Origin of the sequence: uncultured Dokdonia sp., assembly GCF_937910895.1 — a bacterium.
In the GTDB taxonomy this organism is placed as follows: Bacteria; Bacteroidota; Bacteroidia; order Flavobacteriales; family Flavobacteriaceae; genus Dokdonia.
The window spans coordinates 1-57,671 of the sequence record NZ_CALEMI010000149.1; the positions used below are offsets into that span (position 1 = coordinate 1).

Consider the following 57,671-nt stretch of genomic DNA (forward strand, 5'->3'; position numbering starts at 1 on the left):
TGTCCCTCTTACAACTGGAAATTGGAAAGAAGTATCAAATATAAAAATTGAAAAAAATGAACTTATTTTATCTGTCAATGAACATAACGGAACGGTTTCTGCTTTTTTTAAGAATATTCTTGATTGGCTCTCTAGAGTAGATCGTAATTTCTTAAGTGATACAAAGATTCTTTTAATGAGTACATCTCCTGGCGCCAGAGGTGCTAAAATGGCATTAGAATATACCAAAGAGGTATTGCCACGTTTCGGTGGTACTGTTGTAGAGAGTTTTAGTTTCCCTTCATTTCAAGACAACTTTGATACGGAATCTAATACTATTAAAGATGCTACATTAGCTATGGGAGTAGATGAAGTTATCGCTTCTTTTCTTCAGGAAGTAAAGTGATTATCTTATTTACCCATTTCTAATAAAGCAATATCAAATGGAGAGCTGAAGCTAACTTTCCCATCAATGACTCTTACTTTTTGTTTAGAATAGGTTTCAATGAGGTAGTCCGCTTTCGCGAAAGCGTCATCAACAAAAAACTCTTTTTTTCCAAAGGGTAGATTCAAACCAACCACCACATGATCTGTGTACTTGCCTTTAGTCAAATGACGACTAAAAATATAGTAGGGGTTGTTACTTATGACCGTATGTTTTCCTGCTCCTACCGCAGGGTGATTAGCTCTAAACTGACCTAGTTTTCTCCAATGTTCGAGTACTTTTTTTGTCTCCGTAGAATTTTTCTGATCATCCCAATTCATAAAACTACGTAGGGTAGCATCACCTTGGGTTCCTTCTATAACAAGGTTTCTGGCACTTTCATCACCATAATACACTTGTGATATTCCAGGGGTCAATAATAATTTTGTACCCGTCTCTTTTGCTTTCTTTCTTGTTATATCAAAGGGTTGTCCATCATCGTGAGAAGTGGCATAATTGGTGACGCTTACGTCTTTATGAGACGTATTGTTTATGCTGTCATATTTTGCAAACAGTGTTTCATAATCCCCTTGTGCATCATATTTAAACTGAAAATTAATCAGGTTGTCAAATCCATTTGCAAAGTAATCTACCTTGGTGCCATCTCCAAAATCAAAGGCACGTCCACCATCGACAGAATAGTTATATACTTCTCCTAGCATAAAGAATTTATTATCGTCTAACACCTTATCAGGATGTGCCGTTTTATAAGCAGCAAATGCTTTTTCGGCTTGTTCACGTAAGACTACCCAAGATGCCTCGTCTACGTGTTTTGCAGTATCTACACGATACGCATCTATGCCTAGTTCACGCACATAATCTGTGAGCCATTTGATAATATAATTACGCGGTGTTTTCTTATATTCATTTTCAGTAAAAAAGGTGTTGAGTTCTTTTATTTCTTGCTCGTAGCGCCCTTCTGCTTTCCATTTTTCAACAAGGTATTTTGGGAGTTCGACTTCTTTAGTACTTTCGGTAAGAATATCGGGTAAGTTTTCTACAAGACTACAGGCTGTTGTATTCTCATACGTAGAGAATTTACAGTTAGGATCTTCTCTTGCCCAGTCTTCTCCCCAGAACGGATCTTGATTAGTCACGGGACCTGTATGATTTAATACCACATCCATCACAATACGGATTCCATTGTTATGTGCAATATCTACCAATGCTTTTAATTCTTCCATGGTTCCAAAGTTAGGATCTAGCTGTGTCCAGTCTTTTGCCCAATATCCGTGATATCCGTAGGTGGCTCCTGTACCTTCATCTACCGCTCCGTGTATTTGCTCTACAACAGGTGTAAACCATAGTGCATTGATACCAAGTTCTTTAAAATATCCTTCTTCGATTTTGTCTTTGATCCCTTTGAGATCACCCCCTTCAAATCCTCGTAACACAGCTGTTTTCTTAGATCTGTCAAAATTAATATCGTTAGAAGGATCACCATTATGAAAACGATCTGTCAACAGAAAATACATATTGGACGCTTCCCATAAAAAAGGGGTTGGTATTTCTACTTCTTCTACAGCAATATCGGGTACGCTTTTTTCTGATGTATCTTCTTTACAGGCTGATACTAAAAACAATAAAATAAATAAGGAATAGAGCGTGTAATTCTTCATAATGATTTATTTGAAAAGCTAAGCTACTAAATTGCATTTAAAAAGCAATCCTTTTCGCGCAAAGCGAAAGAAAATAAGTATTTTTGGTATTATAAAAATTGATTTATGTCATCTTTAAAAGCTTGGATTCAAGCGGCTAGATTACGCACCTTGCCATTATCAATATCAGGAATATTAGTAGGAGGCGGGATGGCTGTACGTACTGGTTTTTTTGATTGGAGGATATGTGTATGTGCATTGTTAGCTACTTTAGGATTTCAGATCTTATCTAATTATGCAAATGATTATGGCGATGGCGTAAAAGGGACAGATAATGAAGATAGAGTAGGGCCCATGCGTGCGATGCAAAGCGGATTGCTTACAGCTTCCGATCTCAGAAAGGGAATTATCGTTACGTCCATCATTACAATTATTGTCGTTATTTATTTGATTTATATCGCTTTTGGAGCAGATCAATTAGTGCTTTCACTGGTGTTTATGTTTTTGGGGATCAGTGCTATTGTCTCTGCTATTAAATATACGGTGGGCAAAAGTGCGTATGGATATAAAGGGTTAGGAGATGTTTTTGTGTTTTTATTTTTTGGACTAGTTGCCGTGATGGGTTCTTATTTTTTATATGCACAACAACTTCCCTTAGTTCATTTTTTAGGCGCTATTACGATTGGTTTATTATCTACAACAGTATTACATCTCAATAATATGCGAGACCGTGTACAAGATCAGAAAGTAGGAAAAAACACATTGGCAGTGATGTTAGGACAACACGGTGCTTTGCGTTATCACAATATCTTATTTGGTTGTAGTATCTTGAGTTGGTTAGGTTATTTACTGCTTTCTCATGCAGAACCGATTTTATTTATGAGTTGTTTGGCTTTTTTACCATTGTTAGCTCATTTTATAAAAGTGCAAAAAACAAAAAATCATATCTTATTAGATCCGCAATTAAAAGTGGTGGCATTATCTACTTTTTTACTTTCGGTGTTATTCTTTACCATTGCATACGTCACTATTTAAACTTTTTTTTTGAAAGCTACCTATCATAAACATATTCTCAATTTTAAAAGAGCCAGCGGTACGTCTAGAGGGGTTTTAAAAACAAAAGAGACTTGGTATATCGTCGTAGAAGATGGTGCTAAAAAAGGAATCGGAGAATGCGGTATTTTAAGAGGATTAAGTTTTGACGATCGCCCAGATTATGAAGAACGCTTGCGATGGACGTGTGCAAATATCGCCAAAGGTTCAGACGTTCTTTGGGAAGCACTTAAAGACTTTCCGAGCATTCAATTTGGTGTGGAGATGGCGTTTCTTTCTTTGAAATCTTCAGATCCTTTTGTGTTGTTTCCATCCAAATTCACAGATCATACAGATGCTATTGCAATCAACGGCTTGGTGTGGATGGGCGATGAAGTATTTATGAAAGAGCAGATAGAAGAAAAACTAGCTGCAGGTTTTGATTGTATCAAGATGAAAATAGGGGCTATTGATTTTGAAAAAGAGCTAGCGTTGCTTCGGTTTATACGGACGCATTACGATGCTTCAAAAATCACATTACGAGTAGATGCGAATGGTGGGTTTGCTTTCGCGAAAGCAAAAAAAGTTTTAAAACAATTGGCGACCTTAGATATCCATTCTATAGAACAACCTATCGCAGTGAGGAATTGGGAACAGATGAAAGAACTTTGCGCTGAAACCCCAACGCCTATTGCACTAGACGAAGAATTAATTGGCATCACAGATGTAACAAAAAAACGAGATTTACTACAAACCGTACGGCCACAATACATCATATTGAAACCAAGTTTTATAGGTGGATTCCGAGGAAGTAAAGAATGGATAGATCAAGTAGAAGCACTAGGCATACAATGGTGGATCACCTCTGCTTTAGAAAGCAATGTAGGATTGAACGCCATTGCACAATGGACGTACAAATTACAAGCCGAAGGACCACAAGGACTGGGTACCGGAAGCCTTTTTACAAACAATATACAATCGCCTCTAGAAGTAAGAGCAGGGGCTTTACATTACAATAATCAACTAGATTGGAATTTTAATACAGATACATTATGTTTATAGAACAAGCTTATAAAGGGTTACACGATTGGTGGAGATATTTGTTAGGATTTTTTGCCATATTTATTTTAGGATGGCAAATCATAGGGGTGATTCCAATATTTGCGAGTGCCTTTGCTAGGTCATCTAGTATGGGAGCGTTTTTGAAATCTTCTGAAGAGATGTTTTTAAATCTCTATGAAGGAGAGAGCAATCTCTATTTAGTTTTGATGTTATTCACATTTATAGGAGGACTCATTGTATTGATTCCTGTTGTAAAATATTTCCATAAGCAAAAGTTTGTAACGATGCTTACAGCTAGACCTAAGCTAGATTGGAAACGAATATTCTTTGCTTTTGGCATTTGGGCGGCTTTTTCTATTATCACTACGATCATAGCGTATTATGCCTCACCAGAAGATCTACAATGGAATTTTAATTTAATGCCCTTCTTGGGATTGCTTGCTATTACTTTACTGATGTTGCCTTTGCAAACTAGCTTTGAAGAATTTTTGTTCAGAGGATATCTAATGCAAGGTGTAGGAATGATAGCTAAAAACAGGTGGGTACCTTTGCTTTTTACATCATTGGTTTTTGGATTGATGCATGCATTTAATCCTGAAATTGAAAAATTAGGATACAGTGTATTATCTATCTATATAGGTTTAGGATTCTTTTTAGGAATCATCACATTAATGGATGATGGTATGGAGTTGGCTTTAGGCTTTCACGCGGCTAATAACATGATTATAGCCTTGTTAGTAACATCAGATTGGACGGCTTTACAAACGAATTCTATATTTCTTGATGTATCAGAACCCTCTGCCATCGGTCAAATTGTACCTATATTCATTATTTTACCTATCTTATTATTTGTATTTGCCAAAAAATACAAATGGACAAATTGGAAAGACAAATTAACAGGACGTATCCTTCCTAAAGAAATTATAGAAGTAGAAGTACTTGAAAATTAATGATAACATTAAGGTAACTTTTGCTTTATACAAAGGGTCTACTTTAGTTAATTATGGTAGAAAGTAAAGAGCGATATACACGTGTACATCCCAAATTCAAATTGAATGGGACGTCTTATTCTATGGCTTCTTTGCGAGCATTGGCGTACGATTTTATAAAAGAAGGCGAGCCTTATGAAGAGTCCGTAGGAACATTTTTATTGGACTGGCTGAATGATAAATCCTATGTTACGGTAAAAACCTCAGGGTCTACAGGTGCTCCCAAAGCGATAAAGATTAAAAAAATACACATGTTTAATAGTGCGAAGGCAACTGCTAAGCATTTTAAACTTCCAGAAAAAACAACCGCATTACTATGCTTGCCTGCCGATTTTATTGCAGGTAAAATGATGTTGGTACGGGCAATGGTTTTAGGATGGCATATAGACATGGCGCAACCTACCTCCAATCCTTTGGATACCGTATATCGTCGCTATGATTTTTGTGCGATGACGCCTTTTCAGTTAGACAACTCCTTATCTAGATTACATCTTCTTTCAAAGCTCATTGTCGGTGGCGGTGCTATTTCTGAGGTATTACTAAAAAGACTACAGGGAATTTCTACCAAAGTATATGAAACGTACGGAATGACAGAAACCGTAACACATATTGCTGCTAGGCGTGTCAATCCTAAAAAGAAAAAGGAAGGACGTATTCCTTTTAAAACCCTATCAAAAGTAAGCGTTCACACAGATGATCGTGGCTGTCTTGTCATCAAAGCACCCTTGGTAAGTACAGATCCTGTGATCACAAATGATTTGGTGCAGCTAGAGACGTATAAGAAGTTTATTTGGTTAGGTCGGGTGGATAATGTGATTAATAGTGGCGGTATAAAACTATATCCCGAACAGATAGAGCACAAGTTATCTCCTATGATTGATGTACCTTTTTTTGTCGCCGGAATCCCAGATGATGCGTTAGGAGAGAAGTTAGTTTTATTTGTAGAGCAGGAGGAAGAGTTCGCTTTCGCGAAAGCGGAATACGACTCCACCCATTTTGAAAAATATGAAATTCCTAAAACTATTTTCTCTATCCCAAGGTTTGAACGCACCGTAAACGGAAAGCTGCAAAGAGGGCAAACCGTCTATAAAATGCTCAAAGCATAAGTATCATTTCTTCAAAAAGTAGACTTCCCTCATCCGATGGGTAAGTTCCCTCATTGTTTATTTTATATACTGTTATTCTAAAGTAGGTTTGGATTGAATTTAAAAATCTAAAGCCATGAAAACAATATTACAAATTGCCATCGTATTATTAATCCAACTACCTCTTTTTGCACAAACCATCACGATAAACGGTACCGTAAGTGAAGAAAACGGTCCACTTCCTGGAGCTTGTGTGCTTATAAAAGGAACGTCTAGTCAAGTCGCTACAGATTTTGACGGAAACTATACCATAAAAGCAAAATCAACTGATGTATTGGTATTTTCTTATGTGGGGTATACAAGACAAGAAGTTACCGTAGGAACACAAACCACTATTAATGTCACACTAGCATCAGATAATGTACTAGATGAGGTTATTGTCACTGCTCAAGGAATAAAGCGAGAAAAGAAAGCTTTTGGGTATGCTGTGAGTACTGTATCATCAGAAGAAATGTCAAGTAGAAAACAGAAACGAACATCACTCTCTACTATTCTAAATGGACGAGTAGTAGGAGCTAATGTCATAGAGAGTACTCAAAAAATACAAAGAAATACTCAAAAGTATATTTCTAAAAATGCACCTATCTATATCGTTGATGGAGTTCCTATTGACCCATCACACGTAGACTTAGTAAAAAATATAGATCAAGATGTAATTGAAAGAAAGACAGTGCATGCTCCTAGCGAGAGTATCAAACTATTTGGATCAGAAGCAAGAAATGGTTGTGTAATTATTACTACCAAAAAAGGAAATTATCGTGTAGAGAATGACGAGAGTTATAAGGCATTGTTTGAAAACCAATTTAAGAGTGTAATGTTTGATCCACTCTCTACTATGTCTATAGATGTGGATAAAGCAGGATATAGCAACGTACGCAGAATGATCAATAACGGACAGGAAATTCCGATATATGCTGTAAAAATTGAGGAGATGATTAATTATTTTGACTATAATTATGCGCCACCTACAGATGATAAACCTTTTGCTGTACATTCAGAAGTAGTAGAAACTCCGTGGAATAAAGATACACAGTTAGTACGCATCGGGCTTAAAGGAAAAGAATTAAACACCGATGAACTTCCAGCGTCTAACTTGACATTTTTGATTGATGTTTCTGGATCAATGTCTAGTGCAAATAAGCTGCCTTTATTACAATCTGCTTTTGGAGTATTAGTAAAAAAGCTACGAAAAGAAGACAAGGTTTCTATTGTGGTCTATGCAGGGGCTGCTGGTGTTGTATTAGAACCTACTTCTGGAGATCAAAAAGAAAGAATTATGAACGCTATCAATAATCTAAGTGCAGGAGGATCTACTGCAGGAGGACAAGGCATAGAACTTGCGTATAAGTTAGCAAAAGAGCATTTTATTAAGAAGGGGAATAATCGTGTGATTCTCGCTACCGATGGAGATTTTAATGTAGGACAAAGTGGTGATGACGATATGCAACGGTTGATTGAAGAAAAAAGAGATTCTGGTATATTCTTAACTTGTTTAGGCTTTGGTATGGGGAATTATAAAGATTCAAAACTAGAAACACTGGCTGATAAAGGAAATGGAAATCACGCTTACATCGATACGATGCAAGAAGCACATAAATTTTTAGGAAAAGAATTTGGTGGTACACTATATACCATTGCAAAAGATGTAAAAATTCAAGTAGAGTTTAATCCAACACTTGTAAAATCATATCGTTTGATAGGTTATGAAAATAGATTACTTGCCAATGAAGATTTTGCAGATGACAAAAAAGATGCAGGAGAGATTGGAAGTGGACATACAGTAACAGCACTTTATGAAATTGTTCTAGTAGATTCTTCGTATGATCCTGTTCCAGATAATACCCTCAAATACCAAACTCAAAAGATAAATAATCCTGTGATGGATAATGAGTTACTCACTGTAAAATTCAGATATAAAGCTCCTGAAGGAACACAAAGTAAATTATTTTCTGAAATCGTCTATAATAAAGTAAAACCGATAGCTACAGCGAGTGAAGATGTGAAATTTATTTCGGCGGTAGCGATGTTTGGAATGCAACTTAGAGATTCAAAATTCACAAAAAATACAACCCAAGAAGATGTACTAGTACTCGCACAATCAGGTAGAGGCGAAGATGAAGATGGTTTTAGAGCAGAGTTTATTCGTCTTGTGAAAACAAGAAATTAATACCACCACTATAGATCCACTTATAAGGAAGAGTTTATACACTCAGTAATAATTTAAAATAGAGAACACATGAAAACATATATCATTTATATAGTACTTATACTTACGACAATACAAATAAGAGCACAAGAAGACGTTTCTACAACAGTCATTAAATTAAAAGATTTAATCACTCATGCAGCAGATTCATATCCAAATGAAGAACCACAACAAATTTATTTATTAATAGAAACAGGCGTCTCAGGCGTCTCTTCAGATCATCGGTTCTTTTTAGAACAGGGCGTGCAATTATTGCTAAAAAGATTGCAGCCGGAAGACAAAATAGCTATTGGCACCTATGGAGGAAGTAATACAACAATTGTATCTTATACAGAAGCTTCTAATGCAAGTCATATACTTAATGAATTACAAAAAATATATACCATCACTCATCAAAACACTGGCAATGACGGTATAGATATCGCATATCAGTTTGCAAAAAACCATTATGTAGAAGATTCAGAAAATAAAGTGATTATGATGCGTAATGATCAAGTGACAGGAAATACCATCGTTACAAACGCCTCAGTAGAAAAAGAAAGTAAACATAAAATGACAAGAGCTGAGCGTAAAGAAGCTGGACAGCCGTATAAATTAGGAGGCGCTATCGCCATTACAGCACTTAGTATTTTACCAGAAGTACTAGAAATAATCAAAGATTAAGATTGAGGCATCATTTTTGAAACATTTTATAATCAAATAAAAGATTGCATCTTTGTAAAAAATATTAGAAATGAAACATACACTTGTTTTTGCGCTTGTTCTTTTTTTAGCAACCCTATCTGTAGAAGCTCAAAACTTAGGTAATATCCAGCGAGGTCAACGAGGATATTCACCTCAAGCAAAACCCACAGAAGCAGGGGAACCTGAGAAGCCAGATGTAAACCAATTGAGTATAGAGAAAGCAACACTTTATAAAGAAATGTTAGGTATTGACGTATTTCAAAAAGAAGTATTACGTACCTATCTAAAAGATTACTATACAGCCCGCGTAGATGTAGATTATAACCCAGAATTAAAATTTGAGGACAAACAAAAGCTAATCAACGCAGAGCAAAAGAAGTTTGAGAAAGCCCTCAAGGAAGTATTTTCAGATGATCAAGTAGAACAAATCCTTCTAGAAGAACAATTTGGAAATAGAGCCAAAAAGAAAAAGAAAGAGGATAAAAAGAAGAAAAAGAAGAAGAAGAGTAAAAAGGAAAAAGGATAATATTCAAGTATCATCCATTTTAAAAGAGTGCTATACGGCACTCTTTTTTATTAGTGAAACGTTGTTTTTTAGAGTTGCGAAGCAATACATATAAAACGGTTAGTGGAATTAATCCCGCTTTTTAGCGAAATCTAAAATCTAAATCCTCGAAGTAAGCTTCGAGGATTATTTTTTTACGTAATTTTATTCATTCCTAAAACCTGTTTTATGATGACAAGAATATATACTTTTTTCCTTATCCTACTATCATTTGCTACGACGGCTCAAGTGATATCAGAACGTGATCGCGCAGTTGTGGTAGACGACATTTTGGAAGACCGTTTTAATACACTCCTTCCTAAGCTCATGGATCGAGCGGATATTGATATGTGGATCTTAATTTCTAGAGAGTATAATGAAGACCCTGTACTTAAAACCATGTTACCTGCTACTTGGTTAAATGCACGTAGACGTACCATTCTTGTTTTTTATAGAGATCAAGAAAAAAATACCATCGAAAAATTAGCAGTGGCAAGATACAATATAGGTAAAAGTATCACCTCTGCTTGGGATAAAGAAAAAGAGCCAGATCAATGGAAAGCCCTCACAAAAATTATAGAAGCACGTAACCCTAAAAAAATTGGACTTAACTATTCTGATAATTTTGGACTTGCAGACGGTATTGTACGTACCGATTATAATGAGTTCTTAGAAGCATTACCACCTTCGTATGCTTCTAAAATTGTATCAGCAGAAAAACTGGCGATTGGTTGGATCGAATCACGTACGCCAAAAGAAATACAGTATTTTGAACAATTGGTAGCTATCACACATGATATTATTAAAGACGCCTTTAGCAGTAAAGTCATTACCCCAGGTACCACCACAACAGATGATGTCGTTTGGTATTTAAGACAACGTGTGACAGATATGGGATTAGAAACTTGGTTTCATCCTACTGTAGATATACAACGTAGTAACGAAAAACTGGCAAGCCACATAGAATCATTTTCAAATAGACCTGAAGGTAAAGTGATCCAGAAAGGAGATCTGTTACATTGTGATTTTGGAATTACCTATTTAAGATTAAATACTGATTGTCAACAACATGCTTATGTGCTTAAGGACGGAGAGAAGCAAGCACCTCAATATCTTGTAGATGCGCTTGCCGATGGAAACCGAGTGCAAGATATCTTAACCACCAATTTTCAGACAGGAAAAACAGGAAATCAAATCCTATTAAAAGCGCTCAAAGAAGGAAAAGATGAGCAACTTGTCCCTTCTATTTATACGCATCCATTAGGTTTGTACGGACACTCCGCAGGACCTACCATTGGTATGTGGGATAGTCAAGGCGGTGTGCCAGGCACGGGAGATTATCCACTGTATGAAAATACAGCCTACGCTATAGAATTGAATACCACCGTTACGATTCCTGCTTGGGAAAAAGATATTCGGATTATGCTGGAAGAAGCAGGTTTCTGGGGCGAAGATGGATTCAGATATGTCTCAGGAAGACAAGAAGATTTGATTTTGATAGATTAGAATTTCTATATGATTTCAAAGAGAAGTATTGTTTTTTACGCTTTCGCGAAAGCGTATATTAAATCACTCTAATTGAAAGTTAGTTTTTGAACTTCAATAGATTAGTTTTCTTTACTTCTAGGGTGGTATTTTTGTAATACATCAGAAAGCTGAGACCTATCTACGTGCATATATATATCGGTGGTGGTAATGCTTTCATGACCCAGCATTTGCTGAATGGAGCGTAGGTCGGCGCCGTTTTGAAGTAAATGCGTAGCAAAACTATGTCTAAACGTATGCGGACTAATGGTCTTTTGTATTCCCGCTTTTATAGCCAAATCCTTAATAATCGTAAAAACCATGGCTCGTGTTAGCTGCCGTCCTCTGCGATTTAAAAATAAGGTGTTGCTATATTCAGGTTTTGGAGCGGTATGTATTCTTACTTCATTACGATATAAGTTAACATACTTTTGCGTGTGCTCACTTATAGGTACAAAACGCTGTTTATCTCCTTTTCCAGTTACACTAATAAACCCCTCCTCAAAATATAAATCAGAGAGTTGTAATGTGATTAACTCAGACACACGAAGACCACAGGCATACAGACATTCTAGCATGGCTCTATTGCGTTCTCCCTGCGGATGTCCTAAATCTATAGCAGCAATCAGTTGGTCTATTTCTTCTTCAGAAAGCGTGTCTGGTAACTTACGACCTATTTTTGGAGGGTCAATGAGATCTGTAGGATTATCATTTCGATAATCTTCAAAAATCAAATAGGTGAAGAATCCTTTTAATCCTGATAAAATCCGTGCTTGTGATCTTGGCTGTACTTCTTTTGCAATATCATAGACAAACTTTTGAAGCTCTTCTTTTGTAATAGTAATTGGACTTTTGGTGATCTGATGTTCCTCTAGAAAACGAATTAGTTTTGTGAGATCTCTAGAATAATTGGAAATTGTATTGTCAGAAAGTCCGCGCTCTATACGCAGATAATTCTTATAATCGGTAACACTATTTTTCCAATTCATGCAGAGATACTTTTGTCATTAAAACGTTAGTATAGTATGTATAAAAGACACGAAGTCTAAAATACTTGTTTTTTATGTAATCTAGAGGGATATGACTATTTCTACTTCAATTTAAAAAGTACGTATTTACAAAAAAAATAGTGCAATACTTATTTTTAATCTAGCGTAATGATGATTCTTAAAAAGGAAGTTTTTACACGTTTAAAAATTAGTTTTCAATTTTATTATGACACTTATATTTTGACTATGAGACTAGTATGGCAAAAGTAATAGTAGTCTGATTTTTTTATTTTTCCTTATTTTAAGAAAAATTTACAATATAAAAATCAATTTGTTTTGTAACAATTTGTAACTATGTAGTCTAATACAAACGAACAATTAATTAAAACAATTATGAAAAAAATTATTCTTTTAGCCGCTGCGGCATTTATGATCACCACAGGTGTTAACGCACAAGAGACTACTTTTGGAGCAAAAGCAGGTTTTACAAGCGGAAATGCAAAAGTAGATGTAGGAAGTGCTAGTGTATCTTCTAGCGAAAGCGGATTTTTTGTAGGTCTTGTTGTAGACATTCCTGTATCAGAAGGATTTCATGTACAGCCTGAAGCATTGTATACAAATATAGATGATACTAGCTTTTTACAAATTCCTGTATTGGCTAAATACTTAATTGGAGAAACTGGACTTAACCTACAGGCAGGTCCTCAGTTTAACCTTGTTTTGGAAGAAACAGCAGATGATTTTTCATCACTTTCTGTTGGATTAACAGGTGGGGTTGGATTTGACTTTACAGAAAAGTTCTTTGCAGAAGCACACTATAATGTGCAGTTAACAAATAGTTTTACTGGAAGTGAAGATATAACGTCAAAAATTGATTTCTTTAATATAGGTGTAGGATATAGATTCTAATCTTATAAGTTTTACTAATAAGAAAGTGCTTTCTCGTTTGGGAGCACTTTTTTTATGTCTTGTAATGTGGTATTTTTACGCTTTCGCGAAAGCGTAAATCTTAGTACAATAAACGTATTTAAAAAGTTTCAATACAATAGAAATAATGAATATGCGAATTACAATTGACTTCTATAACAATAAAATAAACAGATGAAATTACGCATCATTAACGGTCCCAATCTTAATCTCTTAGGAAAACGTGAACCAGAAATATATGGAGGTAAGTCTTTTGAAGATTATTTTAGAGACCTGCAATTTAAGTATCGAAATATTGAACTTTCATACACGCAATCTAATATAGAAGGAGAATTGATTACTCAGATCCAAGAATCTGATGGCATGTATGATGGTATTATTTTAAATGCTGCGGCATATACACATACCTCAATAGGTATAGGTGATGTAGTTGCTGCTATAGAAATTCCTGTGATTGAAGTACATATCTCTAATACATTTGCGCGTGAAGAGTTCAGACATCAGTCTTTTATATCAAAGTATGCAAAAGGAGTTATTTTAGGATTCGGCTTACAAAGTTATGATCTGGCTATTCAAAGCTTCATAAAGTAATACCAGTTATGAATTAAATTTACTGAAAAAGAAAATGATAATTTTTTTTCTTTATATAAGAAAGAAAAATTAATCATAGCCTTAGTTACGATTTCTTTTTATTTTGAAATAGAAAGGAAAAAAGGGTATTTTATTACAGTAAATTTAATTCGCAAATGGTGTAAGCTATCATTTTAGATGACTTAGGTCGTGTAACTACTTTTTGTTATATTACTTACTAATCAGGTAATAAGAAAAAATATACTAGGAACTGGGTATTTTTACGTGCTTTTTTTAGATGTATTTTTATACTTTTAGTAATCAATACTTTATTTAAAAAATATACTATTATGATAGCACCTATTACTTTATCTGAAACAAACGCTACTCAAGCGAATACAGACTTTGACGATGCTTTGAAAAATGTACCAGCAACACTTATTTTGGTAATAGGTAACAATGCACTGGCAAAAGAAGCTATACAAAGGATTTCAGATTCTATCAATTCTGATGATCATTTTTACAAAGGAGTACGCGTTGTACATGCTCCTAAGATTGATTACATTCTAGATACTTTAAAAGGGTTGCATGTGAGTCCAAGATTAGAAGCTATAGATTGGACTGCAGTGAATTCTTATGTGTTTTTGTCAATTACTAATGTTTTTAATAATATAAGCAATGTGGTATTAGCTTCTAAGTATGATACGCAACCAAATTATAATACAGAACAATCGATTATGTTGGCGTTGGCTTATGATAAAAATTTAAACGAATAAAGTTATGAGCATAAAAATAAATTTCCGGGCTCTTATTTTTCTTTACTGCTTTTGTTTGTCAGTAACCATGTCTTATGCTCAGGATGACAAATCCGTATTTTCTATTTTAGAGAAAGATAGAGATGGTGGTTATCAGGACAAAGATTCCTCCTATATTAATAACCGAATCGTAGATATCAATAGTGTTTTACAAATTGATTTAGATTTGGGAGAAATCACTTCAAAATTAGAAGAAAATACAACGGGATTGCCCACTGATATTGGAGAAAAAATCAGAAAGCTTACCATAGCTTTAAAAGAACGTAAAAAAGTTCTGAAAACATTTGATAGTTTATTGAATACGTATGACTACGATACATTCAAAGATACACCTGCTCTTAATGAGCAATGGGCGGCTGCTATGCAGCAACCAGCGATGAGTGTAGTAAGTCTTTGGGATGTAAGCCCTTATATTATGTCTGGAGATCCGGACGATAGGGATGTAAGTGTAAGACCTGGACCAACTTATAAAAGAGCGCAAATAGAACTAGAACGCATGACTAAAGAAGTCGAAGATTTTGCTGAGAAGCAAGGAATCTACGTTCAATTTGGGGCATGGTTGTATAAAAAGAATAACCAAAATACGCCATTACATATTCCAGGATTTGATTCTATTCAACCACAAACGTCTTATGAAGTAGATCGATGGAGAATACTTCCTACACCCAAGCAACTAGCAGATTTACAAGAAGCCAGTGCGTTAGCAAAAGAGAACAAGGATAAAGGGGTATCAGTGCTTAAAAAGACTATTGACATAGAAGTAAAACAATTAGAGGAAGTGCTTACAGGGCAATTTAACTCACTGGTGGACTCTTTGAATCTAGAAGTGCAACAGTTGCAACAAATAGCTACTGATGAAATCACCCCCATTATTACAGAGTTTGAGGCTTTAAAAACATCCATTGAGACTTTTAAGAGTAGTGTAAAACAACGTATCTCCTATTATAAAGGTTTAGATATCAACTCAGCACTTGTGGTAACACAAGCAATAACACAAATTGAAAGTGATGTGGATTTTATTAAAAATGAGGGTCAAGCATTATTAACTCAAGCAACTAAGTTGTATAATGATATTAAAGCGTCAATAGATAGTACCATTACCAACGCCGATGCGCTAGAAGGGCTTGCAGAAAATATTAAGAATTATTTAAAAACGTGGTTAGATACTACACTAGAAAAAACGGATATTTCTGCAATAAAACAACTTTTACAAGGAACTCCCGTAGATTTTGAGTTGTTAAAATTTAGCGATAAGGTTTTTAAATTATCGTTAAAAGATCTACCAAAACAAGCAGATTTAGATTTATATACTGCTGGAATACGACAAGATGGAGATCGAGTAGCGTTTAAGTTTCAAGTAGCTACGAAGGAGAAAACTATATATACAGAGAATAGAGAAGTGTATATGTTTAGAATTTTACCTCATATAGAAAGTACGGTAGGTGTTATTTTTGCAGATCCTTTGGCAAGAACAAATGTAAAAACACAATTTCAGATGGCTCCATATTATAACTTAATTCTTAAAGGATTATGGGATCAAAAGTTAAGAAGAAAAAGTGTCACCTATAATCGTATTTTTGATTGGGGAATTGGACTTCATATTTCTGCTCCAGATTTTGATGGCGATGATGTGCCCGAGTTAGGAGCAGGTTTAGTTCTTTCCATACTACACGATTATGTGCAGTCAGGAATTGCTATTAATGTATTTACAGGAGATCCTTATTGGTACTTTGGCTTGAGATTACCCATACCCTCTTTTAATATAGGTTCGATTCCTACATCATCAAATTAAAAATACATTGTATACCATAAAAAAAACACCTTATTGAAATTTCAATAAGGTGTTTTTTTATGAAGTGATTTATATGTTATAAATGAATGACTTCACCATACGCATCTGCTACGGCTTCCATCACGGCTTCACTCATTGTTGGGTGTGGGTGAATGGTTTTTAGAACCTCGTGCCCTGTAGTTTCTAGTTTACGTCCAAGAACAGCTTCTGCGATCATATCGGTAACACCTGCACCAATCATGTGACATCCTAGCCATTCTCCATACTTCGCATCAAAGATAACTTTTACAAACCCATCTTTAGCTCCAGAAGCACTCGCTTTACCAGAAGCAGAGAATGGAAATTTACCAACTTTAAGTTCGTAACCTGCTTCTTTAGCTTGCTTTTCTGTCATTCCTACACTTGCGATTTCTGGTGAAGCGTATGTACATCCAGGAATGTTTCCGTAATCAATAGCTTCCACGTGCATTCCAGCTATTTTCTCAACACAGGTAATTCCTTCTGCAGAAGCTACGTGAGCAAGTGCGGGTCCTTTAGTCACATCACCAATTGCATAATATCCTGGGATGTTTGTTTGGTACCAATCGTTTACAATTATTTTATCACGATCTACGACAATACCAACATCTTCTAGTCCTATATTCTCAATATTTGTTTTAATACCTACTGCAGAAAGTACGATATCTGCTTCTAGAATTTCTTCTCCTTTTTTTGTTTTAACGGTAGCTTTTACTCCGTTTTCTGTTTTTTCAACTTTCTCAACAGAACTATTGGTCATTACAGTAATTCCTGCTTTTTTCATAGAACGTTCAAATTGTTTTGAAACATCCTCATCTTCTACAGGAACTACATTTGGCATATACTCTACGATAGTTACTTCTGTTCCCATCGAGTTATAAAAACTTGCAAATTCTACTCCAATCGCACCAGAACCAACCACAATCATTTTCTTAGGCTGTTTGTCTAAGGTCATTGCCTTGCGATATCCTATAACCGTTTCTCCATCTTGAGGTAAACTTGGTAGTTCTCTAGAGCGAGCCCCTGTTGCTATGATAATATGATCTGCACTATACTCTTTACCGTCAACTTCTACTTTCTTTCCAGGCTTTATTTTACCATAGCCTTCAATCACATCAATTTTATTTTTTTTCATCAGGAATTGAACACCTTTACTCATTCCTTCTGCGACTCCACGACTCCGTTTTACAACGGCAGCAAAATCTTTATCTACATTATCTACTTTAAGACCGTAATCTTCAGCATGCTTAAGGTATTCAAAAACTTGGGCACTTTTAAGTAATGCTTTTGTAGGGATACATCCCCAATTTAAACATACACCTCCGAGGCTTTCTTTTTCTACAACTGCAGTTTTTAACCCCAGTTGAGAAGCTCTAATAGCTGTTACATATCCGCCAGGGCCACTCCCTAAAACGATAACATCATACTTGCTCATAGTTAGATTTTTTATGGTCTATTTTACAGTGCGAAAATACATATTAAACACCATATCTTAAAACTAAAATCCCGAAGTGTTTCCTCAGGATTCTAATTCCTCATTTTATTTTGAAAAGTAATTATTCTTTAAAATTGATACTGGCAGAGTTCACACAGTATCGTTGTCCTGTTTCTGTAGGGCCGTCATTAAAAACATGACCTAAGTGAGAACCGCAGTTTGCACATACTATTTCGGTACGCATCATTCCAAGTGTAGTATCTCTTATATATTCAACAGTACCATCTATAGAGGCATCAAAACTTGGCCATCCACAGCCGCTATCAAATTTTTGGGAACTCTCAAATAACTTAGCATTACACGCACCACAGTGATAAGCGCCATCTTCTTTGTGTAGGTTGTACTCACCTGTAAATGGACGTTCAGTTCCTTTTTTTCGAAGAATCGCATAACGCTCTGGACCTAATTCTTCTAGCCATTCAGCTTCAGTTTTATCTACGGGGTATTTTTTCATAACATTATTATTTTCGCGAAAGCGGAAATCTTTTCTTAGTTAGTTCTATATTACAAGTCAATAGGCAATTCCTTTTTCTCATTCTCCTTCTGGTACAAATACCAAAGCATCACCATTTATGCAGTGACGTTTGCCAGTAGTATTTTTCGGGCCATCATTAAATACGTGTCCCAAATGACCTCCACACGTTGCACAATGCTCTTCTGTTCTTGTATATCCTAGTTTACGATCTGTAGCGTATGCTACATTTCCTTCAACAGGACGATCAAAACTTGGCCATCCTGTACCGCTATCAAATTTGTGTTTTCCTTCAAAAACAGGAGTGCCACAACCTGCACATTTATACGTTCCGTCTGAGTAAATTTTGTTCAATTCACTAGAAAACGGTCGCTCGGTACCTTCCTCGCGTAATATATAATATTGATCTTCAGTCAGTTCAGCTTTCCATTCAGCTTCTGTTTTTTGAACAGGGAATACTTCAGTTTCTTTTTCTTGTGCTTTTCCATTACAGCTTACTAACAGCAATGTAAATAAAGCAAGTGCACATTGTTTTATCATAACGTTTCTCTTTTTTGTAAAAATACGATTTATCGGTTTTTATGTCGTTAAAACTATTCTAAAATGACACATTAAAATTTTGTGCACAAACTAACAACTATAACGTTGTAGATTTAAGGAGCTGCCCGTAAACAAGGGTTTCTCTTTTTTATGGGAACTAATATGTTGATTTTTTAATGTATTTTTCACATATTAATAGTTACAAAATAAGAGATTTGTCTTAAATTATTAAACTCGTAAAAATGAACCAACATTTATGAAGATTATACATGTGAGTGCCGAGTGCTATCCCATAGCAAAAGTGGGTGGTCTAGCCGATGTCGTGGGTGCATTACCTAAGTATCAAAACAGGATAGGAAACTATGCTACTGTGATCATGCCTTATTACGATACTGCTTATGTTGAAAAAGCAATGACAACAATCGATTTTTGTTACAACCTTGTGGTGGATCAAAAGACGTATTTTGCTGAGATACTTTCTGTAGACGATCCTTCTTTGGGGTATCCGCTATTTTTAGTTCGTATTGCCGACTTAACAGACCGTAAAGAGGTATATGGCTATGAAGATGATCCGCTGCGTTTTGTTGCATTTCAGCGAGTAGCGCTTCAATGGATCTTACAAAAAAATGACCTTCCAAATGTTGTACACTGTCACGATCATCACACAGGATTGATCCCTTTTATGATGAGTCATTGTGAAGATTTTTCAGCACTTAAAGATATTCCCACCGTACTCTCGATACATAATGCTCAATATCAAGGACAATTTTCTCATGAAATGGGAGGAATTTTACCACGCTTTCGCGAAAGCGATCTAGGTCTCCTCGATTGGGGAGGAATGATCAACCCGCTAGCTGCTGCTATAAAATGTGCCTGGCGTGTAAATACCGTTTCTCCATCCTATATGGAAGAATTAATGCAAAAAGCAAATGGACTCGAGTGGTTGCTCAATCATGAAAGTGCAAAATGCGTGGGAATTCTCAATGGAATAGATGCCGAAACTTGGAACCCTGCAACCGATACCTATTTACATAAAAATTATAATATCCGTACTCGACAATCAGGTCGTAAAGCTAATAAGACAGCATTGTGTGATGAGTTTGGACTGGATGCAAGTAAACCTCTTTTTGGGTTTATAGGTCGTTTGGTATGGGAAAAAGGATCAGATATTCTGCCAGCGATCATAGATCAAGCCTTACAAGAATATGATGTTAATGTAATCGTATTAGGTTCTGGCGCAACAGAAGTCGAATCTCAATTGGCAAATCTTGCTATAAAATATAAAGGCAGTTACAATGCCTATATCGGATATCAAGAACGGATGTCTCATCAAGTATATGCAGGCGTAGATTTTTTATTGATGCCTAGCCGTGTAGAACCTTGTGGATTAAACCAAATGTATGCCTTACGCTATGGGTGTATGCCCATTGTAAGAAGCACTGGTGGCTTAAAAGATACGGTTATTGATCTAGGGGAAGAAGGTGGTTTTGGGATCTGTCATAACGATACATCGGTAGGAGATGTAGTGTATAGTATAGGGAGAGCCGTCACTCATTTCAAGGATCAAAAGAAATTTAAAGAAATACAAAAAACAATGATGCAAATAGAGCACAGCTGGGAAAAATCTGCTCAAATGTATGTATCTTTATATAATAAGTTAAAAAAAGAAGTAAAATGAATAAAAAGGTATTAGCAATTATTTTAGGAGGAGGACAAGGGTCAAGGTTATATCCACTTACAAAAATGAGATCCAAACCTGCAGTACCCATTGCGGGGAAGTACCGTCTTGTAGACATTCCTATTTCTAACTGTTTAAGTTCTAATATCAAACGTATGTTTGTGTTAACGCAGTTTAACTCAGCTTCTTTAAACAAACATATCAAGCATACGTATCAATTTAGTTATTTTTCTGATGCTTTTGTAGATATTCTTGCTGCAGAGCAAACCCCAGAAAACAAAGGATGGTTTCAGGGTACAGCAGATGCGGTACGCCAGAGTATGCACCATTTTAAAGGTTACGAATCTGATTATATTTTAATCCTATCCGGAGATCAATTATACCAGATGGATTTTAATGAAATGCTAGAAGCACATATTGCATCTGACGCCAAAATTAGTATTGCATCCTTACCCGTAAATGCAAAAGATGCGACTTCATTTGGAATTTTAAAAACGAATGATGACCAAACCATTGGTTCCTTTATAGAAAAGCCAGAAGAAAAATTGTTACCAGACTGGAAATCAAATGTATCTCCAGCTATGAAAAAAGAAGGAAAACACTATCTAGCTTCTATGGGGATTTACATCTTTAATAAAGACTTATTAATAGAACTTTTAGAGGGTACAAAAACCAATGATTTTGGAAAGGAAATTATTCCGCAAGCCATTAGTGAGCACAAAGTATTAAGTTATGCGTATGAAGGCTATTGGACAGATATAGGAAACATAGAATCTTTCTTTGAAGCCAATATAGACCTGACATCTGACATTCCAAAATTCAATCTCTTTAATAGAGACCGTAGCATATTAACACGCCCTCGTGTGTTACCCCCAACAAAAATATCTGGTACCACCTTAGAGAAATCTATTGTAGCAGAAGGAAGTATCATACATGGGAGTCGTATTGCTAACTCTGTCATAGGAATTCGTTCAAGAGTAGGAAAAGGGACAGTGATAGAAAACTCCTATGTGATGGGAAGTAATCGCTTTTTAGATTTAGAAGAAATTGATGCTGCTCGTGCCAAAGGGATCCCCCATGAAGGAATTGGAGATCGTTGCTTTATTACAAATTGTATTATTGATAAAAACGCCAAGATAGGAGACGATGTTCGTATCACTGGAGGAAAACACCTAGAAGATATAGAGACAGACACCTATGTGGTAAGAGATGGCATTGTCGTTGTTAAAAATGGAGCTTTGATCCCTTCAGGAACCATTATTTAACTATGAATAGTGTACAAACCTACAGTCTATTTACAGATTTTGACATTTCGTTGTTTAAAGCTGGAAAACACTTTCGTTTACACGAAAAAATGGGCTCGCATATTTGCACGGTAGACGGTGTAAAAGGAACCTATTTTGCTGTTTGGGCACCAAGTGCAAACCAAGTATCAGTGATCGGTGATTTTAATCACTGGCAAGATGGCGAACATAAGCTTCAGGTACGTTGGGATGCCAGCGGTATTTGGGAAGGATTTATTCCCACCGTTGGTCATAGCGATACCTACAAATACAAAATTCATTCTAACCATAACGGAATTGTTACCGAAAAAGCAGATCCTTTTGCCAGACGTGCCGAGCATCCGCCTAAAACGGCTTCTATCGTCTATAGTACAGATCATGTCTGGAAAGACAAGGACTGGATGAAAAAGCGACACAAGCATAACAGCTTGAAAGCGCCTTACTCTGTGTATGAAATCCATCTAGGATCTTGGAAACGTAACGTTGAAGAAAATAGAAGTTTAAGTTATTCAGAACTCGCAACTGAACTAGTAACTTATATCAAAGAAATGAACTTTACACACGTAGAGTTGATGCCTATCATGGAATATCCCTATGATCCGAGTTGGGGCTACCAACTTACAGGGTATTTTGCACCTACCTCTCGTTTTGGATACCCAGAAGAATTAATGACACTCATCGATGCGTTTCATCAAAACGATATTGGAGTCATCTTAGATTGGGTACCCTCTCATTTTCCAGAAGATGCCCACGGACTCGGTAATTTTGACGGAACCGCTTGTTACGAACATCCAGACCGTCGTAAAGGATATCATCCCGATTGGAAATCATTGATTTTTAATTATGAAAGAAATGAAGTACGTTCTTTTCTGATCAGTAATGCGTTATTTTGGCTAGATCAATATCATATAGACGGTTTACGCGTAGATGCTGTAGCCTCTATGCTCTATCTTGATTATAGCCGAGAAGAAGGCGAGTGGGAACCCAATGATCAGGGCGGGAGAGAAAATCTTGCCGTGATTAGTTTCTTACAAGAACTCAATCAAGAAGTATATGCTAGCTTCCCAGACGTACAAACCATCGCCGAAGAATCTACAAGTTTCCCAATGGTAAGCAAGCCTGTATTTGTAGGCGGTTTAGGATTTGGTATGAAATGGATGATGGGGTGGATGCACGATACTTTAAACTACTTTAAAAGAGATACTCTATACAGAAATCATCATCATAACGAGATTAGTTTTAGTATGACTTATGGGTTTACAGAAAACTTTATGTTGCCATTATCCCATGATGAGGTAGTGTACGGAAAACAATCTATCTTAGGTCGTATGCCTGGTGATGAGTGGCAACGCTTTGCAAATCTCAGATTGCTTTACACCTATATGTATACACATCCAGGAGGTAAACTTCTTTTTATGGGAAGTGAATTTGGGCAAGGTACTGAGTGGGATTTTAAAGATCAGCTAGATTGGTATGTGCTACAATATGATACTCATAAAGGCGTACAGAAAACAGTAGCAGATCTTAACCATTTATATAGAACAGTACCCGCACTCTATGAAAAACAATTTGAAGCAGAAGGCTTTGAGTGGATCGCTCATGACGATAGTGAAAATGCAGTGTTAAGCTACATACGTAGAGGTAATAAACCCGATACATTAATAATCGGAGTGTTTAATATGACGCCTGTTCCTCGTCCTAAATATCGTATTGGAGTCCCATTAAAAGGGAGCTTACTCGAAATTTTCAACAGCGACGCTACCATCTATGGAGGAACTGGAAAATATCACAACAAAAAACTAACTGTTTCCAAAACTTCGTGGAATGGTAAAACACATTCGACAGAAATTATGGTGCCACCGCTAGCAGGAATCGTATTGGAGTTAAAAGTGTAATGTTATTTGGCTATAAATCTCTATACGCTTTCGCGAAAGCGTAAAAATCCTCACAAAAAACAAGATAACTACACTACGAAAACGTTAGCGTTAATAACTTATTACGATTAATTTCCATCTTTTAAATAGATAGTGTTTATTTGAATATTAAAATAATGATGCTATGATTATTAATACAGAATTGCAACAAAAAGGGAACCAATTTCCCAATCAAATTATAGATTTTTCCAAAGAAGTAGATACGTTATATTTCAAAACCCAAAATCACGTTATCCTACAGCTTACTGTTTTAAGAGACAGTGTATTGCGTTTTAGATATGCGACAGGTGGTGCTTTTGAAAATGATTTTTCTTATGCTATAGATGAAGATGCACACAGAGGTTATAATCACTTAGAAGTAACTAGTAATGATGTTAACTATATTGTAACGACTTCAAAGCTTGTTGTTCATATAGAAAAACTAAGCCTTCAAGCCAAAATTTATGATTTGAAAGGTACTTTGATTAATGAAGACGAGTTAGGCTTTCATTATGAAGAAAGCTTTGAATTTGGCGGAAACATCGTCAAAATGAGTAAAAAGGCACAACATGCCGAGAGTTTTTATGGATTAGGTGATAAGCCAATGCACATGAATTTACGTGGTAAGCGTGTGCAAAATTGGGCTACAGATCAGTATGCTTTTGGTAAAGATCAGGATCCTATCTATAAAAGTGTTCCTTTTTACATAGGACTGAATAAAAAGAAAGCGTATGGAGTTTTCTTTGACAATACGTTTCGAACATTTTTTGATTTTTGTCACGAACGTATGGATGTGACTAGCTTTTGGGCACAAGGCGGTGAGATGAATTACTATTTCATTTATGGGCCTTCTATGTCTGATGTTGTAAAAAGTTATACCAATCTTACTGGAGTACCAGAATTACCTCCTATGTGGGCATTGGGATATCAACAATGTAAATGGAGCTATTATCCAGAGAGCAATGTGAAAGAAATAGCGGCTAAGTTTAGAGAATTGAAGATTCCTTGCGATGGAATTTATCTGGATATCGACTATATGGATGGTTTCCGATGTTTTACTTGGAATAAAGAATATTTTCCAGATCCAAAACGCATGGTTAAAGAACTTGCCGATGATGGTTTTAAAACCATTGTAATCATAGATCCAGGCATTAAAATCGATGAAGATTACAGTGTCTATAAAGAAGGTGTAGAAAATGATTATTTCTGTAAACGTGCAGACGGTCCTTATATGAAAGGTAAAGTATGGCCAGGAGAATGTAATTTTCCTGATTATACCAATCCAGAAGTACGTAAGTGGTGGGCAGGTCTTTTTAAAGAACTTATTAGCGAAATAGGCGTTAAAGGTGTTTGGAATGACATGAATGAGCCAGCGGTTATGGAAGTCCCAGGAAAGACATTTCCGCCAGATGTAAGACATGATTATGATGGCAATCCTTGTAGTCATAGAAAAGCACATAATATTTATGGAACACAAATGGCACGCGCTACCTATGAAGGCGTCAAGAAATTTGCGTATCCAAAACGTCCTTTTGTCATTACACGTTCTGCATATAGTGGCGCACAGCGATATACCTCTTCTTGGACAGGTGATAATGTTGCAAGTTGGGAGCATTTATGGGTAGCTAATATTCAGGTGCAACGTATGTGTATCTCAGGAATGTCTTTTACGGGAACAGATATAGGAGGATTTGCAGAACAACCTACAGGAGAATTATATGCACGATGGATACAGCTTGGTGTTTTTCATCCATTTTGTAGAACGCATTCTTCTGGACATCACGGAGAACAAGAACCTTGGGCATTTGATCCAGGTGTCACTGATATTGCTCGTAAGTTTATCAACCTACGCTATCGATTATTACCTTATTTGTATACTATGTTCCATGAGTACACTCAAAATGGAACGCCGCTATTAAAACCGCTTGTATATTTTGATCAAGACGATTTACAAACCCATTATAGAACGGATGAATTTGTTTTTGGTCATCAGATATTAGTGTGTCCTATTTTGGAACCTAATGCAAAAGGGAGACGTATGTATATACCGAGAGGTATATGGTATAATTACTGGGACAAACTTCCTGTAGAAGGAGGGAAAGAACAATGGGTAGATGCAGATGTAGATAGTATGCCTTTGTTTATAAAAGCAGGATCTATTATTCCTAAATATCCTATTCAACAATATGTAGGAGAGAAGAAGATCGAACAAGTAGAACTTGAAGTACATTATGCATTAGGAAAACATTCATCAAATCTTTATGAAGATGCCCAGGACGGTTATGATTATACAAAAGAAAGATATAGTTATAGAACTTTTAAATTTCACGGAAGAGAAGAAGATTGTGTTTTACAACAGCATAAGAGAGGAAGCTTTATCACGCCTTATGAAACGTACAGAATACAGTTTATAGGACTCCCTTTTGAAATCAAAGAAATAGAAGTAGACAATACAAAGGTGTCACTAGAAAGTGTAAATTATGATTCAAAAGCGTGCTCTATCGAAGTAACTAAGAATTTTACGGAGTTACAAATTTTCGGAAACACAGATAATTCGTAACTTTAGTGACTAAACGAATAATAGCCATGAAAACAAAGCAATTATGTACCCTTCTATTAACTGTTGTATTAATATGCGCTTGTAAAACAAGCCCTTTTACAGGAAAGAAAACGCTAAATTTTGTAAGCAATGCTCAACTATTCCCTATGGCATTTCAGCAGTATGATCAGTTTCTTTCTGAAAATAAGGTAATAACAGGAACGGAAGATGCAAGAATGGTAAAAAGTGTAGGAGAAAAAATTAAAGTTGCTGCAGAACGTTACCTCACTTCATTAGGTGAGCCAGGCTATCTTAAAGATTATAGATGGGAATATAACCTTGTAGCCGATGAGGCTATTAATGCTTGGGCAATGCCAGGTGGTAAAATTGTGGTCTATACTGGAATCTTACCAATCACTCAAACAGAAACAGGACTCGCGATGGTAATGGGACACGAGTTAGCACACGCACTTGCAGACCACGGAGCACAGCGTATGAGCGCCGCACAGTTACAGCAAATAGGAGCGCTTGGGGTTGCTGTTGGAACAGGAGTAGCTGGACAAAGTCAAGAACAACAAGCCACTTGGATGCAAGCCTATGGTCTGGCTTCACAAGTAGGAGCGATGCTACCTTTTAGCCGTTCTCATGAGACACAGGCAGATGAGATAGGAATTGTCATAGCAGCCATTGCAGGATATAATCCTGACGAAGCTGCCAATTTATGGAGACGCATGAAACAGGCAAGTAACGGGCAAGCACCACCACAAATATTAAGTACACACCCGTCTAATGATACTAGAATTGCAAACCTCACTGCAAAAGCACCATTTGCCAAACAAGAAGCTGCCAAATTTGGAGTGACTACATTTAAATAAAAAAGTCTTTTAAACAACTTCAATAAAGATTTAAGAATAATATATCATAAGGAAAGCTACGCAATCGTGTAGCTTTCTTATTTTAGTGCTATGAAGATACTGTTACAAAAAGGCGATAAGAAACTTTTGAATGCTTGGGCATTCTATGATTGGGCAAACTCTGTATATAGTCTGGTCATTGCATCTGCAATTTTCCCCATATTTTACGATGCTATTTTCGAAATACAAGGAATAAATACCTTAGTCGTTTTTGGGAAAGAGTGGAAGAGTAGTTCCTTAATCTTTGGAACAACAGCAGTTGCTTTCTCTATAGTAGCAATGATTTCTCCATTACTTTCTGGTGTCGCTGATTTTTTAGGAAATAAAAAGATTTTTCTAAAGTTCTTTTGTTATCTGGGAGCATCTAGTACGATAGGATTATACTTTTTTTCCATAGAGCATATCTATATAGGTCTTACCTTGTATTTGCTCGCACTTATAGGTTTCTGGGGGAGTTTGGTGTTTTACAACTCATACTTGCCAGACATAGCTCATGTAGACCAACATGATAGTATCAGTGCCAAGGGTTTCTCTCTAGGATATATAGGGAGTGTGATTCTTCTAGTTGCTTGTTTAATCATGATTATGAGTCAAGAAAGTGGAGAAGACAAAGTAACCATGATGCGCTTTTCATTTGTTTTAACTGGGGTCTGGTGGATTGTATTTAGTCAGTATACCTATCTCTATTTGCCCAAAGGTAATAAGAGTGATGGTAGCTTATCTAAAAGTGTTTTTTATCAGGGCTTTAAAGAGTTTAAGGCCATTTGGATAGAGATGCAACATAAACCTCGTTTAAAATCATACCTAATCGCTTTTTTTGTGTACAGTATGGGAGTTCAAACCGTAATGCTGGCAGCTGCGTATTTTGGAGCCGAAGAATTAGATTGGGGGGACACTGATAAAACCTTTGGACTTATAACAAGTATCTTATTAATTCAATTGGTTGCTGTATTAGGAGCATTTTTGACATCAAAATTGTCTTCAAAAATTGGAAATATTAAAGCACTTATCGTTATTAATATGATATGGATAGGGATTTGTGCGTGGGCATTTTTTGTGTACACACCTATCCAATTTTATATCACTGCAGGTGTTGTAGGTTTGGTTATGGGAGGTGTGCAAGCACTTTCAAGGTCTACCTATGCTAAGTTTCTTCCAGAAACAGATGACACTACTTCCTACTTTAGTTTTTATGACGTATCAGAAAAAATAGGAATTGTATTTGGGATGATTATGTTTTTAACCATGCAGGAAGTAACAAAGAGTATGAGATACTCTATTATATTTTTAATCTTATTTTTTGGTGTGGGTGTTTTACTATTAAAAAAGGTGCCAAAGAAAGAAAAATAATAGGATGCTGTATTTTAGAGTACGCTTTCGTACTTCGTCAAGCTCAGTATAAACTTCAGCATCGCTAGGCTCTTTGAAAGCGTATAAAAAAAGCACTCATCTTTACATTGAAACATTTTAATAAAACAGACTAGAATATTTTACTTAAGTTTGCGTTAGAAGTTTACAAATCTATTTTAGCATGAAAAAAATATCCTACTATCTATCTTTTCTTTTACTATGTACAGCAATAACCTTTATTTCTTGTGACGATGAGCAATTAGAAGGGGAATTTTCTAGTACTCCAGACGGAAGTGATCCAGCTGTATTTTGTGCAGAAACTGGACTCCTTGCTATCGCTGAGGCACAAATAGCACTTATAGGTTTAGATCCAGCCGATGCTCAAGCAGGATGTGATTCTCTTAGAGCGACTATTAACAGTTTTATAGCTACTTGTGGAGATGAAGGGGGTACGCTACAAATGCTATTGGATGAGTTGGGTACTGACTGTAATCTTGTAACTGATGGCGGTGGTGACGATGATGATGATTCAGGAATAGATGGTGTTTTTTTTATAACATTTAGGGCAAATGGAGAACTTGTTGATATGCGTTTTGACACAGCAAGTACTTCGGCAGATTTTCTTACAAACATGAGTTTTTCAGGTCCAGTTGGTGACGATTGTGCAAGAGATTACGGTCCTGGTTTAAATGCCAATAATGATAGCTTTATACCACAATCTGGTGTAGAGTTTTATAATTTACTAAGCCTTAATGATCTTTGTACTACAACACCTGAAAGTGAAGCGATTAATTTAGCTTTTCCTACGGGTAATTATTCTTACAGTACTTCAGATTCAGAATATGGAGTAGGATTTGGTTATTCTCCCTCTGAGGACAATTTTTTCAACACTTTAGGAGGATCACAATCGGGTAGCACTTTTAGTATTCAATCATCAGAGGAAGCTAATATATTTGTAGCAGGTAATCTATTTGAAGCGGGTCAAACCATAGAAGGAACATTTAGTTGTACAATATATAACGAATCTAATCCTGGTGAAACTATAGCGATTACTGATGGATCTTTCAGATTAAGAGTTAGTGAGGATTAATCACTAAATAACAAGAATATCCTATATAAAAAATGCTCTCCATCTGGAGAGCATTTTTTATATAGGATCCAATATTTTTTATTGCATTTTGATTTTTCCAGATCCAGAAACTTTGGTGTCTTGCTTATCCGGATTTCCATAATAATCGATATCTCCAGAGCCACTTACACGCGCTCTAATACTTTTACTACAGTATACAGAGATATCTCCTGAACCAGCTACGCTTACGACAGCATTATCTGCTTTTAAATCCTTTGCGTGTACTTCTCCAGAACCTGCTACACTTACATCCAGATCTCTACTGTTTCCAGTGAGGGTAAGATCTCCAGAACCCGCTACACTTGCATCTACACTATCAGCATCTACTTTTAAGGTAAGGTCACCAGAACCTGCAACAGAGGTTCTAAAGTTGGTGGTTTTAATTACATCTTTGTTCCACATATTTCCAGAACCCGCAAGTGATACTTCATCTAAATCTTGAAAAGGAACTGTGATTTTGATTTTCTTTGTGGCACGTATATTCTTGTTGTTTTCTACTTTAATTTTAAGGGCGTTTCCGCGTACTTCTGTAACGATATATTCCATAAGGTTACTATCTCCTTCTATCGTGATAGTTCCTTCTTTACCAGCAACAAGTTCTACGTCAAAGGATCCTCCAACGTTCACTTCGTCATAGCTGCCTACAGATCTCGTAATGGTTGTGATATTTCCATTTCCTTTTTCTCCTTTACCCCACCATTGTGCTTGGACTTGTAATGAAGTTACTAGAATGAGACAGATTGTGATTACTTTTTTCATAATGTTTGATTTTTAGATTGATTTATAATTTTGTGAATGTAACTCCACCATATTCAGAGTTGATGTTAATGTTATTTTGACTGTTAGCATTTCCGTAATATCCTTCATAATATTTATCTGAAGATTCAATACGTTTTTTTGTAATTTCTAGGTTCTCTTGACCACTAAACCCTGCATACTCCAAAGAAATATTAAAGGTAAAAGTGTAGTCACTATGATACCCTAATTTAATACCTGTGTAATCACTTTTGATAACCACATCACCAGCGGTAGCACTAAGTTCATTAATACGTACAGAACCGTAGCTGGTATTAAGATTTACATTGCCTCGGATAATTTCAAACGCCGTAGATAAGTAATCTCCTCTTCCTGTAAGTTCACGTACAGTTCCTACTTGTAGTTTTCCATAATCACATACATAGTTAAGATTTTCTATAGTTCCAAATTCACTTTTGGTATAATCTGCGTCTAGTTCTATTTTACCTGCTTTTTCTAAATTAAAGCTTGAGTAATCTGCCGTGATACGACCACTTTTCATATACTCAATAGTAGAGTTATTGGTATAGTCAAAGCTGAGACTATTGTTTTCTCCAAGCAGTTCTCCTATTGTAAGTTTTCCATAGTCGCAGTTTATTCTTGCATTCCCGCGTATTTTGTTGATAGAGATACCACCGTAGTCATTACTAATGTCAATAGCATTGGTTACAGGAACTTTTATTTCATATCGTATTTCCATATTCACGTTACTGCTTTTCCAACTTTTCCACCAAGAGCGACCTCCTCCTTGATTAAGTTTTGTGATGGCGCTTACAAAGCTAGCGCTCCCATCAAATACAACATTAATCTCATCCAGCTTCTCCTGTACCTTTTCTTCGTTATTACCATTAGTTTTGATAAATACTTCAATAACAGTTTTGTTTTGATTCCAAGAGACAATATTTACATTGCCGTAGCTATTGTCTATTTTTAAACGCGCATCAGGATTGACTGTAAACTCCTTTTTTATTTTCTTCTCTTTGGTATACTGTCCTTTAAAACCATTGTATGCCAATACAACCGTAGGAATCGTAATTAGGATAAAGAATAAAGTATAAATTTTTGTTTTCATAATATGGGTATGATTAGGTCTTCTATAATGTAGAAGGACGTAATTCATTTAATTTTTTAATAGCGTCTATATGTTCTAATACTTGCTGTAACAAATCTATTCTGTTCTGAAAATTACTAATCATCGCATAAATCACTCTCTTGTCTTGACCGCTTTGAGCTAGATCATTCTTTAATTGATCATAATCTGCTTCTAGCGTTTTGAGCCTTTTGGTAGCGTCATCGACAATGGCTTGTGTCTCTGGGGTTGCTTGTTTGTTGATTTCAAAGAGTTCTCTTTCTATCGTCTGCGTAAAAAATTGCTGTGTTTGTTCCATCTCTGGAGACACGTCGGCAAGTTCACTTCCATCAGGTAGTGTATTTCGCGTAAGCGTAATCATAAAAACTAAGGCGATACTTGCTGCCACGGCAAGTGGTTTCCACCAATTCATTTTGCGTACAGGAACTTCTTTGACCTGAGATGCACTTTGTAGTTTTTTTAAGAACCGTGCTTTGTGATCTGCGCTAGGTTCTGCTACTTTGAGCTGACCATCTAGGCGCTCAAATAGTTGTTCTATATTGTCCTTCTTCATAATTTTGTAATTTTTTTCGTAAACTGTCTTTTGCTCTGGAAACGACCGTTCTGCAATTGGCATAGCTTACATTTAATATCATACTCATCTCTTCATAATCATAGCCTTCGATGAGGTGAAGGGATAGTGCTTGTCTATAATTATCCTTTAAGCTATCCATAGCGTGTAAAACCTGCTGTGCTTTTACCTGACTTAGATCCGCTTCTGCAATACCCTCTGTATCATCTTCAATACGATATAAATGATCTTCTATAGGCGTTTCATCTCGCTTTTTGGTTCGTTGATAGCTATTTAAACTTTTATTCACCACAATTCGTTTTAACCAGCTTCCAAAGGTCGCTTCTCCTTTAAAGCTATCTAGTTTTGTAAAGGCATTGAGAAACGCTTCTTGCATCACATCTTCAGCTTCGGCGGTATCTTTTACAATGTGTAAGGCGGTATTGTACATCGCTTTATAATAGCGATTGTAAACTTCCAGCTGTGCACTTTGCTGTCCTTTTTTACACAAAGGAATAAGATCCGTAATATCGCGATTGGTTAATGTCACTTTATTGGTTTGGTTACTTCTGTTATAAAGATGCGTGCTTTTTTGGTTTGTTACACTTTCGTGAAAAAATATTTTGAATGTGTAACCTTTTCTGTGAGTAATGAAGTAGTCTATTTTATATATAGTTAGTATAACTATTTTTTAAGACTAATTTTGTTTTTTTAGAATGTCACGAAATTTTTTAAAAAAGACTTTTAAAAATCATTATATTCCTTGTCAATGTATTTATTTATATACTGTGTTACAGATTTTGAATCATTATTTTCATCTAAGATAAATTTCAAAGCATTTGAAAAATTATTATCAGAAAATAAACCTATTAAATTATTAAGATTTGAATATTTTTTTTCAGTAAAATCGTTAAATCTTAGTGAAAATAAAATTGGCATAATTAAACCTTTGTATTTTTTATTTTGAGTTTGATTTAAGGTATTTATAATAGCTGTTATTTTTTCATCATTATTATAATAAAAAATAGAGCTATTAAACTGTAGTTTTATAATTTCATTCATTAAGATATTATTTTCCTCAAATAGCTTAATGCCTTTATCTAGTAGTTTATGATCAGGCGCTATTAAAAGATTTCTTAAAATTATATCAAGGAATGGAATGTATCCGATTCCAGAATACTTGGAATTCAAATCATCACTAAAAACATCACGAAATTTTTTTAAAAAAAAAGACATAAATGGAATAGGGTTTTTTTTAAATTCTTCTTCTTCAAAAGTTAAAGTCTTAAAGAGTGACAAGAATGGACTATCCTCTGAAATATATTCTGGGAAGCTATTGAAAATTTTGTACTCCTCCGATTGTTTGTCAATAGTATATGTGTTTTCTTTACGATGTGAATTTTCTATGTTATGTGAATGTTTTAGAATTAATTCTGCATATAAGTAATTTAACCCAGTAATTTCTAACTCGTTAATTTTTGCTGATTGTAAATTTTCAAAAGTTTTGTTGATTAATTTTCTATAATAAGTATCTCTGAAATATTTACTTAATAAGTCAAAACTTGGATTAAAAATATATATATCTTTTTCTTGTTTGTGTATTATTACAAAAATTATTTTTTTTACAATTTCTTCAAAAATTCTGGTGCTTACATTTTGTATTGTTTCAAAAATTTCTAGAAAGAATATAGATGAATCTACATTAAGTTTTAGTTGATATTCTATTAAGTCATCTATAATTTCATTGTCAGCCTGATCTTTATCAATTAGATTAATTAATAGTTCAAGTACAATATGCCAATAAGAATTAGTAACATATTCACCTATCAAAGCATTACGCTCTCCTTTTTTATGTTTCTTTTCAATATTAGAAAATATCCAGAAAGCGGTAAAGTATTCAAGAAATGTTTTGTGCGTGAAATTATTATCAAAGTAAAGGGATCTTTTTTGTGCGTATAGTAAAAACTCTTCAGATTGTGAATCTGAAGTAAAATCATCTGCAATTTTTAGTTTTTCAGTTAAACTCTTAGCGACTGTATTTTTAGCTCTTTGATAGGTTACTTTACCATCTTGGTTACTCAACTCTCTGTATTGCCAGTAGGCTAAATCTGCAAAAATGGTGTCTTTACGTTTATAAATATCTTCTGATAAATTAATTTCCATGCTCTTACTATGATCCCATTTGTCGACTAATGTTTTTGTGCAAGATTGATAGATTTCAAGTTTAGATTCAGGTACTTTAAGATTGTTTCTATATAATATGACGATCAGTGATAATAACAGAGGGTTTGAGATTAACTCATTGTCTATTAAATCCTTTTTTTCTAAAAGATCATTGATTTCCTTTTGCCTAATTTTTTTGTTGTTTTCCTCAATAGAATACCAATTTTTTATGTATTCTTCTATTTGATTGTCATTAAAATTATTAATGGTCAATCTAATAGTGTTTTTATCTTCTAATGGAGCATCACTATATCCTATAATACGCGAAGTTGTTATTGTTTTAGTTCTCTTGTATTGATCAATAAAGTTTTCGATATCATTTTTTACAGATAATTTGTCGTTGATATCAAAGATTTCATCTAACCCGTCAAAAATTATCAATGTTTGCTTATTATTTAGGATAAATTCTAAATTTTCAAGCAAAATGTTAGAAATAGCATATTCAAGATCAATTAGATGAATTAAATATTTTAATAACCCTCCTTTTTTCTCTTTTTTGAAAGCATGATATTTTCGTAACTCTATTCTAAAGGGGATTCTATTTGTTATATCAGAATTAGTGAATATTGTTTTTTCTTTTTTTATCGTTTTTAATGTTATAAATTTTGTAAGGATAGATTTCCCACTCCCTGGATTACCTAGTATAATTATACTTTTATCGTTGTCAAAAATATTTTCTAATTGCCGATTATTTATTTTTTTTCCTTCAGAGAAAATAGGTTTTACAAATAAATCTTCTAATTTTTTTCTTTTCCCCTTTTTTACATTTAAATCTAGCCCTAATCCAATAAAATTCAATTAAGTGTAGTTATTGATAAGACTTTTTTTGTATTTTTTTATGAAGTCAGAAAAGTCAAATTGATCTTGAAATTTAGATTCAATTATTTGTCTTAGATCTTTTACTTCGTTAAAAGAAAGGGTAGATATTTCTAAGACATCTTCTATTTTGTTTTCTATTCCTAAAGTAATTAGATATATTTCTTTGTTACTTAATAATTCATTGAAGAAGATATCCTTATGAAGTTCTTTTTTTAGAAGCGTTATAAATTCTAAAATGAAACCTGATGGTAATGTTTTTATATCAAATTTTTCTTCAATTATAGCAATGTTAACTTTTGAATCAATGAATAGTAGTTTCATTAATCCATTAACGATAGATTCGTGCTTAAAGAAATATTCAAAATTTCCACCTAAAACATCTGGATATTTTTTTTGTAATTTTTTAGCAGTATTGTTTACTTTTTTGTAGAATTTTTCATCAAAACTTTTCGAGGTAATTTTATCATATACTTCATCAAAACCTTTATCTAAAAGTTTGTTCCCTAACCAAGATCCTACAGATATTAAAGCAGCTGTTTCTATTATCATTTTATATTTTGATTTATAAGGTTTAAGTGTAATTGTTTAAATATAAGTATAATAACATAATTTTTTGAAATGTACTTATTAATGATTTCAACAATCTATTATACCCTTTCGCGAAAGCGTAAAAAAATACATAGAAGAAGGTAAAAGATACTTTTTAAAAATAATAAGAGGTATTGAACCTTAGGGCAACCCCTGAACCCTATACCTTAAACCCAAGGCTCAGGATATTAAACCGAAGATCCCGCTGGAAAAAGCGGAATTAGTTCAACTAACTATTTTGAATTCATCCTTCGGACTTTTTAAAATAGATTTTCACTAATAATCTGGCATAACAATTGACTTCTGTATGGCGAAGACAGTGTATATATATAGGGTTGTACCTATAGAAATCTAATACGCTGATAATTAATTAAAAAAATAAAGCCCCTAGTCCATTAGAAATGTGACATAGTGGCGTATATATAGTATGGCAAAACCAAAATTTACAACACTTGACAGATTGTCATTGCAAGAAATAGATGGAGATGCAGAGTTAATCCCTCTAATGACTCCAGAAGATGAAGAGGCGATTAATAGAGAAGAACTTCCTGATAGTATTCCGATTTTACCGTTACGTAATATGGTGCTTTTTCCTGGGGTTGTGATTCCTATTTCAGCAGGAAGAGATACGTCTATCAAGCTGATAGATGAAGCAAATAAAGGAGGGAAAATTGTAGGTGTCGTTGCTCAAAAAGATGAAGAAGTAGAAAACCCAACGGCAGATGATATTCATAAAGTAGGAGTAGTGGCTCGTATTTTACGCGTATTAAAAATGCCAGACGGAAATGTAACTGTCATTATTCAAGGGAAGAAGCGTTTTGAGATCAAAGAAGTGACTTCAGAAAAACCGTACATGATGGCACGTATTGCTGAGTATCCTGAAAAGCGCCCAACAAAAACAAATAAAGAATTCAAGGCAGCGATTGATTCTATACGTGATTTGTCCTTACAGATTATTCAGGATTCGCCTAATATCCCATCAGAAGCCTCTTTTGCGATCAAGAATATTGAAAGTAGCTCTTTCTTAATCAATTTTGTAAGTTCTAATATGAATCTTACCGTTGATGAAAAGCAGGAGTTATTAGAAGTGAACGATCTTCATAAGCGTGCTTTAGAGACCCTTAAATTTATGGATATGGAGCGCCAGAAACTGGAGCTTAAAAATGATATCCAGAGTAAGGTGCAAAGTGACATGAGTCAGCAGCAACGTGAGTACTTTTTACATCAACAAATGAAAACCATTCAAGAAGAGCTTGGAGGTGTTTCTTCTGAAGATGAAATAGAAGAAATGCGTATCCGTTCTAAAGACAAAAAATGGGATGAAAAAGTAGGAAAGCATTTTAAGAAAGAACTTGCTAAGATGCAACGTATGAATCCGCAAGTAGCGGAGTATAGTATACAGCGTAACTATTTAGATTTATTTCTTGACTTACCGTGGAATGAGTTTAGTACCGATAAGTTTGATTTAAAACGCGCCAAAAAAATATTGGACCGTGATCATTATGGACTGGATGATGTAAAACGTCGTATTATAGAATACCTAGCGGTTTTAAAACTGCGTAACGATATGAAGTCGCCTATCTTATGTTTGTACGGTCCTCCTGGGGTTGGGAAAACATCTTTAGGAAAATCGATTGCAGAAGCTTTAGGAAGAGAGTATGTACGTATGAGTTTAGGAGGTGTACGCGATGAAGCAGAAATAAGAGGGCATCGTAAAACGTATATAGGGGCAATGCCAGGGCGTATCATTCAAAGCCTTAAGAAAGCAGGGACAAGTAATCCTGTATTTGTCCTGGATGAGATAGATAAGCTAAGTACAGGAAACCAAGGAGATCCTTCCTCGGCTTTATTAGAAGTATTAGATCCCGAACAAAATAGTGAGTTTCACGATAACTTCTTAGAGATGGGCTTTGACCTTTCTAAAGTGATGTTTATCGCTACGTCAAATAGTTTAAATACCATCCAACCTGCATTATTAGATCGTATGGAGATCATTAATGTCACCGGATATACTATTGAAGAAAAAGTAGAAATCGCTAAGCGTCACTTACTACCAAAGCAAATAAAAGAGCATGGTATGGATGATACGCAGATTAAAATTGCAAAGCCACAATTAGAAAAAATTGTAGAAGGATATACAAGAGAATCTGGTGTACGTGGTCTTGAAAAGCAAATTGCAAAAATGGTACGCTATGGCGCAAAAAATATCGCCATGGAAGAAGACTATAATGTGAAAGTGACAAATGATGATATTATTGAAGTATTGGGATCACCTCGATTAGAGCGTGATAAATATGAAAATAATGATGTAGCTGGAGTGGTGACAGGATTGGCTTGGACCAGAGTAGGAGGAGATATTTTATTTATAGAATCTGCTTTATCCAAAGGAAAGGGAGTACTCACCATCACAGGAAATCTAGGAAAGGTGATGAAAGAAAGTGCTACCATTGCGATGGAGTATATCAAGGCAAATGCTGAAACACTAGGGCTCAATCCTGAAATGTTTGATACATACAATGTACACATTCACGTACCAGAAGGAGCAACTCCAAAAGATGGCCCTAGCGCGGGAATCACAATGCTAACGTCTCTAGTCTCTTTATTTACACAACGTAAAGTTAAGAAGAGTCTTGCCATGACAGGAGAGATTACCCTACGTGGTAAAGTATTACCTGTAGGAGGAATTAAAGAAAAAATTCTTGCTGCAAAACGCGCAAAAATAAAAGAGATTCTTTTGTGTGAGCAAAACCGTAGAGATATAGAAGAGATCAAAGCAGATTATTTGAAAGGATTGACATTTCACTATGTCAAAGATATGAGCGAAGTATTAGAATTGGCACTTACAAAACAGAAAGTGAAGAATGCAAAAAAGCTATAATACCAAATATAATTTTAAGGGAGTATTAAAATTATATTTGGTAAAATCATAGAATGCATACAAATGAAAGGGCGAGATTATATTCTCGCCTTTTATATTTTACGCTCCTGTCAAAATATATTATACTTGTATGCGTTTTGAAATAGTACATTTGGTACCCTATAAAATAGACGTAGTCTATAAAGACTAGAATAAGTCGCATGCAGAAATATTTATTTTTAGTATTATTTTTAATAGCTACCTTTTGTCATGCGCAGTTAGGAGGTCGTGCAACCTACCAATTTCTTAATCTAACTACATCACCAAGACAAGCCGCACTAGGAGGCAAAGTCATCACAAACTACGACTATGATCCTGATTCTGGGCTTTATAATCCAGCGACCATCAATTACAGAATGGACAATCAATTGTCTGTAAACTATGTCAATTATCTGGCAGATATAAATTATGGTACTGCCAGTTATGCTTATCTATGGGATAGACGTACCCAAGTAATTCACGCAGGGATTACCTACATCAACTACGGAACTTTTGATGGAAGAGATGAAAACGGAAATCCGACAGGAGATTTTGGAGGTGGCGAAGCCGCTTTATCTATTGGATATGCGACAAATATCCCCTATACAGATTTTCACGTCGGAGCCAATGTCAAGTTGATTACCTCCAAACTAGAGCAATACTCATCTGCTGGTGTAGCTGTAGATCTTGGTTTTATCTATAATTACGAAAAATGGGATTTGAATGTAGCCGCTGTAGTTCGTAATCTAGGAACACAAATTACTCCGTATGTAGATACCATTGAAAAATTACCATTAGAAATAGATGCTGGAATTTCTCAGATAGTTCCCAATGTTCCTATACGATGGCATCTTACATTTGAAAATCTTCAATTATGGAATATCGCTTTCGAAAATGAAGCGAGAGGCATTACTGATCTTGACGGGAATACCACAGGAGAAGAAATAGGATTTCTGGATAATGTGATTCGGCATACTATTGTAGGTGTGGAACTCTTCCCAAGAAGTGGTTTTAATATCAGATTAGGATATAATTTTAGACGTAGTGAGGAGTTACGTATTATCGATCAGCGAAGCTTTGCGGGGATTAGTGCGGGTATCGGAATTAAGATCAATAAAATTCGTTTTAACTATGCCTACGCACGTTTTAATAGCGCAGCGGCAAGTAGTCTGTTTGGATTGAATATTGATTTGCAGTAGCTGGTTTTTAATTTCTTTATTTTTTAGTAAGCCAAATCCCAAATCCCAAATCCCAAATCCCAAAAAATAATTAATTTTTAGCATCCAGCATCCAGCATCCAGCATCCAGCATCCAGCATCCAGCATCCAGCACATCTACCACAACCAGCATCTCCAATAAAAACTTCCATATTATTTCATCCCTCCATTTCTAATTTCTACATTCGTATTTTTAATAGCACTTTTGTGAAAATAATCATTGCCATAGACGGATATTCATCCACAGGGAAAAGTACGGTTGCTAAGCAACTAGCCGACTGGCTTGAATATATTTATGTGGATACAGGTGCGATGTATCGCGCGGTCACCCTATACGCGATGCGTGAAGGACTCATAAGCGATGGTTTTTTTGATAAAGAAGCACTTATTAAAAAGTTAGATAAGGTAGAGATCACTTTCGTGAAAAATCCCTCGACTGGAAAAGCAGATGTGTGCCTGAATGGTGAAAATGTAGAACGTTATATCAGAACGCTCGAAGTTTCTTCTTTTGTCAGTCCTATTGCAACCGTGTCTGAAGTTCGTGCAAAGCTCGTAGAACAGCAACAACGGATGGGTGAAGAAAAAGGGATTGTGATGGATGGACGCGATATCGGAACTGTTGTGTTTCCCAATGCAGAGCTCAAAATATTTATGACAGCTAGTGCAGAAGAACGTGCTAAAAGACGTTACAACGAACTTTTAGAGCGAGGAGATACCGTTAGCTATGCATCTGTGTTAAGCAACGTTGTAGAGCGAGATACGATAGATACCACTCGTGAAGACTCTCCGCTTGTAAAAGCACACGATGCCATAGAAATTGACAATACAGAAACCAATGTAGAAGATCAGTTTCATACTATTTTGCAATTAGCAAAAGATCGTATCGCTAAGCGTATTTAGTCGGTAGCTTTTAGGGCATACTTTTTATCAGTTAAAAACTAAAAAATCCCTTTCTACAAAGACTCAAAGTGTTTAATCTATACTAAAAGCCAATGCTATTTAGTTATAGTCAAATAGCCAATAGCTGGAATCGTTTATGCTTATACCTTAATATTGTGTCAAGTATTAAAGTTATTATTAAAAGAATATTACAATACAGGGCGTACTCCTATACTCTTAAACAATTTCGCTTTTGCTTTTAAAAAGGCATTTTGAAGTTTGTTTTGTTTTAGATAGGCATCAATCAGTCCTTTCTCTCGTGAGTTGACTAAGAATATAGAACTTTCTCCTAACTCAAACTTACGTTCTTCGCCAGTGAGCAATACCTGATAATTTGTTACAATATCGACTATAAGCGTATTCTGCCTTGTGTACGAATCTAACTCCTTATAAATCGCTTTTACATTATTTTCGATAGTGAGTTCTGTTGTAATCAGATCCAGTTCTGTATTACGTACTTTCAGTTTTGAAAGTTTTAACTCTCCACGTTCTTTCCTTAAGAATAACGGAAAACTAAAATTGATCCCCCCCTTATATTGATTGGCCAAAAAACTATTTCCTATATCTGGAGTTTCTGTAAGGAAATTGTATTCCAACTTCAATTTTGGGAGTAGCTTGTTTGCCTTTAGGCTTCTGTCTACTTGGAGTCCTTCTAGTTTAAGAGCAAGCGATTGTAGTTTAGGATGGTTGGCTACCGTAAACGTCTCCAGCGATTGTCCTGCAATTTGTAAGGAGATATCGACCTCACTTCTAATATCCAGATTAGGGATCACATTGTCTTCCAACTCTAAGGGGATATCATTATTGAGCCATAAAAAATTGGAGAGTTCCATTCTTGCATTAAACAATGTGACCTTTGCTTGTTCAAGGCTTAATTGTCTATCTTGAAGTGATATAAATGCTTCGGTAGCGTCTATTTGAGCACTTTCTCCAACTTCAACATTTTTTTGAATTCCTTGATACCGGAGTAGTGCATTGCTTACAAATTGCTCTATGGTAATGACATCTTGATAGGCTTGCAACCAGTTAAAATACGCAAGTGCAGCATCATAAATTACTTGATTAATGAGTAAGTCGCGATCTGCTTCTGTTTGTTGTCTAAAGAATTTTGCTTTTCGTAAGGTTGCCATGCGCTCATTGATCCATAACCCTTGTCCGATGTTTACAGACACACCTGCCGAAAAAAGCCCGTCGTCTGGCAAGAAGTTCTCCGGATTTAAGAACACTCCTTCATTACGTTCAAAACCTGCTTTTAGCTCAACGCCATACCAAGTTGGGATTTTAAGTTTTGCATCAAAAAGGTCATAATACTCACTGTCCTTAAAATCTTTACGGTCGTAGTCTGCAACTAGTTTTGGGTCAAATCCTCCGCGGGCTCTTAAGACTTCAGCCTGCCCTTCACTTAAGACAAGTTGCGCTTGTTTGACCACAGGATGAAATTGCTTTACATAGCCAAGATATTCTTCAAAGCCTAGTATTTTTTCGGCTTCGGGGAGTGTGGTTGTTTGCGCTTTCGCGAAAGCGGACCCTAAAAGAAATAAAGCTATATGCAAAAATGGTTTTATCATTTTGTTGTTGCCTTTTCGGTTGCTGAATCTGCTTGATAATAGTTAGGAGGGAAGCCGTTAAGTTGTCTCCAAAGTTCAAACCAGATCGGAACATCATCTAGTAATGCGATGGCGCGTGCTCCAGAACCAGCACGTAAAGCGTCTGGCCACGGCTCTTCATTTGGGTCTGGTGCTACTAATAATCTGTATTTCCCGTTATCGCTTATAAAGGTTTCTACAGCTACGATCTTACCAGCATAGGTTCCTGTAGAAACATTGGGCCATCCGCTAAAAATAATAGCTGGCCACCCGTCAAACTGGATACGAACAGGACTCCCTTTATGTGCCAATGGCAAGTCGATAGGATTGATAAACATCTCGACTGCTAGATCTGCATTATCAGGCATAATATTAATGAGTTCGTCTCCTTCTTTAAATGTCTCTCCTACACCTGCTCTAATGGCTTTATTGATATAGCCGCTTTGCGGTGCACGTACATAGTAAAGACTGTTACGGATCTGATAATTTGATAAGGAGTTCTCTAATTTTGTCACTTGTGCTTCTGCATCAAAACCGCTAGAAGATGCCGTAAATTTATCACTTTGCGCTTTAGATATCTTATCTATATACTCAGCTTCGGTACGTGTAATTTCTACTTGCGCATTAATGACATTATTTTTACTGGTTAATAAATCATTTTTCTGAGAGATGAGTTTTGCTTGTGTTTCTTGTAGTTTTAATCTTTTGTCTTCTACATCTTTAGTGGCTTTGAGGCCTTCTGCTTGTAATTGCTCTGTACGCTCATATTGACGTTCTGCTATAATAAGATTTGTTTTTGCTGCTTCCAGATCTATACTATCACTCTGTACTTTTAGTTTGGATTGTAACAGTTTGTTACGTGCTTGTTCTAATTTAAGAAGGCGTTCTCGCTGTAAGGCAGCTACTTGATTATTCAATGCATTTACTTTGCCTTGATAGGCTACAACAGAACCAGCTTTTGCATTTATTTGTTCTTCTGTACGCGCTATTAGATTAGGATCAAAATAGTCATCTTTAATTTCAGAGATATGCACAATGGTATCTCCTTTTTCTACATAATCTCCTTCTTGTACATACCATTCTTCTATGCGTCCAGGAATTTGTGATTGTACTGTGGTCGCACGTTGTTCTGGCCGTAAGGTGGTGAGATATCCATTTCCTGTAATATTTTGTGTCCAAGGAAGGAATAGAATAATAATACCTACGCCAGAGAATGTAAGCAAAAAGCTATTAAAATGCTTATAATGCTTTTTATGCATTACCTTCTCTATAGCCTTATAATTTTTAAGGTCTACGGTTTTGTTGAGTTTGTTTTCGGCAATATTAAGCATGATTAATCTTTTTTAATGATAGATCCCTTTTCTACAATAATATGGTTATGACAAAACTGTTTCCATTTAGGGTTTTGACTCACGACAACAAGCGTCCATTTGTGCTCTTCTTCTGTTAAAAACTTGATAAGTCTTTCTGCTTCGCTTTCGCTAAAATGATCTAGCGGGTCTTTTAATATTAGTAATTTAGGCTTTCTGATAATACTACGAGCCAATACAATCTTTTTGGTGATGGTGTACGGGATTTGTCTTCCTTCTGGATAAATAATGGTTTGTAGTCCTTTATTTTGCATCTTTATAAATTCGGAAAGCCCCGTCTTTTCTATTGCCCAATCAATTTGCTTTTCTGTGATAGTCACATCGCCAAAAGTGATGTTTTCTTTTAATGTGCCTTCAAACGGCGACTCTTCATTTAAGGATTGTCCTACATACGATCTGTAGTGATTCAAATTGATACTTTTTAAAGATCTTTCGTTGATAAATATATCACCAGCACTTGGTTCAAAAATACCAGCGATGAGTCGTAGTAAGGTTGTTTTACCAGAACCTTGAGGACCTTGTATCACATAATTTTGACCTGGTTGAAGTGTTAAGGATACGTCTTTTATAATATGCTTATAGCTGACATCCTTAAGTTCAACACGAAGGGGTGTATGCTCATCTAGTGGACGGTCTCCATCTTGTGGCTCTAAATCTTTATCTACCACTTGCCCTATTTTTTCAAGGGAAGTAAGAATGTCATATACAGATTCTAATCCAGTGATCAGTTTTTCTACAGAGCTTATGACTAAAAGAATGATGATCTCTGCAGCTACAAACTGTCCGATATTCATTTGTTGGTTTAGTACTAAAATTCCTCCAATTAATAATAGCCCTCCAGTAACTAGTACTTTGAAGCCAATCATCTGCATGAATTGTAAAACAAGAATCTTAAAGTGGCTTTCACGAGCACGTAAATATTCTAACACGAGTTTATCATTTTTTTCAAGTGCGTGTGAGGTTTGTCCTGAGAGTTTAAAGCTGGTAATGGTTCTAGCAATTTCTTGAATCCAATGCGCTACTTTATATTTTTGCTTAGATTCATCAAGGCTGGTATCCAAGCCTTTTTGTGCGGTAAACCTAAAAACCAAGTATACCAAAAAGATAAGGAGTACTCCATATATGATAAAAAATGGGTGGTAGAAGGATAGCAATAATAATCCAAAAATAATTTGTAGAATCGCCGCAGGGAAATCAATCAAGATTTTAGGCAAACTTTTTTGAATGGTCAAGGTATCAAAAAAACGATTAGCCAATTCTGGTGGATAAAAATCACTCAATTCGCTCATTTTTATTTTTGGAAATCTATAGGCAAATTCAAAAGAAGAACGGGCAAATAATTTTTGCTGGACATTCTCCAAAATACGCATTTGCATAAGTTGTAAGGCAACTACAAAAATAGTTCCTATAGTGACCAAGACGACAAGAACAATCCACGAAGTGCTTATTTGTGCACCTTGAATAAGATTAATAATGGCTTGTATTCCTAGCGGAAGTGATAAACTCACTAATCCAGCAAAAATGGCATAAAAAATAATTTGTTTAATATCTTTTCGATCTAACTGCAATAGACCTGAAAGACGTTGGGTAGCTGTAAGAACAGTCTTTGCCATATTATCTTAAATTTAATGTGTTATAAACTAAGTGTGTAAAATAATCTGTGGGTGATACGGTATCATTACAATCTGTAATGGATGTAAAATGTTCTTTCAAAAAGTGTTGGTGTAGTGTTCCTTCTAACACGGTACTTGCAAGACTGGTTGCATACGGATAGGAGGGACTCACTTCTTGTATGATTTCGCGTAAGCGTATAATTAATCGTTTATAAATGACAAAATATCCTTCTTTATTCTCTGCATCGACTTCTTTGGTAAGGTACGATTTTGAATACTCGCTAATGATGATTTTACTAAGTAGGACTTCATTGATATGTGAAAAATTAGAATCTTCCTGAATTACTTGTGTCACTACATCTAATGCTTTTTGTAACTTTTGTTCTGGATCATTTAGAGCAGCTGTTGCAAATACCAATCTGTACTCCATCCATCCCCAATACCAATTGGTCAAATATAATAGTAGCATGTGTTTATTTTCAAAATAACGATAGATAGAACTTTCGTTAGAGCCTATGTCACTGCCTAGCTTTTTAAAGGTAAATTCTTCAAAGCCTAATTGATCAATGAGAATGATACTGTTCTCGACAATGCGTTTTCCTAAGCTGGATGATTCAGGATCTTTCAGAGACAGTTTTTCAGGAACACTGATCTTTAGATTTAAAAGAAGTCGTTGCATACTATTTTATATTAGATTTCAAATTTAATAGTATCACTATTATAAATAAATAGTTTAACTCGCTTTTAACGTGTAGGACACCTTTTTATTATTAAATTAGAGTCGTTTTATCAAAACTTCTGTCGTATGATGTTATTAAATGTAGTCGCTCATAGTACAACGCAAGCAAAAGAAATTGCTGTGTATTTACTTGATCATAAATTTATTACCCAAGCATCTATAGGAGAAAAGGAAGTGTATGAACTCAATGAAAATCACAAGTTACAAGGATCAAAACAGTATGTGATCAAAGGAATCTCTAAGGCGCTACTTTTTGATACGATCAATAAAAAACTAAGAGAAAAGTACTCAGATCAAATGCCTATAGTATTTGCTGAACCTCTTATTTATATCGACTCCGAGCAGAATGAAAAGTTTCTGGAGGGGATTGTGAAGGTGTGATATTCATCTAAAGAAACCAAACTAATTATCTAAAACAAAAAAATCAACACCTTGTAAAGCCAACATAAACATCGTTATTCAGAATCTAAAACAGATTCGAACTTTATAGAAACAAAAGAGAGGTTGTTTAAAACAAAACAACCTCTCTTTTTACTTTAACTGTATGTTCTATTCTTCTTCATCGTCGTCAGAAGCTTCCATGGTGTGGAATACGTTCTGGACATCGTCGTCATCTTCTATTTTTTCTAAAAGCTTATTGACATCTGCTTCTTGTTCTGGTGTCAATTTTTTAGTTACCTGTGGAATCCGATCAAAACCAGAAGATAAAATTTCTGCACCGCGTTCTTCTAATGCTGACTGAATCGCACCAAAACTCTCAAAAGGAGCATAAATATGAATCCCTTCTTCATCTTGAAAAACCTCTTCGGCACCATAGTCTATAAACTCAAGTTCGATTTCTTCTACGTCTTGCCCTTCTGCTTCGATACGGAAAGTACACGTATGGTCAAACATAAAGACAACAGATCCAGAAGTTCCTAAACTTCCATCACATTTATTAAAATACGAACGCACATTGGCAACGGTACGGGTATTATTATCTGTAGCAGTTTCTACCAAAATAGCAATCCCATGGGGTGCATAGCCTTCAAAAATCACTTCTTTAAAATCGCCAAGGCTTTTGTCACTTGCTTTTTTTATAGCACGCTCTACATTGTCCTTTGGCATATTTACAGACTTCGCATTTTGAATAACGGCGCGTAATCTAGAATTACTATCAGGATCTGGGCCACCTTCTTTAACAGCCATAACAATATCTTTCCCAATACGTGTAAACGCTTTTGACATCGCGCTCCAACGTTTCATTTTACGTGCTTTTCTAAATTCAAATGCTCTTCCCATAATAAACTTTAATCCCTCAAAAGGGTTCATTTTACGACTTTTAAGTTGAAATTAAAAAGTCAATTTCCAAATTATACTTCGTAAATCTATCACGAAGTAGCTGATTTAAGTCTGTAAAAATAATAAAAAGTAAGACTTTTCAAAGTATCTATGCATTGAGAATATCCTCAATCGCAGCCGCCAAATCAAAATCTTTTTCAGTGACTCCACCCGCATCGTGTGTCGATAATGAGATAGATAACTCATTATACACATTACTCCAATCTGGATGGTGTTGTAAACGCTCTGCTTCAAAAGCGATACGCGTCATTGTAGAAAATACTTCTCTAAAATTTTCGAACTCCAAGGTGGTATGAATCGCATTTTCATCATATTCCCAATCTGGAAAATCTTCTAAACGGTCTTTAATCTGTGCTTCTGTTAGTTTCTTCATAGCGCTGTTATTTTGCTAGATTATTGAATGATTTAATCTTATCTAAGTGTTTAAATCGTACTTAGATATGGAAACTCTAATGTACGTAATTTCGCTTTCGCGAAAGCGTACTCAGAAAAAAAATAATAGAATATATGAGATTTAGCTATTAGTCGGTAGCTCTTAGACGTTAGTCTTTAGCTCTTAGCTTGTGGCTTTTAGTTGGTAGTGGTTAGTGATCTGTGATTATTAATAGCTTATAAATTCCCGATATGCGTGTCGTTTTAAAAATAGAGTAACACTCTATTTTAGAGTAGTACTCTATTTTACATATCCCTATCCTTCTTATCAAGTGGTAATTTTAAAAGAATAATATCTTATATATATATATATCAAGTCTTGAATCTTGATTCCAACTACCATCTAATAGCTAACGACTACTAGCTAAAAAAGCCAATAGCTATTTTCAGAATCCTTCAAAAGCGCCTAATCCAAACAAGGCAAAGTCATACTTTACAGGGTCGTGAGGATCTAATTTTCGTAATGATGTATCAAGTTCGGCGAGAGATTTGGCGTCATTTTGCTTTCGCGAAAGCAATTTTAACTTTCTTCCTACATTACCCGTATGCACATCCAGCGGACAGGAAAGAAGCGAGGGTGAGATATTTTTCCAAATTCCAAAATCAACGCCTGATTTGGCATCACGTACCATCCAACGTAAGAACATATTGATGCGCTTCGCTGCCGAATTCCGTAACGGATCACTCACGTGTTTCTGTGTACGTTGCAGATGAGGGATTTCAAAAAATACTTCTTTAAAATGGGAAATAGCTGGTTGTAATCCTTCTTTGGTGATTCCAGACGCAAACACCGCTTCGAGTCCGTTGTGGTTTTGATAGATGTTTTGAAGCGAACGGATAAAGGTTTCTACATCCAGTTCATTGAATGTTCGATGCACAAAACCCGTGAAATATTCTGCTTGATCAGCATGATAATTTAAGATAAACTCATGGGGTTCATTGCCCATCAGATCCATCAGTTTGGTCGCATTGGTAATAATGCTTTTGCGATTTCCCCAAGCAATGGTTGCTGTCAAAAAAGCAGCAATCTCGATATCTTCTTTCTTCTCAAACCGATGCGGAATCTGAATAGGATCATGCGGAATAAAATCTGGACGTTCATATTGTAGTGCTTTCTCGTCCAGAAAACTCTTGAGTTCTTTTTTATTCATTGTCGAAGGTATAGGAGTAAAAACCATCTTTTAGATTGTTCGTACGCATTTGTGGCACCGATCTAAAATAGGCTTTAAAATCATTGAGATGCTGTAATTGAATACAAGGAAGCTCACAATCTCCTGTCGCCCAAAAGAAATCAATATTTGTAGGTGTATAAAGTTTTAGATTTCCTTCCTGATGGACAGTGTAGGTGGCTTGGGTGTATTTTGTGTTGGGATGTGGTTTGACAAGGTATTTTAAAGAAAATACACTAAGACTTAATTGAAATTTATTTTCCGTAAGTGTATTAAGATTAAATGGAATAAATAAAGGGACGGCAATGGCTATCGTAGCTAGGGTAAGACCTATTTTGATAAGAGATTTTTTAGTAATACTTACAGCGATTAGGGTAAGTGCTAGTAGCATAAAGAACCCTAAAAAAAAGCGATATTGAGGCGAGGTTAGCCATAAAAACAAGAGTTGTACAATGCTTATGAAATAAAGAATATAGAGTGGTTTTTTAAAACGAACTTTTCTAATAAAAAACGGAAAAAGAATCAGGACAACACACATCGCGATATTAAATAAGCCGTGAAGTTTTGGGAGTCGAAGCCAGTGTATGATACGCTGCAATAGCGTACTATTTTCATATTCTTTTGGGGTTAAGAAAAAGGCATAGTGTTTTGTCGTTTCTACAAGATATTCTTGTAGTTGCAAAGGCAACATCCAGTCTACACTGGTCAATCTAAAACTAGCGATAGGATAGAGTGGATAGCCAGAAATAATACTGTTTTTTACTGCAAAAAGCACAAAAGCAATTCCTGAAATTATTGATAATTTCAGTAGATCTTGCTTGACAGATTTTCTACTTTTTATGTATAAAATGACAGGGAATATAATGAGAAAAACAGCTGTTACTTTTATAAAAACAGCAAATACACCTAAAACAAATATGATGCTAAGGGGCGTCTCTTTGCTTGATAGATAGTGCGTTAAAAACTCTCCAAAGATTATCAAGGAAAGTAGATAGATGGGTAAATCTGGCGATGGTGTACTGATAAATTGGAATAAGAATACATTAAAAATAGGAAATAACCCAATGAGTAATAGATGCTTTTCTTTTTGTTTAAAATAGTGTCCTAACTTGTCTAGTGCATACACATTACCGAGAACGAGGTAAAACCCATTGATGTCATTAAAAAAGGGTGCTATTTCATTTAGGTTAAGCGCACTTTGTAAGATATGCCATCCAGAATGCTGAGCTAAAAAAAAGTGAAAATTAGCGAGCCCTTTTACAAATCCGTAGGTGTCAAGCCATTTGATGGTTTGTATGTAATAGGATTCATTATCTAATATATAGGGGGCACTTGCGCATTGTGCTGCGGCAAATAGCGTGATGATAATTAATAGGATGTTGAGATAGGGTGGGAGTGTTTTTATTTTCGCTTTAAGCGAAAGGAGAAACCCTTTATATACCTTTCTTTTCCATAGTCCTAAACCTAGAGTAATGCCTATAAGAATGCTTTCAAAATAGATTTGTAATCCGCTGAAAATAGCCCAAATACTTGCTAGTAAAGCAATGGCAAATCCTCCCAAGAAAAAGGTAATAACTGGATGGGATTTTCCGAGTTTGAAACTGTCTTGAAATGCAACCCCTATAGTACTTGTTATTATAAATAGATAGCACCAGTATATTAAAACAGCGAGCATATTATTGAGTTACAAAAGAGCCATCTACCATGGTTAATTTACGATCTGCCATATCTGCGAGTTCTTCGTTATGAGTAACAATGACCAAGGTCTGTCCAAACTCATCACGGAGTTTAAAGAATAACTCATGAAGATTTTCTGCGCTTTCTGTATCTAAATTTCCAGAAGGCTCATCTGCAAGAATGAGGGCAGGTTTATTCATTAGCGCTCTTGCTACGGCAACGCGTTGTTGTTCTCCTCCAGAAAGCTCATTAGGTTTATGATGGTACCGATGTGAAAGCCCTAAAAAGTCTAAAAGTTCTTTGGCTCTTTTTTCTGCTTCGGCTTTAGGTATTTTTGCAATGTAGGCAGGAATACATACATTTTCTATAGCTGTAAATTCAGGTAATAACTGATGAAATTGGAAGATAAAGCCAATGTGCTTATTTCTAAACTGGCTAAGTTCTTTTGGCGAAAGCCTACCTAAAGATTGATTATTTATTTCTAAAAAAGTATTCTCAAGAACGTCTGGTGTATCTAGTGTGCCGAGTATTTGAAGTAAGGTCGTTTTACCAGCTCCACTAGGACCAACAATAGAAACGACTTCTCCTTTTTTGATATCTAGTGAGACATCTTTGAGTACTTGAAGATCACCATACGTTTTTGAAATATGTTTTGCTGTTACCATTGGCTGTATTTACGAAGTGAAAGTACTACATTATATAGTATCAAGCAATCGTAAAAAGTTTATGACGTCTTTTTAAAGACCGTTTTTATGTTGTTGTAATCTATAAAGTAAGTAACCCGAAGTGATACGGTATGTTGTAAGGGTTGATCAAATAACGAATTAAGACTCTGTGTATAATTCAATTGAGATTGATCATCGCTATTAAAAATCTGATTTCTGTAAAGAAGGGTAGCTTCACTTCCAGGCGCAAATCGCCATCTAAAACTCAAATCCATATTCCAAATATTAAAATTGGCATTCGGATCTCTAAGCACTGTTATATCATAGTCGTCTATTTCTGTTCTGGATCCATCTTCATTTAGTATAAAAAAGATATTACTACTATGGTCTGCGACGCTCCAGAAATTACGTAGGCGTAGATCAATCGCTTTAAAAGGATCGAAGTTATAACTTGCACTAATGGTGTTTTCAAAAGAAGTAACATCTCTAAGTCCTAGGAATACGTCGGTATCTGTATTGTCTACCCAGCCAAAGTTTTTCTTGCGGGTGCTGTAATTAGAAGAAAGGATTAAGAGAAACTTATCTGAAAAGCGGTATCTCGGAGAGAAGTTAAGGCTGTAGTTTACCTGGTCTTGATTACCAAACCACTGGCGTACACTACCTCGTAGATCAAAAGCAAACTTTTTTCTGAAGTCTGTAGATATAAAACCACGTACACTTGCATTCGGTTCAAAAACGACAAATCGTCCTTCTACTCTTGGTTCAAAATAGTCATTGTCACGAGAGTTATAATCTGCATCTACTCCAAAAGCAAATCGCTCTATCGTGGCAAAAAAAGTATTTATATCTATACTATTCCTAGTTTGTACACTAGGTCTATAGAGTCTTCTATGCCTTGCCGATAAACTGATACGGTATCTATTAAATTTACCTCTGGGTTGTATCAACTCATACGATCCAGAAGCTGAAAAGTTATTAAAGTTGTTTCTAAAATTTAACCCTAAGTCATTAATATCTAATTTGGTATTTGCAAGATCATGCCCAAAACGATAGCGCCACGCTCCTCTAATTTTAAAGAAGTCAAACTCTGATTGAAATCCTGTTTTAATTCCGTCAGGCGTACTTACATTGCTTATCACCGCTCTTCCTGAACCTCTATAGTTATTGCCTTTGTCTGCGATATCAAACACACCTGCAGTAACATTAGCATCTCTAAAATTACTCCCGCTTCGTATCACACTTGTATTGATGAGTGATACTGAAGAGTTTTGATTAAATTGCTGATCAACTACTACTACATTATAGTTTGTCAAAGGCTCTATACGTTCTTCCCTAGATTCACCAGTAATCGTATCACGTATGATCGCAAAGGTATTTTCTCCTACAGAATTTAAGACACCAACGCCTAGTCCATTTTTAGTACGTCCAGATAATTTTACAGAATTTAGCAATTTTACGTTATCGGGCTGTTCAATGATTTCTTCATTTTCTGCAAGATTGTCTACGCTTCCAGAAGGGCTGCCCCCTATACGTCTTGAAAAGAAAATTTCTCCCTTTTGGAAAAGATCAATTCCTTCGGTAAAGAAGGATCTATTTTCACCAAAGGTTTGTTCAAAGGGTCCCAAGTTTAAACGTACATTATCAAAAGCGACTTGTCCAAAATCAGGTATTAATTGGGCATCTAGCGTAAAACTATCGCTGAGTCCGTATTTAATATCCAATCCCCCTGCAAAGTTGGTTTGGTTTTCTCCATCAAATGTGATGGTTTGCGCTTGCGCGAAAGGAAAAAAAGTAAGACGCACTGGAGGGTCAATATTTTGAACGCCATTTACAATCCCATTATATTGCGTATCTCTTCCTATCCCACGCTGAATCCGACTCCACGTGTGAGTTTCATTTTTACGTAAAAGTCTACGATAAAAATTTACACTCCAGTTTTGAATATCAACTACTGGAAAGCGTAAGGCATTATAAGGAATGCGATACTCTGCATACCATCCTTTTTCATCACGCGATACCCTACACTGAAAAACAACATTAAAACCAAAGTCACGATCGTTTTGCGTCACCCTTTGATCTCCGATAGTACCTGCACTGGTCACATAAAATCGCGTTTCATTGATACCATCATCATAGGTATTGAGCGCCACCATAAAGTGATCTGCTTGCACAAAAATTTCATCCCGTTGCGAAAACTGACTTGCAATAGAGTCTGGAGAAGGGTCATACATGTAGGCGGCAACATAGACTGCCCTATCATCATACGCCATTTTAACCTCTGTGCGAAAAGCATCTTCGATGGTACCTTCATTTCCAGGTTCAAACATCTGAAAGTCTCCATACGCAGGAAGTTTACTCCATATAGCATCATCTAATATTCCATCTATTTTCGGAGGGGTGTCAATTCTAGTCGCCGTAAGTTCTTTTTTTTGTGCTAGCACAGATTGCTGTAATAAAGCAACAAAAACAACTAAAAAAACGGAAACACCCTTATGCATAAAAGAACTCTTTTGTTAAAGTTACAAATCTAAAGGTGTCTATAAGATCATTGTACTAATTAAAAGTTAAAAAGAAAGTGAGCTTCGTTAACAAAAAAAGTATATTTGTAGAACAGTACTTTGTGATATATTTTTCTTTTTTAGTTAAACAAAAATAATTACACTTGTATCTTCATTATTGCTAGGTGATTATACAAAGTAATCATTACTAACATTTAAATATCACAGGGTACTGAAACTGAAAAAAAATAATTGCTGAATAAAGAAAAAATATGCCATACAGAAAATTTGAAGAATACAATATTGAAGTAACAGAGAGTATTAAAAAGAATTTTGAATCCATTATAGATGATTTAGGAGAAGACACTTCAAGAGAAGGAATTGTTAAAACACCAGAAAGAGCCGCAAAGGCAATGCAGTATCTTACTTCCGGATACAATATGAACCCTGCCAAAATTTTAAAAGGTGCCATGTTTAAGGAAGACTATGACGATATGGTCATTGTAAAAGATATAGAGTTATACTCTTTATGTGAACACCATATGTTACCATTTTTCGGAAAAGCTCATATTGCTTATATCCCTAATGGTCATATTGTAGGTTTGAGTAAACTCCCTCGTATTGTAGATGTGTTCTCAAGACGCTTACAAGTACAAGAACGATTAACACACGATATCTTAGAGTGTATTAATGATACACTAAAGCCTAAAGGAGTGGCTGTCGTTATAGAAGCGTCTCACATGTGTATGATGATGCGTGGTGTTCAAAAACAAAATTCTACAACCACCACATCAGGCTTTAGAGGACAGTTTGAAAAAATTGAAACCCGCACAGAATTTCTTAAATTAATAAGCTCAAGTTTATCATAATATCATAAGCGTTTGCTCATAATTATATTTGGTATACCAATTGCTTGAACAAAAGTGTTATATTTAATACAATTATGAGTAAATACAAATTATTAATTATTGGTCTTATTATAGACGGGGTAGGCATTCTAACATCTAGCTGGATACTACCGCTTATAGGTGATTTTGCAGATATTGTTTGGGCACCACTTTCTGCTTGGATCATGACAAAGATGTATAAAGGGAATGCAGGTAAGATCGCAGGAGCTGCCACCTTTATAGAAGAAATTTTACCAGGAATAGACATCATTCCTTCTTTTACATTGATGTGGTTTTATACTTTTGTAATTGCTAGAAAAAAAGTTGAGACTGTAGAAAAAGAAAGCGATATAATCGATATTACTTAAACAGATCCATACCAGGGATATTAGGCATTCCTTCTTTTGCGACGGCTCCCATTTCTGTGTCGTGTATATTTTGTGCCTTCTCTAATGCTTTATTTATGGTTAAAATAAGATAGTCTTCTAGCTGCTCTTTATCTTGTAAAAGATTTTCAGATAGTTCTATTTCTTTTATACGTCCACTTGCCGTAGCTGTCACTTTAAGAAGGCCATCACTAGATTGTTCATCAACAAGCACTGTTTTAAGTCTTTCTTTAGTTGCCTCTGCCTTAGCTTTTGCCTCTTGTAATTTTCCCATAAGGCCCATCATATCTCCAAACATATTTTATAATTTTAAAATGATTGCTACAAATTTATTAAATTGACCCTTCCGAATCTACAAATAAAGTATGAAAAAAATAGTTCCCTTGTTCCTACTTACCCTTATTTTTGTAATTAGTTGTAATCAAAAAAAAACAAGAAATTTGGCAAAAGACATCATTCCTCCAAAAGCAGAAAAAAAACCAGTAAATCTAGAAAAGCATGGTGACATACGCGTAGATAATTATTTTTGGATGAATGAGCGAGATCATCCTGAAGTTATCGATTATCTAGAGCGAGAGAATGATTACTATGATAAACTGACAGAACATACCAAAGATTTTCAAGTAACGTTGTTTGAAGAAATGAAAGGTCGCATCAAAGAAGATGATGCATCGGTACCTTATAAAAGAAATGGCTACTGGTATTACGGTCGTTATGAAATTGGAAAAGGATATCCTGTTTATTGTAGAAAAAAGGATTCATTAGATAACGAAGAGATTATTCTTTTTGATAATAATGTGATGGCAGAAGGCCATGCATATTTTGATCAAGCTGGATATACCATTTCTGAAGACAATAAAATGGCTGCTTTTGGTACTGATCTTGTAAGTAGACGTAAGTATACCATCCAATTTAAAAATCTTGAAACTGGAGAACTTCTTGAAGAAAAAATAGAAAATACAACGGGAAGAGCTATCTGGGCAAACGATAATAAAACCCTCTATTATACTAGAAAAGACGAAGAGACCTTACGCTCAAATCAAATCTTTAAACACATATTAGGAACTTCCCCTGAAGAAGATCAACTAGTTTTTCAAGAAGACGACGAGACTTTTAATACGTATGTCTATAAGACAAAATCTAGGAAGTTTATCATGATAGGATCAAGTAGTACCCTTACTTCTGAATATCAGTTTACGACAGCAGAAGATGGCGTAAGTGATTTTAAAATGCTACAAAAACGAGAGCGAGGTTTGGAATACAGTGTGGCACATTATGATGAAGATTTTTATATTCTTACCAATATGGATGATGCAACCAACTTTAAGTTGATGAAAACTCCAGAAACTGCTACCGAAAAAGAAAATTGGACCGAAGTAATACCGCATAGAAAAGATGTACTTCTAGAAGATGTAGATATATTTAAAGATTTTTTAGTGGTAAGCGAGCGTACCAATGGGCTTAATAAAATACATATTAAGCGTTGGGATGGCACAGAAGACTACTACTTGCCTTTTGATAATGAAACCTATACAGCAAACACAGGAACCAATGTAGATTTTGATACAGAAATTCTTAGATATGGGTATAATGCATTAAACACCCCTACATCTGTGATTGATTTTAATATGGTCACAAAAGAACGCGAAGTAAAAAAAGAACAAGAAGTGCTAGGCGGTACCTTCAAAAAAGAAAACTATATCATGGAACGGATATGGGCAACTGCCAGAGATGGTGTAAAAGTTCCTGTATCTATCGTCTACCATAAAGACACTAAGAAAAACGGGAATGCTCCGCTTTTACAATACGCCTACGGGAGCTACGGTAATACGATTGACCCTTCATTTTCTAGCATCCGATTAACATTACTTGATCGCGGATTTATCTACGCAATTGCACACGTACGAGGCGGAGAATACTTAGGACGTGAGTGGTACGAAGACGGAAAACTGCTTAAAAAGAAAAATACTTTTACAGACTTTATAGATGTTTCAAAACATTTAATAGATCAAGACTATACATCTTCAGAACATTTATATGCCTCAGGAGGATCTGCTGGTGGTCTCTTAATGGGTGCGATTATGAATATAGCGCCAGAACTGTATCACGGTGTGATTGCTTCCGTACCATTTGTAGATGTTGTGACCACAATGCTCGACGACACTATCCCATTAACCACAGGAGAGTATGATGAGTGGGGAAATCCTAACACAAAAGAGTATTATGATTATATGAAAAGTTATAGTCCTTATGATAACGCTTTCGCGAAAGCGTACCCAAACGTTTTTGTAACCACAGGATATCACGATAGCCAAGTGCAATACTGGGAACCTGCAAAGTGGATCGCCAAATTAAGAGAGTATAATACAGGAGATAATCAAGTCTTGTTTTTTTGTGATATGGACGCTGGTCATGGAGGTGCTTCGGGTAGATTTGAAGCCTTAAAAGAGGTGGCAAAAGATTATGCATTCTTATTAGATCTAGAAAACATAGATAAATAACAAAAAATATAGTACTTTT

Annotated in this window: 49 protein-coding genes; 27 read left to right on the forward strand and 22 right to left on the reverse strand. The window is 35.5% G+C overall.

Annotated elements, in window-relative coordinates:
- A partial coding sequence (locus tag Q0505_RS17425; RefSeq protein ID WP_299215623.1) for an NAD(P)H-dependent oxidoreductase occupies nucleotides 1-385 on the forward strand: 385 nt, incomplete at its 5' end.
- A 5-nt stretch (nucleotides 386-390) separates the two neighbouring features.
- Here Q0505_RS17425 and Q0505_RS17430 read toward each other — a convergent pair.
- Nucleotides 391-2,082 (reverse strand): alpha-amylase family glycosyl hydrolase, encoded by a 1,692-nt coding sequence (locus Q0505_RS17430; RefSeq protein WP_299215625.1) that lies wholly within the window; start codon nucleotides 2,080-2,082, stop codon nucleotides 391-393.
- Nucleotides 2,083-2,187: 105 nt separating this feature from the next.
- Between Q0505_RS17430 and menA the strand changes: the two genes are divergently transcribed.
- The 8 genes from menA to Q0505_RS17470 all read left to right on the forward strand — a co-directional run bounded on the left by menA (nucleotide 2,188) and on the right by Q0505_RS17470 (nucleotide 11,229).
- Nucleotides 2,188-3,096, forward strand: a complete 909-nt coding sequence (gene menA / locus Q0505_RS17435) for a 1,4-dihydroxy-2-naphthoate octaprenyltransferase (protein WP_299215627.1) — start codon at nucleotides 2,188-2,190, stop codon at nucleotides 3,094-3,096.
- A gap of 9 nt (nucleotides 3,097-3,105) precedes the next feature.
- Nucleotides 3,106-4,155 carry an o-succinylbenzoate synthase gene (menC, locus tag Q0505_RS17440; RefSeq protein WP_299215629.1) on the forward strand — a complete coding sequence of 350 codons (1,050 nt, stop codon included), beginning with the start codon at nucleotides 3,106-3,108 and terminating at the stop codon, nucleotides 4,153-4,155.
- The gene (locus Q0505_RS17445; RefSeq protein WP_299215631.1) at nucleotides 4,146-5,105 is read left to right on the forward strand and encodes a CPBP family intramembrane glutamic endopeptidase; all 960 of its coding nucleotides are present in this window, start codon (nucleotides 4,146-4,148) and stop codon (nucleotides 5,103-5,105) included. Before menC ends, Q0505_RS17445 begins: the two co-directional genes overlap by 10 nt.
- 53 nt (nucleotides 5,106-5,158) lie before the next feature.
- Entirely contained in the window at nucleotides 5,159-6,250 is a 1,092-nt protein-coding gene (locus Q0505_RS17450; protein ID WP_299215633.1) for an AMP-binding protein, read from the forward strand.
- A 115-nt stretch (nucleotides 6,251-6,365) separates the two neighbouring features.
- The gene (locus Q0505_RS17455) at nucleotides 6,366-8,456 is read left to right on the forward strand and encodes a von Willebrand factor type A domain-containing protein (RefSeq protein ID WP_299215635.1); all 2,091 of its coding nucleotides are present in this window, start codon (nucleotides 6,366-6,368) and stop codon (nucleotides 8,454-8,456) included.
- A gap of 69 nt (nucleotides 8,457-8,525) precedes the next feature.
- Nucleotides 8,526-9,158, forward strand: a complete 633-nt coding sequence (locus Q0505_RS17460) for a hypothetical protein (protein WP_299215637.1) — start codon at nucleotides 8,526-8,528, stop codon at nucleotides 9,156-9,158.
- A gap of 70 nt (nucleotides 9,159-9,228) precedes the next feature.
- Nucleotides 9,229-9,705 carry a hypothetical protein gene (locus Q0505_RS17465; protein WP_299215639.1) on the forward strand — a complete coding sequence of 159 codons (477 nt, stop codon included), beginning with the start codon at nucleotides 9,229-9,231 and terminating at the stop codon, nucleotides 9,703-9,705.
- Nucleotides 9,706-9,912: 207 nt separating this feature from the next.
- Nucleotides 9,913-11,229: a M24 family metallopeptidase gene (locus tag Q0505_RS17470; protein WP_299215641.1), complete on the forward strand. Its 1,317-nt coding sequence runs from the start codon at nucleotides 9,913-9,915 to the stop codon at nucleotides 11,227-11,229.
- Nucleotides 11,230-11,330: 101 nt separating this feature from the next.
- Here Q0505_RS17470 and xerD read toward each other — a convergent pair whose 3' ends face one another.
- Complete coding sequence (gene xerD / locus Q0505_RS17475) at nucleotides 11,331-12,236, reverse strand: site-specific tyrosine recombinase XerD (RefSeq protein WP_299215643.1); 906 nt, start codon at nucleotides 12,234-12,236, stop codon at nucleotides 11,331-11,333.
- A 393-nt stretch (nucleotides 12,237-12,629) separates the two neighbouring features.
- On the opposite strand from xerD, the gene Q0505_RS17480 reads away from it, so the two are divergent.
- From Q0505_RS17480 to Q0505_RS17495, 4 genes are all read left to right on the forward strand, one after another.
- Nucleotides 12,630-13,145, forward strand: a complete 516-nt coding sequence (locus Q0505_RS17480) for a porin family protein (RefSeq protein WP_299215645.1) — start codon at nucleotides 12,630-12,632, stop codon at nucleotides 13,143-13,145.
- Between the two features lie 192 nt (nucleotides 13,146-13,337).
- Nucleotides 13,338-13,754: a type II 3-dehydroquinate dehydratase gene (gene aroQ / locus Q0505_RS17485; RefSeq protein WP_299215647.1), complete on the forward strand. Its 417-nt coding sequence runs from the start codon at nucleotides 13,338-13,340 to the stop codon at nucleotides 13,752-13,754.
- Between the two features lie 329 nt (nucleotides 13,755-14,083).
- Nucleotides 14,084-14,509 carry a hypothetical protein gene (locus Q0505_RS17490; protein ID WP_299215649.1) on the forward strand — a complete coding sequence of 142 codons (426 nt, stop codon included), beginning with the start codon at nucleotides 14,084-14,086 and terminating at the stop codon, nucleotides 14,507-14,509.
- 55 nt (nucleotides 14,510-14,564) lie between these two features.
- Nucleotides 14,565-16,340 (forward strand): hypothetical protein, encoded by a 1,776-nt coding sequence (locus Q0505_RS17495; RefSeq protein ID WP_299215651.1) that lies wholly within the window; start codon nucleotides 14,565-14,567, stop codon nucleotides 16,338-16,340.
- Between the two features lie 76 nt (nucleotides 16,341-16,416).
- On the opposite strand, the gene lpdA is transcribed toward Q0505_RS17495, so the two are convergent.
- The 3 genes from lpdA to msrB (Q0505_RS17510) form a co-directional block, all read right to left on the reverse strand.
- Nucleotides 16,417-17,793 (reverse strand): dihydrolipoyl dehydrogenase, encoded by a 1,377-nt coding sequence (gene lpdA / locus Q0505_RS17500; RefSeq protein WP_299215653.1) that lies wholly within the window; start codon nucleotides 17,791-17,793, stop codon nucleotides 16,417-16,419.
- Nucleotides 17,794-17,914: 121 nt separating this feature from the next.
- Complete coding sequence (msrB, locus tag Q0505_RS17505; RefSeq protein ID WP_299215655.1) at nucleotides 17,915-18,307, reverse strand: peptide-methionine (R)-S-oxide reductase MsrB; 393 nt, start codon at nucleotides 18,305-18,307, stop codon at nucleotides 17,915-17,917.
- 78 nt (nucleotides 18,308-18,385) lie between these two features.
- Entirely contained in the window at nucleotides 18,386-18,865 is a 480-nt protein-coding gene (msrB, locus tag Q0505_RS17510; RefSeq protein ID WP_299215657.1) for a peptide-methionine (R)-S-oxide reductase MsrB, read from the reverse strand.
- A 256-nt stretch (nucleotides 18,866-19,121) separates the two neighbouring features.
- On the opposite strand from msrB (Q0505_RS17510), the gene Q0505_RS17515 reads away from it, so the two are divergent.
- The 7 genes from Q0505_RS17515 (at nucleotide 19,122) to Q0505_RS17545 (ending at nucleotide 29,632) form a co-directional block, all read left to right on the forward strand.
- Nucleotides 19,122-20,543, forward strand: coding sequence for a glycogen synthase (locus tag Q0505_RS17515; RefSeq protein ID WP_299215659.1), 1,422 nt, complete (start codon nucleotides 19,122-19,124; stop codon nucleotides 20,541-20,543).
- Entirely contained in the window at nucleotides 20,540-21,808 is a 1,269-nt protein-coding gene (locus Q0505_RS17520; RefSeq protein ID WP_299215661.1) for a glucose-1-phosphate adenylyltransferase, read from the forward strand. The genes Q0505_RS17515 and Q0505_RS17520 overlap by 4 nt, the downstream gene beginning before the upstream one ends.
- A gap of 2 nt (nucleotides 21,809-21,810) precedes the next feature.
- Nucleotides 21,811-23,721 carry a 1,4-alpha-glucan branching protein GlgB gene (gene glgB / locus Q0505_RS17525; protein WP_299215663.1) on the forward strand — a complete coding sequence of 637 codons (1,911 nt, stop codon included), beginning with the start codon at nucleotides 21,811-21,813 and terminating at the stop codon, nucleotides 23,719-23,721.
- 163 nt (nucleotides 23,722-23,884) lie between these two features.
- Complete coding sequence (locus Q0505_RS17530) at nucleotides 23,885-26,299, forward strand: glycoside hydrolase family 31 protein (RefSeq protein WP_299215665.1); 2,415 nt, start codon at nucleotides 23,885-23,887, stop codon at nucleotides 26,297-26,299.
- A 26-nt stretch (nucleotides 26,300-26,325) separates the two neighbouring features.
- Nucleotides 26,326-27,153, forward strand: coding sequence for a M48 family metallopeptidase (locus Q0505_RS17535; protein WP_299215667.1), 828 nt, complete (start codon nucleotides 26,326-26,328; stop codon nucleotides 27,151-27,153).
- 90 nt (nucleotides 27,154-27,243) lie between these two features.
- Entirely contained in the window at nucleotides 27,244-28,542 is a 1,299-nt protein-coding gene (locus tag Q0505_RS17540; RefSeq protein ID WP_299215669.1) for an MFS transporter, read from the forward strand.
- Between the two features lie 181 nt (nucleotides 28,543-28,723).
- Nucleotides 28,724-29,632: a hypothetical protein gene (locus tag Q0505_RS17545; protein ID WP_299215671.1), complete on the forward strand. Its 909-nt coding sequence runs from the start codon at nucleotides 28,724-28,726 to the stop codon at nucleotides 29,630-29,632.
- 78 nt (nucleotides 29,633-29,710) lie between these two features.
- Here Q0505_RS17545 and Q0505_RS17550 read toward each other — a convergent pair whose 3' ends face one another.
- The 6 genes from Q0505_RS17550 to Q0505_RS17575 all read right to left on the reverse strand — a co-directional run bounded on the left by Q0505_RS17550 (nucleotide 29,711) and on the right by Q0505_RS17575 (nucleotide 35,697).
- On the reverse strand, nucleotides 29,711-30,430 hold the full coding sequence (locus tag Q0505_RS17550) for a head GIN domain-containing protein (protein ID WP_299215673.1): 720 nt from the start codon (nucleotides 30,428-30,430) through the stop codon (nucleotides 29,711-29,713).
- Between the two features lie 22 nt (nucleotides 30,431-30,452).
- Entirely contained in the window at nucleotides 30,453-31,538 is a 1,086-nt protein-coding gene (locus Q0505_RS17555) for a hypothetical protein (protein ID WP_299215675.1), read from the reverse strand.
- 22 nt (nucleotides 31,539-31,560) lie between these two features.
- On the reverse strand, nucleotides 31,561-32,109 hold the full coding sequence (locus Q0505_RS17560; protein ID WP_299215677.1) for a hypothetical protein: 549 nt from the start codon (nucleotides 32,107-32,109) through the stop codon (nucleotides 31,561-31,563).
- On the reverse strand, nucleotides 32,078-32,656 hold the full coding sequence (locus Q0505_RS17565; RefSeq protein ID WP_299215679.1) for a sigma-70 family RNA polymerase sigma factor: 579 nt from the start codon (nucleotides 32,654-32,656) through the stop codon (nucleotides 32,078-32,080). The genes Q0505_RS17560 and Q0505_RS17565 overlap by 32 nt, the downstream gene beginning before the upstream one ends.
- Nucleotides 32,657-32,850: 194 nt before the next feature.
- Nucleotides 32,851-35,127 (reverse strand): NACHT domain-containing protein, encoded by a 2,277-nt coding sequence (locus Q0505_RS17570; RefSeq protein WP_299215680.1) that lies wholly within the window; start codon nucleotides 35,125-35,127, stop codon nucleotides 32,851-32,853.
- Nucleotides 35,128-35,697, reverse strand: a complete 570-nt coding sequence (locus Q0505_RS17575) for a hypothetical protein (protein WP_299215683.1) — start codon at nucleotides 35,695-35,697, stop codon at nucleotides 35,128-35,130.
- A gap of 466 nt (nucleotides 35,698-36,163) precedes the next feature.
- Here Q0505_RS17575 and lon point away from each other — a divergent pair, with 466 nt between their 5' ends.
- The 3 genes from lon (at nucleotide 36,164) to cmk (ending at nucleotide 40,749) form a co-directional block, all read left to right on the forward strand.
- Nucleotides 36,164-38,614, forward strand: coding sequence for an endopeptidase La (gene lon, locus Q0505_RS17580; protein WP_299215685.1), 2,451 nt, complete (start codon nucleotides 36,164-36,166; stop codon nucleotides 38,612-38,614).
- Between the two features lie 200 nt (nucleotides 38,615-38,814).
- A complete protein-coding gene (porQ, locus tag Q0505_RS17585; RefSeq protein ID WP_299215687.1) occupies nucleotides 38,815-39,831 on the forward strand; it encodes a type IX secretion system protein PorQ in 1,017 nt (338 codons plus the stop codon).
- Nucleotides 39,832-40,056: 225 nt separating this feature from the next.
- The gene (gene cmk / locus Q0505_RS17590) at nucleotides 40,057-40,749 is read left to right on the forward strand and encodes a (d)CMP kinase (protein WP_299215689.1); all 693 of its coding nucleotides are present in this window, start codon (nucleotides 40,057-40,059) and stop codon (nucleotides 40,747-40,749) included.
- 188 nt (nucleotides 40,750-40,937) lie between these two features.
- On the opposite strand, the gene Q0505_RS17595 is transcribed toward cmk, so the two are convergent.
- Genes Q0505_RS17595 through Q0505_RS17610 form a run of 4 tightly spaced genes read right to left on the reverse strand, consistent with a single transcriptional unit; the run spans nucleotide 40,938 to nucleotide 46,036 of the window.
- Complete coding sequence (locus Q0505_RS17595) at nucleotides 40,938-42,356, reverse strand: TolC family protein (protein ID WP_299215691.1); 1,419 nt, start codon at nucleotides 42,354-42,356, stop codon at nucleotides 40,938-40,940.
- Nucleotides 42,353-43,705 carry an HlyD family efflux transporter periplasmic adaptor subunit gene (locus tag Q0505_RS17600; protein ID WP_299215693.1) on the reverse strand — a complete coding sequence of 451 codons (1,353 nt, stop codon included), beginning with the start codon at nucleotides 43,703-43,705 and terminating at the stop codon, nucleotides 42,353-42,355. The genes Q0505_RS17595 and Q0505_RS17600 overlap by 4 nt, the downstream gene beginning before the upstream one ends.
- A gap of 2 nt (nucleotides 43,706-43,707) precedes the next feature.
- Entirely contained in the window at nucleotides 43,708-45,357 is a 1,650-nt protein-coding gene (locus Q0505_RS17605) for an ABC transporter ATP-binding protein (RefSeq protein ID WP_299215695.1), read from the reverse strand.
- Nucleotide 45,358: 1 nt separating this feature from the next.
- Entirely contained in the window at nucleotides 45,359-46,036 is a 678-nt protein-coding gene (locus tag Q0505_RS17610) for a TetR/AcrR family transcriptional regulator (protein WP_299215697.1), read from the reverse strand.
- Nucleotides 46,037-46,162: 126 nt separating this feature from the next.
- Between Q0505_RS17610 and Q0505_RS17615 the strand changes: the two genes are divergently transcribed.
- Complete coding sequence (locus tag Q0505_RS17615; RefSeq protein WP_299215699.1) at nucleotides 46,163-46,477, forward strand: hypothetical protein; 315 nt, start codon at nucleotides 46,163-46,165, stop codon at nucleotides 46,475-46,477.
- Nucleotides 46,478-46,645: 168 nt separating this feature from the next.
- On the opposite strand, the gene Q0505_RS17620 is transcribed toward Q0505_RS17615, so the two are convergent.
- From Q0505_RS17620 to Q0505_RS17645, 6 genes are all read right to left on the reverse strand, one after another.
- Nucleotides 46,646-47,377: a YebC/PmpR family DNA-binding transcriptional regulator gene (locus Q0505_RS17620; protein WP_299215720.1), complete on the reverse strand. Its 732-nt coding sequence runs from the start codon at nucleotides 47,375-47,377 to the stop codon at nucleotides 46,646-46,648.
- Nucleotides 47,378-47,525: 148 nt separating this feature from the next.
- On the reverse strand, nucleotides 47,526-47,810 hold the full coding sequence (locus tag Q0505_RS17625; RefSeq protein WP_299215701.1) for a 4a-hydroxytetrahydrobiopterin dehydratase: 285 nt from the start codon (nucleotides 47,808-47,810) through the stop codon (nucleotides 47,526-47,528).
- Nucleotides 47,811-48,255: 445 nt separating this feature from the next.
- Nucleotides 48,256-49,020: a TIGR02757 family protein gene (locus tag Q0505_RS17630; RefSeq protein WP_299215703.1), complete on the reverse strand. Its 765-nt coding sequence runs from the start codon at nucleotides 49,018-49,020 to the stop codon at nucleotides 48,256-48,258.
- Nucleotides 49,013-50,713: a hypothetical protein gene (locus Q0505_RS17635; RefSeq protein WP_299215706.1), complete on the reverse strand. Its 1,701-nt coding sequence runs from the start codon at nucleotides 50,711-50,713 to the stop codon at nucleotides 49,013-49,015. Before Q0505_RS17635 ends, Q0505_RS17630 begins: the two co-directional genes overlap by 8 nt.
- Before the next feature lies 1 nt (nucleotide 50,714).
- Nucleotides 50,715-51,380 carry an ABC transporter ATP-binding protein gene (locus tag Q0505_RS17640; protein WP_299215708.1) on the reverse strand — a complete coding sequence of 222 codons (666 nt, stop codon included), beginning with the start codon at nucleotides 51,378-51,380 and terminating at the stop codon, nucleotides 50,715-50,717.
- Between the two features lie 59 nt (nucleotides 51,381-51,439).
- On the reverse strand, nucleotides 51,440-53,878 hold the full coding sequence (locus Q0505_RS17645) for a DUF5916 domain-containing protein (protein ID WP_299215709.1): 2,439 nt from the start codon (nucleotides 53,876-53,878) through the stop codon (nucleotides 51,440-51,442).
- Between the two features lie 272 nt (nucleotides 53,879-54,150).
- Between Q0505_RS17645 and folE the strand changes: the two genes are divergently transcribed.
- Nucleotides 54,151-54,747, forward strand: coding sequence for a GTP cyclohydrolase I FolE (gene folE, locus Q0505_RS17650; RefSeq protein WP_299215711.1), 597 nt, complete (start codon nucleotides 54,151-54,153; stop codon nucleotides 54,745-54,747).
- Between the two features lie 74 nt (nucleotides 54,748-54,821).
- Nucleotides 54,822-55,133, forward strand: a complete 312-nt coding sequence (locus tag Q0505_RS17655) for a hypothetical protein (protein WP_299215713.1) — start codon at nucleotides 54,822-54,824, stop codon at nucleotides 55,131-55,133.
- On the opposite strand, the gene Q0505_RS17660 is transcribed toward Q0505_RS17655, so the two are convergent.
- Nucleotides 55,126-55,449, reverse strand: a complete 324-nt coding sequence (locus Q0505_RS17660) for a YbaB/EbfC family nucleoid-associated protein (protein ID WP_299215715.1) — start codon at nucleotides 55,447-55,449, stop codon at nucleotides 55,126-55,128. The genes Q0505_RS17655 and Q0505_RS17660 overlap by 8 nt on opposite strands.
- A gap of 67 nt (nucleotides 55,450-55,516) precedes the next feature.
- Between Q0505_RS17660 and Q0505_RS17665 the strand changes: the two genes are divergently transcribed.
- Nucleotides 55,517-57,652: a S9 family peptidase gene (locus Q0505_RS17665; protein WP_299215716.1), complete on the forward strand. Its 2,136-nt coding sequence runs from the start codon at nucleotides 55,517-55,519 to the stop codon at nucleotides 57,650-57,652.
- Nucleotides 57,653-57,671: the final 19 nt, after the last annotated feature.

Excerpts from the sequence above, each read along its gene's own strand:
- Q0505_RS17665 (WP_299215716.1), top strand. The coding sequence starts at position 55,517 with ATGAAAAAAATAGTTCCCTTGTTCCTACTTACCCTTATTTTTGTAATT.
- Q0505_RS17540 (WP_299215669.1), top strand. The coding sequence starts at position 27,244 with ATGAAGATACTGTTACAAAAAGGCGATAAGAAACTTTTGAATGCTTGG.
- Q0505_RS17430 (WP_299215625.1), bottom strand. The coding sequence starts at position 2,082 with ATGAAGAATTACACGCTCTATTCCTTATTTATTTTATTGTTTTTAGTA.
- Q0505_RS17600 (WP_299215693.1), bottom strand. The coding sequence starts at position 43,705 with ATGCTTAATATTGCCGAAAACAAACTCAACAAAACCGTAGACCTTAAA.
- Q0505_RS17480 (WP_299215645.1), top strand. The coding sequence starts at position 12,630 with ATGAAAAAAATTATTCTTTTAGCCGCTGCGGCATTTATGATCACCACA.
- glgB (WP_299215663.1), top strand. The coding sequence starts at position 21,811 with ATGAATAGTGTACAAACCTACAGTCTATTTACAGATTTTGACATTTCG.
- Q0505_RS17655 (WP_299215713.1), top strand. The coding sequence starts at position 54,822 with ATGAGTAAATACAAATTATTAATTATTGGTCTTATTATAGACGGGGTA.
- Q0505_RS17635 (WP_299215706.1), bottom strand. The coding sequence starts at position 50,713 with ATGCTCGCTGTTTTAATATACTGGTGCTATCTATTTATAATAACAAGT.
- Q0505_RS17530 (WP_299215665.1), top strand. The coding sequence starts at position 23,885 with ATGATTATTAATACAGAATTGCAACAAAAAGGGAACCAATTTCCCAAT.
- Q0505_RS17610 (WP_299215697.1), bottom strand. The coding sequence starts at position 46,036 with ATGCAACGACTTCTTTTAAATCTAAAGATCAGTGTTCCTGAAAAACTG.
- xerD (WP_299215643.1), bottom strand. The coding sequence starts at position 12,236 with ATGAATTGGAAAAATAGTGTTACCGATTATAAGAATTATCTGCGTATA.
- Q0505_RS17460 (WP_299215637.1), top strand. The coding sequence starts at position 8,526 with ATGAAAACATATATCATTTATATAGTACTTATACTTACGACAATACAA.
- Q0505_RS17470 (WP_299215641.1), top strand. The coding sequence starts at position 9,913 with ATGATGACAAGAATATATACTTTTTTCCTTATCCTACTATCATTTGCT.
- Q0505_RS17620 (WP_299215720.1), bottom strand. The coding sequence starts at position 47,377 with ATGGGAAGAGCATTTGAATTTAGAAAAGCACGTAAAATGAAACGTTGG.
- menA (WP_299215627.1), top strand. The coding sequence starts at position 2,188 with ATGTCATCTTTAAAAGCTTGGATTCAAGCGGCTAGATTACGCACCTTG.
- Q0505_RS17450 (WP_299215633.1), top strand. The coding sequence starts at position 5,159 with ATGGTAGAAAGTAAAGAGCGATATACACGTGTACATCCCAAATTCAAA.
- Q0505_RS17465 (WP_299215639.1), top strand. The coding sequence starts at position 9,229 with ATGAAACATACACTTGTTTTTGCGCTTGTTCTTTTTTTAGCAACCCTA.
- Q0505_RS17615 (WP_299215699.1), top strand. The coding sequence starts at position 46,163 with ATGATGTTATTAAATGTAGTCGCTCATAGTACAACGCAAGCAAAAGAA.
- Q0505_RS17555 (WP_299215675.1), bottom strand. The coding sequence starts at position 31,538 with ATGAAAACAAAAATTTATACTTTATTCTTTATCCTAATTACGATTCCT.
- folE (WP_299215711.1), top strand. The coding sequence starts at position 54,151 with ATGCCATACAGAAAATTTGAAGAATACAATATTGAAGTAACAGAGAGT.
- Q0505_RS17630 (WP_299215703.1), bottom strand. The coding sequence starts at position 49,020 with ATGAATAAAAAAGAACTCAAGAGTTTTCTGGACGAGAAAGCACTACAA.
- lon (WP_299215685.1), top strand. The coding sequence starts at position 36,164 with ATGGCAAAACCAAAATTTACAACACTTGACAGATTGTCATTGCAAGAA.
- Q0505_RS17605 (WP_299215695.1), bottom strand. The coding sequence starts at position 45,357 with ATGGCAAAGACTGTTCTTACAGCTACCCAACGTCTTTCAGGTCTATTG.
- Q0505_RS17575 (WP_299215683.1), bottom strand. The coding sequence starts at position 35,697 with ATGATAATAGAAACAGCTGCTTTAATATCTGTAGGATCTTGGTTAGGG.
- Q0505_RS17660 (WP_299215715.1), bottom strand. The coding sequence starts at position 55,449 with ATGTTTGGAGATATGATGGGCCTTATGGGAAAATTACAAGAGGCAAAA.
- Q0505_RS17550 (WP_299215673.1), bottom strand. The coding sequence starts at position 30,430 with ATGAAAAAAGTAATCACAATCTGTCTCATTCTAGTAACTTCATTACAA.
- Q0505_RS17445 (WP_299215631.1), top strand. The coding sequence starts at position 4,146 with ATGTTTATAGAACAAGCTTATAAAGGGTTACACGATTGGTGGAGATAT.
- msrB (WP_299215657.1), bottom strand. The coding sequence starts at position 18,865 with ATGATAAAACAATGTGCACTTGCTTTATTTACATTGCTGTTAGTAAGC.
- Q0505_RS17640 (WP_299215708.1), bottom strand. The coding sequence starts at position 51,380 with ATGGTAACAGCAAAACATATTTCAAAAACGTATGGTGATCTTCAAGTA.
- Q0505_RS17625 (WP_299215701.1), bottom strand. The coding sequence starts at position 47,810 with ATGAAGAAACTAACAGAAGCACAGATTAAAGACCGTTTAGAAGATTTT.
- msrB (WP_299215655.1), bottom strand. The coding sequence starts at position 18,307 with ATGAAAAAATACCCCGTAGATAAAACTGAAGCTGAATGGCTAGAAGAA.
- Q0505_RS17595 (WP_299215691.1), bottom strand. The coding sequence starts at position 42,356 with ATGATAAAACCATTTTTGCATATAGCTTTATTTCTTTTAGGGTCCGCT.
- porQ (WP_299215687.1), top strand. The coding sequence starts at position 38,815 with ATGCAGAAATATTTATTTTTAGTATTATTTTTAATAGCTACCTTTTGT.
- aroQ (WP_299215647.1), top strand. The coding sequence starts at position 13,338 with ATGAAATTACGCATCATTAACGGTCCCAATCTTAATCTCTTAGGAAAA.
- Q0505_RS17645 (WP_299215709.1), bottom strand. The coding sequence starts at position 53,878 with ATGCATAAGGGTGTTTCCGTTTTTTTAGTTGTTTTTGTTGCTTTATTA.
- Q0505_RS17535 (WP_299215667.1), top strand. The coding sequence starts at position 26,326 with ATGAAAACAAAGCAATTATGTACCCTTCTATTAACTGTTGTATTAATA.
- lpdA (WP_299215653.1), bottom strand. The coding sequence starts at position 17,793 with ATGAGCAAGTATGATGTTATCGTTTTAGGGAGTGGCCCTGGCGGATAT.
- Q0505_RS17515 (WP_299215659.1), top strand. The coding sequence starts at position 19,122 with ATGAAGATTATACATGTGAGTGCCGAGTGCTATCCCATAGCAAAAGTG.
- Q0505_RS17490 (WP_299215649.1), top strand. The coding sequence starts at position 14,084 with ATGATAGCACCTATTACTTTATCTGAAACAAACGCTACTCAAGCGAAT.
- Q0505_RS17520 (WP_299215661.1), top strand. The coding sequence starts at position 20,540 with ATGAATAAAAAGGTATTAGCAATTATTTTAGGAGGAGGACAAGGGTCA.
- Q0505_RS17545 (WP_299215671.1), top strand. The coding sequence starts at position 28,724 with ATGAAAAAAATATCCTACTATCTATCTTTTCTTTTACTATGTACAGCA.
- Q0505_RS17560 (WP_299215677.1), bottom strand. The coding sequence starts at position 32,109 with ATGAAGAAGGACAATATAGAACAACTATTTGAGCGCCTAGATGGTCAG.
- Q0505_RS17455 (WP_299215635.1), top strand. The coding sequence starts at position 6,366 with ATGAAAACAATATTACAAATTGCCATCGTATTATTAATCCAACTACCT.